Origin of the sequence: Changchengzhania lutea, assembly GCF_006974145.1 — a bacterium.
GTDB classification, from domain to species: domain Bacteria; phylum Bacteroidota; class Bacteroidia; order Flavobacteriales; family Flavobacteriaceae; genus Changchengzhania; species Changchengzhania lutea.
Window position 1 is genome coordinate 1,190,687 of sequence record NZ_CP039456.1, and the last position, 57,671, is coordinate 1,248,357.

Annotated in this window: 53 protein-coding genes (2 of these 53 running past the window's edge); 20 read left to right on the top strand and 33 right to left on the bottom strand. The window is 35.6% G+C overall.

Going from position 1 to position 57,671, the window contains the following annotated elements:
* The 6 genes from FAF07_RS05635 to FAF07_RS05655 form a co-directional block, all read right to left on the bottom strand.
* Positions 1 to 728 carry the 5' portion of an NADH-quinone oxidoreductase subunit D gene (locus tag FAF07_RS05635; protein ID WP_221930772.1) on the bottom strand. Its footprint begins 394 nt before the window's first position, so only the first 728 of its 1,122 coding nucleotides appear in the window; its start codon is at positions 726 to 728; its stop codon lies beyond the left edge, outside the window.
* A gap of 6 nt (positions 729 to 734) precedes the next feature.
* Positions 735 to 1,295 carry an NADH-quinone oxidoreductase subunit C gene (locus tag FAF07_RS18660; RefSeq protein WP_221930773.1) on the bottom strand — a complete coding sequence of 187 codons (561 nt, stop codon included), beginning with the start codon at positions 1,293 to 1,295 and terminating at the stop codon, positions 735 to 737.
* A 106-nt stretch (positions 1,296 to 1,401) separates the two neighbouring features.
* Positions 1,402 to 1,995 carry an NADH-quinone oxidoreductase subunit B gene (locus tag FAF07_RS05640; protein WP_246067780.1) on the bottom strand — a complete coding sequence of 198 codons (594 nt, stop codon included), beginning with the start codon at positions 1,993 to 1,995 and terminating at the stop codon, positions 1,402 to 1,404.
* A complete protein-coding gene (locus tag FAF07_RS05645; protein ID WP_142784185.1) occupies positions 1,986 to 2,336 on the bottom strand; it encodes an NADH-quinone oxidoreductase subunit A in 351 nt (116 codons plus the stop codon). Before FAF07_RS05645 ends, FAF07_RS05640 begins: the two co-directional genes overlap by 10 nt.
* A gap of 17 nt (positions 2,337 to 2,353) precedes the next feature.
* A complete protein-coding gene (locus tag FAF07_RS05650; protein WP_142784186.1) occupies positions 2,354 to 3,364 on the bottom strand; it encodes a 2-oxoacid:ferredoxin oxidoreductase subunit beta in 1,011 nt (336 codons plus the stop codon).
* A 2-nt stretch (positions 3,365 to 3,366) separates the two neighbouring features.
* Positions 3,367 to 5,223, bottom strand: a complete 1,857-nt coding sequence (locus tag FAF07_RS05655) for a 2-oxoacid:acceptor oxidoreductase subunit alpha (protein WP_142784187.1) — start codon at positions 5,221 to 5,223, stop codon at positions 3,367 to 3,369.
* Positions 5,224 to 5,373: 150 nt separating this feature from the next.
* On the opposite strand from FAF07_RS05655, the gene FAF07_RS05660 reads away from it, so the two are divergent.
* The 3 genes from FAF07_RS05660 to FAF07_RS05670 all read left to right on the top strand — a co-directional run bounded on the left by FAF07_RS05660 (position 5,374) and on the right by FAF07_RS05670 (position 10,100).
* Entirely contained in the window at positions 5,374 to 5,724 is a 351-nt protein-coding gene (locus FAF07_RS05660; protein WP_142784188.1) for a 4Fe-4S binding protein, read from the top strand.
* Positions 5,725 to 6,084: 360 nt separating this feature from the next.
* Positions 6,085 to 9,615 (top strand): pyruvate:ferredoxin (flavodoxin) oxidoreductase, encoded by a 3,531-nt coding sequence (gene nifJ, locus FAF07_RS05665; RefSeq protein WP_142784189.1) that lies wholly within the window; start codon positions 6,085 to 6,087, stop codon positions 9,613 to 9,615.
* A gap of 107 nt (positions 9,616 to 9,722) precedes the next feature.
* Complete coding sequence (locus FAF07_RS05670) at positions 9,723 to 10,100, top strand: HEPN domain-containing protein (protein WP_142784190.1); 378 nt, start codon at positions 9,723 to 9,725, stop codon at positions 10,098 to 10,100.
* A 68-nt stretch (positions 10,101 to 10,168) separates the two neighbouring features.
* Here FAF07_RS05670 and FAF07_RS05675 read toward each other — a convergent pair whose 3' ends face one another.
* From FAF07_RS05675 to trmB, 5 genes are all read right to left on the bottom strand, one after another.
* Positions 10,169 to 10,414 (bottom strand): NifU family protein, encoded by a 246-nt coding sequence (locus FAF07_RS05675; RefSeq protein WP_142784191.1) that lies wholly within the window; start codon positions 10,412 to 10,414, stop codon positions 10,169 to 10,171.
* Between the two features lie 71 nt (positions 10,415 to 10,485).
* A complete protein-coding gene (locus tag FAF07_RS05680) occupies positions 10,486 to 11,622 on the bottom strand; it encodes an Mrp/NBP35 family ATP-binding protein (RefSeq protein WP_142784192.1) in 1,137 nt (378 codons plus the stop codon).
* Positions 11,623 to 12,031: 409 nt separating this feature from the next.
* Entirely contained in the window at positions 12,032 to 12,361 is a 330-nt protein-coding gene (locus FAF07_RS05685; protein WP_142784193.1) for an MGMT family protein, read from the bottom strand.
* Position 12,362: 1 nt separating this feature from the next.
* Positions 12,363 to 12,992 (bottom strand): LysE family transporter, encoded by a 630-nt coding sequence (locus FAF07_RS05690; RefSeq protein WP_142784194.1) that lies wholly within the window; start codon positions 12,990 to 12,992, stop codon positions 12,363 to 12,365.
* A complete protein-coding gene (trmB, locus tag FAF07_RS05695; RefSeq protein ID WP_142784195.1) occupies positions 12,992 to 13,669 on the bottom strand; it encodes a tRNA (guanosine(46)-N7)-methyltransferase TrmB in 678 nt (225 codons plus the stop codon). The genes FAF07_RS05690 and trmB overlap by 1 nt, the downstream gene beginning before the upstream one ends.
* 265 nt (positions 13,670 to 13,934) lie before the next feature.
* Here trmB and FAF07_RS05700 point away from each other — a divergent pair, with 265 nt between their 5' ends.
* Positions 13,935 to 14,990, top strand: a complete 1,056-nt coding sequence (locus tag FAF07_RS05700) for a glycosyltransferase (protein WP_142784196.1) — start codon at positions 13,935 to 13,937, stop codon at positions 14,988 to 14,990.
* Here FAF07_RS05700 and FAF07_RS05705 read toward each other — a convergent pair.
* Positions 14,964 to 16,010 (bottom strand): sensor histidine kinase, encoded by a 1,047-nt coding sequence (locus FAF07_RS05705; RefSeq protein WP_142784197.1) that lies wholly within the window; start codon positions 16,008 to 16,010, stop codon positions 14,964 to 14,966. The genes FAF07_RS05700 and FAF07_RS05705 overlap by 27 nt on opposite strands.
* Positions 16,010 to 16,690 (bottom strand): response regulator transcription factor, encoded by a 681-nt coding sequence (locus FAF07_RS05710; protein ID WP_142784198.1) that lies wholly within the window; start codon positions 16,688 to 16,690, stop codon positions 16,010 to 16,012. The genes FAF07_RS05705 and FAF07_RS05710 overlap by 1 nt, the downstream gene beginning before the upstream one ends.
* A 205-nt stretch (positions 16,691 to 16,895) precedes the next feature.
* Here FAF07_RS05710 and FAF07_RS05715 point away from each other — a divergent pair, with 205 nt between their 5' ends.
* The 3 genes from FAF07_RS05715 (at position 16,896) to FAF07_RS05725 (ending at position 19,284) form a co-directional block, all read left to right on the top strand.
* Entirely contained in the window at positions 16,896 to 17,240 is a 345-nt protein-coding gene (locus FAF07_RS05715; protein ID WP_142784199.1) for a T9SS type A sorting domain-containing protein, read from the top strand.
* Positions 17,241 to 17,810: 570 nt separating this feature from the next.
* On the top strand, positions 17,811 to 18,791 hold the full coding sequence (locus FAF07_RS05720; RefSeq protein ID WP_142784200.1) for a LuxE/PaaK family acyltransferase: 981 nt from the start codon (positions 17,811 to 17,813) through the stop codon (positions 18,789 to 18,791).
* Positions 18,792 to 18,837: 46 nt separating this feature from the next.
* Positions 18,838 to 19,284, top strand: coding sequence for a YHS domain-containing (seleno)protein (locus tag FAF07_RS05725; protein ID WP_142784201.1), 447 nt, complete (start codon positions 18,838 to 18,840; stop codon positions 19,282 to 19,284).
* Between the two features lie 122 nt (positions 19,285 to 19,406).
* Here FAF07_RS05725 and tyrS read toward each other — a convergent pair whose 3' ends face one another.
* The gene (gene tyrS / locus FAF07_RS05730) at positions 19,407 to 20,702 is read right to left on the bottom strand and encodes a tyrosine--tRNA ligase (RefSeq protein ID WP_142784202.1); all 1,296 of its coding nucleotides are present in this window, start codon (positions 20,700 to 20,702) and stop codon (positions 19,407 to 19,409) included.
* 87 nt (positions 20,703 to 20,789) lie between these two features.
* Between tyrS and FAF07_RS05735 the strand changes: the two genes are divergently transcribed.
* On the top strand, positions 20,790 to 21,797 hold the full coding sequence (locus tag FAF07_RS05735) for an NAD-dependent epimerase/dehydratase family protein (protein WP_142784203.1): 1,008 nt from the start codon (positions 20,790 to 20,792) through the stop codon (positions 21,795 to 21,797).
* On the opposite strand, the gene FAF07_RS05740 is transcribed toward FAF07_RS05735, so the two are convergent.
* The 3 genes from FAF07_RS05740 to FAF07_RS05750 are packed head-to-tail and all read right to left on the bottom strand — an operon-like array spanning position 21,766 to position 24,410.
* Positions 21,766 to 22,338, bottom strand: a complete 573-nt coding sequence (locus tag FAF07_RS05740) for a DUF4296 domain-containing protein (RefSeq protein ID WP_142784204.1) — start codon at positions 22,336 to 22,338, stop codon at positions 21,766 to 21,768. The genes FAF07_RS05735 and FAF07_RS05740 overlap by 32 nt on opposite strands.
* Positions 22,335 to 23,681: a dihydroorotase gene (locus FAF07_RS05745; protein ID WP_185956527.1), complete on the bottom strand. Its 1,347-nt coding sequence runs from the start codon at positions 23,679 to 23,681 to the stop codon at positions 22,335 to 22,337. The genes FAF07_RS05740 and FAF07_RS05745 overlap by 4 nt, the downstream gene beginning before the upstream one ends.
* A gap of 6 nt (positions 23,682 to 23,687) precedes the next feature.
* Positions 23,688 to 24,410, bottom strand: a complete 723-nt coding sequence (locus FAF07_RS05750) for a polyprenol monophosphomannose synthase (protein ID WP_142784205.1) — start codon at positions 24,408 to 24,410, stop codon at positions 23,688 to 23,690.
* 120 nt (positions 24,411 to 24,530) lie between these two features.
* Here FAF07_RS05750 and FAF07_RS05755 point away from each other — a divergent pair, with 120 nt between their 5' ends.
* Together FAF07_RS05755 and FAF07_RS05760 are read left to right on the top strand one after the other, a co-directional pair.
* Complete coding sequence (locus FAF07_RS05755; protein WP_142784206.1) at positions 24,531 to 25,175, top strand: DUF4271 domain-containing protein; 645 nt, start codon at positions 24,531 to 24,533, stop codon at positions 25,173 to 25,175.
* A 27-nt stretch (positions 25,176 to 25,202) separates the two neighbouring features.
* On the top strand, positions 25,203 to 25,952 hold the full coding sequence (locus FAF07_RS05760) for a uroporphyrinogen-III synthase (protein WP_142784207.1): 750 nt from the start codon (positions 25,203 to 25,205) through the stop codon (positions 25,950 to 25,952).
* An 80-nt stretch (positions 25,953 to 26,032) separates the two neighbouring features.
* On the opposite strand, the gene pckA is transcribed toward FAF07_RS05760, so the two are convergent.
* Both pckA and FAF07_RS05770 read right to left on the bottom strand, forming a co-directional pair.
* Positions 26,033 to 27,649 carry a phosphoenolpyruvate carboxykinase (ATP) gene (gene pckA, locus FAF07_RS05765; RefSeq protein ID WP_142784208.1) on the bottom strand — a complete coding sequence of 539 codons (1,617 nt, stop codon included), beginning with the start codon at positions 27,647 to 27,649 and terminating at the stop codon, positions 26,033 to 26,035.
* Positions 27,650 to 27,708: 59 nt separating this feature from the next.
* Positions 27,709 to 28,107: a DUF423 domain-containing protein gene (locus FAF07_RS05770; protein ID WP_142784209.1), complete on the bottom strand. Its 399-nt coding sequence runs from the start codon at positions 28,105 to 28,107 to the stop codon at positions 27,709 to 27,711.
* A 79-nt stretch (positions 28,108 to 28,186) separates the two neighbouring features.
* On the opposite strand from FAF07_RS05770, the gene FAF07_RS05775 reads away from it, so the two are divergent.
* The 3 genes from FAF07_RS05775 to FAF07_RS05785 all read left to right on the top strand — a co-directional run bounded on the left by FAF07_RS05775 (position 28,187) and on the right by FAF07_RS05785 (position 30,858).
* On the top strand, positions 28,187 to 29,551 hold the full coding sequence (locus FAF07_RS05775) for a saccharopine dehydrogenase family protein (protein WP_142784210.1): 1,365 nt from the start codon (positions 28,187 to 28,189) through the stop codon (positions 29,549 to 29,551).
* A 166-nt stretch (positions 29,552 to 29,717) separates the two neighbouring features.
* Entirely contained in the window at positions 29,718 to 30,188 is a 471-nt protein-coding gene (locus FAF07_RS05780) for an Lrp/AsnC ligand binding domain-containing protein (RefSeq protein ID WP_142784211.1), read from the top strand.
* A 97-nt stretch (positions 30,189 to 30,285) separates the two neighbouring features.
* Complete coding sequence (locus FAF07_RS05785; protein ID WP_246067781.1) at positions 30,286 to 30,858, top strand: DUF3575 domain-containing protein; 573 nt, start codon at positions 30,286 to 30,288, stop codon at positions 30,856 to 30,858.
* 424 nt (positions 30,859 to 31,282) lie between these two features.
* On the opposite strand, the gene FAF07_RS05790 is transcribed toward FAF07_RS05785, so the two are convergent.
* Positions 31,283 to 32,821 carry a glycine--tRNA ligase gene (locus tag FAF07_RS05790; RefSeq protein ID WP_142784212.1) on the bottom strand — a complete coding sequence of 513 codons (1,539 nt, stop codon included), beginning with the start codon at positions 32,819 to 32,821 and terminating at the stop codon, positions 31,283 to 31,285.
* Positions 32,822 to 32,975: 154 nt separating this feature from the next.
* Between FAF07_RS05790 and FAF07_RS05795 the strand changes: the two genes are divergently transcribed.
* The gene (locus tag FAF07_RS05795) at positions 32,976 to 33,653 is read left to right on the top strand and encodes a ComF family protein (protein ID WP_142784213.1); all 678 of its coding nucleotides are present in this window, start codon (positions 32,976 to 32,978) and stop codon (positions 33,651 to 33,653) included.
* A gap of 136 nt (positions 33,654 to 33,789) precedes the next feature.
* Positions 33,790 to 35,394, top strand: a complete 1,605-nt coding sequence (locus FAF07_RS05800; protein WP_142784214.1) for an Ig-like domain-containing domain — start codon at positions 33,790 to 33,792, stop codon at positions 35,392 to 35,394.
* Here the strand turns inward: FAF07_RS05800 and FAF07_RS05805 are convergent.
* The 8 genes from FAF07_RS05805 to FAF07_RS05840 form a co-directional block, all read right to left on the bottom strand.
* Complete coding sequence (locus tag FAF07_RS05805) at positions 35,381 to 36,160, bottom strand: amidohydrolase (protein WP_142784215.1); 780 nt, start codon at positions 36,158 to 36,160, stop codon at positions 35,381 to 35,383. The genes FAF07_RS05800 and FAF07_RS05805 overlap by 14 nt on opposite strands.
* Before the next feature lies 1 nt (position 36,161).
* Positions 36,162 to 37,304: a methionine aminotransferase gene (locus FAF07_RS05810; RefSeq protein WP_142784216.1), complete on the bottom strand. Its 1,143-nt coding sequence runs from the start codon at positions 37,302 to 37,304 to the stop codon at positions 36,162 to 36,164.
* A gap of 145 nt (positions 37,305 to 37,449) precedes the next feature.
* Positions 37,450 to 39,219 (bottom strand): MutS-related protein, encoded by a 1,770-nt coding sequence (locus FAF07_RS05815; protein ID WP_142784217.1) that lies wholly within the window; start codon positions 39,217 to 39,219, stop codon positions 37,450 to 37,452.
* A gap of 78 nt (positions 39,220 to 39,297) precedes the next feature.
* Positions 39,298 to 40,002, bottom strand: a complete 705-nt coding sequence (locus FAF07_RS05820; RefSeq protein WP_142784218.1) for a Bax inhibitor-1/YccA family protein — start codon at positions 40,000 to 40,002, stop codon at positions 39,298 to 39,300.
* Positions 40,003 to 40,113: 111 nt separating this feature from the next.
* Complete coding sequence (locus tag FAF07_RS05825) at positions 40,114 to 40,809, bottom strand: zinc metallopeptidase (protein WP_142786544.1); 696 nt, start codon at positions 40,807 to 40,809, stop codon at positions 40,114 to 40,116.
* 94 nt (positions 40,810 to 40,903) lie between these two features.
* Complete coding sequence (gene ald, locus FAF07_RS05830) at positions 40,904 to 41,995, bottom strand: alanine dehydrogenase (protein WP_142784219.1); 1,092 nt, start codon at positions 41,993 to 41,995, stop codon at positions 40,904 to 40,906.
* A 154-nt stretch (positions 41,996 to 42,149) separates the two neighbouring features.
* Entirely contained in the window at positions 42,150 to 42,422 is a 273-nt protein-coding gene (locus tag FAF07_RS05835) for a SemiSWEET family sugar transporter (protein ID WP_142784220.1), read from the bottom strand.
* A 174-nt stretch (positions 42,423 to 42,596) separates the two neighbouring features.
* Positions 42,597 to 46,022: a leucine--tRNA ligase gene (locus FAF07_RS05840; RefSeq protein WP_142784221.1), complete on the bottom strand. Its 3,426-nt coding sequence runs from the start codon at positions 46,020 to 46,022 to the stop codon at positions 42,597 to 42,599.
* A gap of 281 nt (positions 46,023 to 46,303) precedes the next feature.
* Here FAF07_RS05840 and FAF07_RS05845 point away from each other — a divergent pair, with 281 nt between their 5' ends.
* The 3 genes from FAF07_RS05845 (at position 46,304) to FAF07_RS05855 (ending at position 48,581) form a co-directional block, all read left to right on the top strand.
* Positions 46,304 to 47,245, top strand: a complete 942-nt coding sequence (locus FAF07_RS05845) for a DMT family transporter (protein WP_142784222.1) — start codon at positions 46,304 to 46,306, stop codon at positions 47,243 to 47,245.
* A 70-nt stretch (positions 47,246 to 47,315) separates the two neighbouring features.
* A complete protein-coding gene (locus FAF07_RS05850; RefSeq protein ID WP_142784223.1) occupies positions 47,316 to 48,194 on the top strand; it encodes a cell division protein FtsX in 879 nt (292 codons plus the stop codon).
* 129 nt (positions 48,195 to 48,323) lie between these two features.
* Positions 48,324 to 48,581 (top strand): DUF3098 domain-containing protein, encoded by a 258-nt coding sequence (locus FAF07_RS05855; protein WP_142784224.1) that lies wholly within the window; start codon positions 48,324 to 48,326, stop codon positions 48,579 to 48,581.
* Here the strand turns inward: FAF07_RS05855 and FAF07_RS05860 are convergent.
* From FAF07_RS05860 to FAF07_RS05880, 5 genes are all read right to left on the bottom strand, one after another.
* A complete protein-coding gene (locus tag FAF07_RS05860; protein ID WP_142784225.1) occupies positions 48,578 to 49,702 on the bottom strand; it encodes a glycerate kinase in 1,125 nt (374 codons plus the stop codon). The genes FAF07_RS05855 and FAF07_RS05860 overlap by 4 nt on opposite strands.
* Before the next feature lie 11 nt (positions 49,703 to 49,713).
* A complete protein-coding gene (locus FAF07_RS05865; protein ID WP_142784226.1) occupies positions 49,714 to 51,360 on the bottom strand; it encodes a sodium:solute symporter family transporter in 1,647 nt (548 codons plus the stop codon).
* Between the two features lie 4 nt (positions 51,361 to 51,364).
* On the bottom strand, positions 51,365 to 51,973 hold the full coding sequence (locus tag FAF07_RS05870) for a GNAT family N-acetyltransferase (RefSeq protein ID WP_317130336.1): 609 nt from the start codon (positions 51,971 to 51,973) through the stop codon (positions 51,365 to 51,367).
* A 6-nt stretch (positions 51,974 to 51,979) separates the two neighbouring features.
* Positions 51,980 to 53,287, bottom strand: a complete 1,308-nt coding sequence (locus FAF07_RS05875) for an MGH1-like glycoside hydrolase domain-containing protein (protein ID WP_142784228.1) — start codon at positions 53,285 to 53,287, stop codon at positions 51,980 to 51,982.
* 86 nt (positions 53,288 to 53,373) lie between these two features.
* Complete coding sequence (locus FAF07_RS05880) at positions 53,374 to 56,049, bottom strand: TonB-dependent receptor domain-containing protein (protein ID WP_142784229.1); 2,676 nt, start codon at positions 56,047 to 56,049, stop codon at positions 53,374 to 53,376.
* Positions 56,050 to 56,191: 142 nt separating this feature from the next.
* Here FAF07_RS05880 and FAF07_RS05885 point away from each other — a divergent pair, with 142 nt between their 5' ends.
* Both FAF07_RS05885 and FAF07_RS05890 read left to right on the top strand, forming a co-directional pair.
* On the top strand, positions 56,192 to 57,214 hold the full coding sequence (locus FAF07_RS05885) for a LacI family DNA-binding transcriptional regulator (RefSeq protein ID WP_142784230.1): 1,023 nt from the start codon (positions 56,192 to 56,194) through the stop codon (positions 57,212 to 57,214).
* A 51-nt stretch (positions 57,215 to 57,265) separates the two neighbouring features.
* Positions 57,266 to 57,671: the 5' portion of an undecaprenyl-diphosphate phosphatase gene (locus FAF07_RS05890; RefSeq protein ID WP_142784231.1), read on the top strand. Its footprint extends 389 nt past the window's final position; 406 of the gene's 795 nt are visible here — the first part of the coding sequence; the start codon lies at positions 57,266 to 57,268; the stop codon falls past the right edge of the window.

Sequence of the window (57,671 nt, forward strand, 5' to 3'; positions counted from 1 at the left end):
TAAGGGTGATGCTTTCTAACATCGCAAGAATACCCAGAACCACGACCAACAGGGCCAGAAGCACCAAACGAAATAGCATCTTCTTTCGATAAAAGACCAACACCTTTCATTCTTTTTTGAAATATTACGTTGCCTGTTAGTAACGTATCATATTCTGGTAATTTGGTTTTAAAATGAGCGATAAATTCTTTTGTTCTTTTCACAAAATTTGGATGAATATCGAACATCAACCCTCCCGGAATATTGTAATTCATGGTTAAACGAGCGCCACAGGTTTCCTCAAAAATATCATTGATCATTTCGCGATCCCTGAAGCCATAAAAATAGGTTGTAAGCGCGCCAACATCCATTCCCATAACGCCCCACCATAAACAATGGGATGCTATTCGAGTAAGCTCACTTAGGATGGTTCTGACCACTTTTACGCGTTCAGGAACTTCGATTTCAAGCGCATTTTCAACCACTAAGCAAACTGCTTCATTATTTATATGTGATGACAAATAATCCATTCTATCTGTTAAATGAACGATTTGCTGATAGCTGTCGCGTTCGCACATTTTTTCAATGGAACGATGGATGTATCCTAAATCTGGTTCAACCTTTTTAATGATTTCGCCATCTATGGTTAACAAAAGACGCAACACACCATGCGTAGCAGGATGTTGTGGTCCCATATTAATGAAATACTCTTCAGATTTAAAATTGGTATTAACTAAAGTCGCTTCCATAATCACCTATTTAATAACCATGTTAATATCATCTACATAATCCTTTCTTAAAGGAAACCCTTCCCACTCATCTGTTAAGAACAGTCTTTTTAAGTTTGGATGATTATTGAACTTTATTCCGAAAAAATCAAAAACTTCGCGCTCATGGAATTCGGCAGTTCTCCAGATATCGCATACAGAATCTAAAGTTGGATTTTCCCTATCTGCCGTTTTTACCTTAACAACAATAACATGTCTATGTGTAGTAGATTCTAAATGATACACAACACCTAATTCTGGCTCCCAATCAACACCACTTAAACAGAATAAATAGTCGAAGTTAGTTTTGCTATTACTCTTTAATTGTGACATTAATCGATGTAATAGCTCAGGCTGTACAGTAATATTTAAAAATTGAGAACTTTCTTCCGTAAATTCTAAAAGGCTGGGATTAACAGGTTCTTCAGTTTTTGTGCTTTCTTCCAAACCTTCTTCGGTTTCAGAAATAGTTGCAACTTCAGAAACGTTTCCAGCTTCAGGATTTGGAAACCAACTACCAATTATATTTTGTAAATCTTCGTTGTTCATTTTATTGACCGTTAGTCTTTTCTCTTTATTCTTTTGTCTTAATTTTGATAACACCCTCCTTAATCCTCCCTCAAGGGAGGAATCGTAATTCAGCATTCATAATTCATTAAAGTCCTTCATCAAATCCGTCAATAGGATTTTTCTTGTGTTTCATATTTTCAGTTCTAATCTTATCCTGAAGCTTCAACATCCCTTGTAATAATGCTTCAGGACGCGGCGGGCAACCTGGAACATAAACATCTACAGGAATAACATGATCCGCACCTTTTACCACAGAATAGGTGTTATAAAAAAATGGGCCACCAGAAATAGCACAAGCTCCCATAGCAATTACATATTTTGGCTCTGCCATTTGATCGTACAAACGACGTAAAACAGGAGCCATTTTATTCACAATTGTTCCCGCAATAATTATTAAATCTGCCTGCCTTGGGGAAGGCCGTGCGACTTCAAAACCAAATCGAGAATAATCGTGTCTAGCAGCTCCTGTTTGCATCATTTCAATGGCACAGCAACTAGTGCCAAAATAAAGCGACCATAGTGAATTTGATCGCCCCCAATTGATTATTTTATCTAATGAAGTCACAATGACGTTAGCGCCATTTCCAGCAGGAATCACCTTTCCTGGGAAATTTTTTGGAATTTCTTGATTTCTATATTCTGCCTGTGATAAATATCTTTCTTTGTCGTCTACTCCCATTTTAATGCTCCTTTCTTCCATGCGTATAATAACCCTAATCCTAATATAAAGAGAAATATAAATATTTCTATTATAGCCACAAATCCAACATCCTTAAACACAACTGCCCAAGGAATTAAAAATGCGACTTCAACATCAAAAATCAAGAATAGAATGGCGAATAGATAATACCCTACCTTAAACTGAACCCAAGTTGGGCCAATAGTGACCATACCACTTTCATAAGGCTCTCTTTTTTGGGGATTATCTGATTTATGCGATATTAAATTTGATAAAAAGTTTGCGCCAGCAACTAAAACGATACCTGCCAATAAAAATACAATGATGGCTTCTGAACCCATTTATATCTGTTTTTAAATTAAAACACCTGATAAATATCTCCGGAGAAAAACAAATCGTCTGTTTTATGAAATTTCGAATTCCTTTTCACTTCTGCCGTTACTGCATCTTCTCTTTCTTCAAGGGTGACATCATCATAACTTCTTATAACTCCAGTAACCATAGGATACTCTAACCGAACAAGCATTTGATGTAAAGTTGGGTCTTGTTCTTTAGCATTATGAACCAAAATATCTTCTTGTGTTATACCCTTTTCGCCAATGGTTACCACTTCTAGCTTTAACCCATTTAAGACTAAACCTTTATCTCTGTCTTTTCCAAAAATCATTGGTTTACCATGTTCAACATACAATTGTTTATCCTCTCTTACCTTTTTATCTGTAAATTGAGTAAAACAGCCATCATTAAAAATGACGCAGTTTTGCAAAACCTCAATTAAAGAGGTCCCTTTAAATTTTTGGCCCTCTATAAACAATTCGGTCATTTCTTTTGGCGTATTACCTCCAATTCTTGCAAAGAAACGCGCTTGAGCACCTATGGCTAATTCTCCTGGCGAAAAAGGAGGTTGTGTATTACCGTAAGGTGAGGATTTTGTTTTTTGACCCACCAAAGATGTTGGTGAAAACTGCCCTTTTGTTAAACCATAAATTTCATTATTGAAAAGAATAATATTTAAATCAATATTTCTTCGTAAAACATGAATAAAATGATTCCCACCAATAGCCATTGAATCTCCGTCTCCTGTAATCACCCAAACACTAAGTTTAGGGTTGGCTAATTTAACACCTGTAGCTATTGCCGGTGCGCGACCGTGAATACCATGCATTCCATAAGAATCCATATAATAAGGAAAACGAGAGGAACAACCAATACCAGAAATAAAAACGACATCTTCTTTATTAATGCCCATTTCTGGAAGTGCTTTTTGCATAGCGCGTAAAATAACATAGTCATCACAACCTGGGCACCATCTTACTTCTTGATCGCTCGCAAAATCTTTAAAAGTGTATTTTTTTGTTATTGTTTCCATGATTATTTTACTAATTGTTTGAATTTTTCTGTCAACTCACTATTTCCGAAAGGCAGTCCTTGTATTTTATTAAATTGCAATAATTCTAACTTATTGAAATTGATTTTTAGAATTTTTGCGAACTGACCATTATTTAATTCACAAACAAGAATTTTTTTGAATTTACTAAAAACCTCTAATGTGTTTTTGGGTAAGGGATTTATATAATTAAAGTGAGTAAAGCCTATATTAGTAAACCCTTCCTCGTTTACTTGTTTTACAGCTGAATGCAATGAACCGTAAGTACCTCCCCAACCAACAACTAATAAATCACCTTCTTCTGCAAACTCAGTGCTTATTTCGGGAATATAATCTTGCACACGCTTGATTTTTTCAGCCCTAATTTTGGTCATGAATTCATGGTTTTCAGGAACATAAGATACATTCCCTGTAACCTTATCTTTTTCTAATCCCCCAATTCTATGTTCCAACTTGGGAGTTCCTGGAATAGCCCAATTACGAGCAAGCGTTTCTTCATTTCTATTATATGGATGCCAATTATCATAATACTTAGAAACTATATTGTTCTTTATTTCTGGCATGTCATTAACAGACTGGATTTTCCATGGAGAAGACCCATTTGCTATATAACCGTCTGTTAGCAATATTACAGGCGTCATATGCTCTAAAGCCAATTTAGCGGCCTGATAAGCAAAATTAAAGCAGTTAGATGGTGTACTGGCGGCAATAACAATTACAGGACTTTCCCCATTTCTACCATACATAGCTTGTAGTAAGTCTGATTGTTCGGTTTTTGTAGGTAATCCGGTAGATGGCCCTCCACGTTGCACATTAACAACAACTAAAGGCAATTCTACCATCATTGCCAAACCTAAAGCCTCACCTTTTAAAGCCAAACCAGGACCAGATGTTGTAGTTATTGCTAAATCCCCAGCAAAAGCAGCTCCAATAGCAGATGTAATACCTGCAATTTCATCTTCAGCTTGAAACGCTTTCACGCCAAAATGTTTGTGTTTTACCAACTCATGTAATATATCGGTTGCTGGCGTGATGGGATATGAGCCTAAAAACAACTCTAAACCAGATTTTTCGGCAGCTGCCAGAAAACCCCAGGCAGTTGCAGTGTTACCCATTATAATCCTATAGGTCCCAGCAGGCATTTTTGCCGGTGCAATAGTGTATGAATTTGGTATTAACTCTAAAGTTTCTGCAAAATAAAAACCTGCATTTAAAACCTTCGTATTAGCTTCTATAATTTCGGGTCTGGATGTAAACTTTTTGTTAAAAAAATCTATGGTATGATCTGTAGAACGGTCATACATCCAATACACCATACCTAAAGCAAACATGTTCTTAGTTCTGGTGATACTTTTATTATCTAATCCCGCTACATTTTTTAAGGCCTCTTTGGTTAATGAGGTCATCGCCACTTCAATAACACGGTAATTTTCAAGGCTATTATCTTCTAAAGGATTAGACTCGTATTGCGCTTTTTCTAAATTCTTTTTTGTAAAAGCATCTGTATCTACTATAATGGTATGCCCAGGCTTTACAGCATGTAAATTTGTTTTTAAACCCGCAGGATTCATAGCCACCAACAAATCTACCTCATCACCAGGAGTACTGATTTCAACACTCCCAATATGTACTTGAAAACCCGAAACACCATACAAACTACCTTGCGGCGCTCTTATTTCTGAAGGATAATTGGGAAACGTTGCAATATCATTTCCAAACATTGCCGAGGTACCTGAAAACTGGGTACCTGTTAATTGCATGCCGTCTCCCGAATCGCCTACAAATCTAATAATTACAGCTTCAAGTATTTCGTGCTGTTTATTTGATTGTGTTGTAACCATGGCATGTTGATTTAAAAAATTAGTTAAAAGCGTGTTTTATAATCATCAAATATAATTTCACTTTTTTAGTTTAAATATGATTTTTGTCACATTTAAACTGTGAAATCTAATTTATATTTACCAATATTTATTTTCTTAAAACATTATATTATGGCGATTATAATAACAGATGAATGTATTAATTGTGATGCCTGTGTTGCAGAATGTCCAAATAATGCTATCTACGAGCCCGATCAAGAATGGGCCTATTCTGATGAAACAGCATTAAGCGGCATGGTAACACTTCCTAATGGAGAAGAAGTAGATGCCGATGCCCAAAACACGCCTGTTTCAGATGAATTCTATTTTATTGTGACTGATAAATGTACAGAATGCAAAGGATTTCATGATGAACCCCAATGCGCTTCTGTATGTCCTGTAGATTGTTGCATACCTGATGAGAACCATGTTGAAACCGAAGATATGCTTTTAGAAAAGAAAGCTTGGTTACATGGAGAATAAAGCACTGTTTTTTTTTGAATCAGTAATTTAATTTAAAATCGAAAAATCATTCTTATATAATAATAAGAATGATTTTTTTTTGTAAGTACATGACAAAAAAATGACCCACACATTTTAAGTCGCTAATTATCAATAGTTTTATGATTTTGGATGTTTCAGTAAGATTACTATCATTTAATGAACGCTAAACTAATTTTTGTCATGTTCTGAACTAATTTTTATTCATTATAAAGGCTTTTTTTTACTTCATTATCTCCTTATTTATTAATATCATTTCCTGACATAAATCATATAATTTAAGACAGAGACTCTTTAATTTTACTTCACTTATATAAATATACTATTTAAAATATATGCATTATGGAAAATCAATTCCAAAAGTTAATCTGCGACGCAAATGAAGCTGTTGCAAAAATAGCTCATAAAACAAATGAGGTGTGTGCCATTTACCCAATAACACCTGCATCTCCTATGGGCGAACACGTCGATGTGTACAGCTCGAAAGGTCAGAAAAACATTTGGGACAATATCCCTAGAATTGTAGAAATGCAGAGCGAAGGTGGCGCTGCAGGAGCCGTCCATGGGGCTTTACAAGCTGGTGCACTAACTACAACTTTTACAGCTTCTCAAGGATTACTTCTTATGATTCCTAATATGTATAAAATGGCAGGTGAATTATTACCTTCCGTAATACACGTAGCCGCAAGAACGATAGCCACGCATGCGCTTTCAATTTTTGGCGACCATTCAGATGTTATGGCTACTAGACAAACAGGATTCTCCATGCTATTTGGGGGATCAGTTCAAGAGGCTCACGATTTTGCTCTTATTTCACAAGTAGCAACATTAAAATCCAGAGTGCCTTTCCTAAATATTTTTGATGGCTTTAGAACCTCTCACGAGATTTCTAAAATAGATGGTATCCCTGATGATGTTATTATTGATATGATGCCAGAAGACGCTATTATGGATCACAAAAAACGCTCGCTTGATCCAGATCATCCTGTCATTAGAGGGACTTCTCAAAACCCGGATGTATTCTTCCAAGCCAGAGAGGCCGCCAATACGTTTTATGAAAAAGTTCCTGGTATTGTTGAAGACACAATGAATGAATTCTACAAGCATACGGGACGTAGATATAGTTTGTTCTATTATGAAGGTCACCCCAAAGCAGAACGTGTTATTATACTCATGGGCTCTGGCGAAGGTGCGGCACGGGAAACCGTGGAAGCCATGGTGAAAAATGGCGAAAAAGTAGGGGTACTATTTGTTCGCTTGTTTAGACCATTTTCAATAAAGCACTTTGTTAATGAGTTGCCTGAAACCGTTAAAAAAATAGCAGTTCTTGACAGAACCAAAGAACCAGGAAGTATTGGCGAACCCTTATACCAAGATGTTATTACGGCATTAAATGAAAGTGATAGGGAAATGCCTGTTGTAGTTGGAGGCCGTTACGGTTTATCCTCAAAAGAATTTACGCCTCAAATGGTTAAAGGTGTTTATGACGAATTACTGGACAATAAACCCAAAAACCACTTTACGGTTGGTATTAACGACGATGTCACTTTTACAAGTTTACCAATTGATGAATCTTTTACAATAGAACGCCATACCATTAACTGTATGTTTTATGGTTTAGGATCTGATGGTACTGTTGGAGCTAATAAAAACTCCATTAAAATTATTGGTGATACCACAGATAATTTTGTACAAGGGTACTTTGTTTACGACTCTAAAAAAGCCGGTGCACAAACCATTTCCCACTTGCGTTTTGGTCCAAAACCAATTTATTCTTCATACTTAATTGATAAAGCAGATTTCATTGCCAGCCATCAATTCAATTTTATTGAAAAATATAATATGGTTGCCGATTTAAAACACGGGGGCACATTCTTATTGAATTCACCATATTCCAAAGACGACATTTGGGATTATTTACCAAAGCGAATTCAAAAGGAAATTATCGAAAAAGAAGCCAATTTCTATGTAATTGATGCTACAAAAGTAGCTGAAGCATCCAATCTTGGCAAACGCACAAACACGGTATTACAAACGTGTTTCTTTGCTATTTCAGGTATTTTACCAAAAGATGAAGCCATTCAAAGAATTAAAGATGCCATTGTAAAATCTTACTCTCATAAAGGAGAGGGGATAGTTAAAATGAATTTTACTGCGGTTGATAATTCGCTCGCCAATCTTCAAAAAGTAGATTATCCTAAAGAAATTACCAGCGAAATACATTTACAAACCGCGATGCACAATGCTCCAGATGGATTTGTTACCGAAGTGTTGGAAAAAATATTAGGCGGATTTGGAGATGAGCTTCCTGTAAGCGCATTCCCCGTAGATGGCACTTTCCCAACAGGAACTACACAATACGAAAAAAGTGGTATTGCAGACAAAGTACCTGTTTGGGACGATATTAATTTATGCACACAGTGTAATAAGTGCGTTGCTATTTGTCCGCACGCAGCCATTAGAGCAAAAGTTGTTAGTAATGACGAATTAGCAAATAAACCTGATTCCTTACAAGCAGTTGCTGCAAAAGGCAGACCTTTTAATAAAGTGGAAGAGTCTTATGTACTTCAAGTATCTCCTCAAGACTGTACGGGTTGCGACCTTTGTGTTGCTGTTTGTCCGGCTGTAAGCAAAGAAGATCCAGACTTTAAATCGATCAACATGCATAAAAAGCTTGAAGTGGAAGCTGTAGAAGATGTAAATTGGGATTACTTTATAGATTTACCTGATTATAATAGAACGGAGTTGCAAATAACAAACGTAAAAGGATCCCAATTCCTAGAGCCTTTATTCGAATTCTCTGGAGCCTGTTCCGGTTGCGGCGAAACACCATATATTAAATTATTGACACAGCTTTATGGAGATAGTATATTAATTGCAAATGCGACAGGATGTTCTTCAATTTATGGCGGTAATTTACCAACAACACCATATAAAACCAATCAATTTGGTAGAGGTCCTGCTTGGGCTAATTCTTTATTTGAAGATAATGCTGAATTTGGTTTAGGGATGAAATTAGCTTTAAGCAAGAAACAGGAAATTTCCGTAAACTTACTTAAATCTATTGAAAAGGAAGTTGGAAAAGACTTAGTTGATGCTATATTAAATAATCCTGAAAAAACCGAAGCTGAAAAGGAAGAGAATTTTAAAAATTTAGACAAATTAAAAATCAAACTAGCCCGTATCGACAATGAAAATGCTAAAAAATTGTCTCACCTAACTGAATATTTACGTAAAAAATCAGTATGGATTTTAGGTGGCGATGGTTGGGCTTACGATATTGGATTTGGTGGCGTGGATCACATCTTAGCGACAGGGGAGGACATCAATATTATGGTGTTGGATACCGAAGTATATTCCAATACAGGCGGACAAACCTCTAAGGCTACACCATTAGGAGCAAGTGCAAAATTTTCGGTTTCCGGTAAACGCACAAGTAAAAAGAGTTTAGCACTACAGGCCGTTTCATACGAAAATGTGTATGTTGCCCAAATCGCTATAGGAGCCAAAGACCTTCAAACCCTTAAGGCCATTGAAGAAGCTGAAGCGTATCCTGGACCATCAATAATAATTGCTTACTCTCATTGTGGTGAACATGGATATGATCTAGCACATGGCGCTTCACAGCAAGAAAAAGCGGTAGAAAGCGGTTATTGGCCATTATTTAGATTTGACCCATCCAAGCCAAAAGGCAAGAAGTTTAGATTAGATTCAAAGGCACCTTCAATTCCTCTAAAAGACTTTATGTATAATGAAACACGTTTTTCTAGAGTTGCTAAGGACAATGCAGAACTTGGAGCCAAACTTCTTGAGCAAGCTCAAACTGAGGTTAATTCCAAATGGGAACGTTTAGAACTTTACAGAGATATGTAACATGCCTTAGCCAAGGTAGTGTTTGTTTAATATAAAATCATTCTCCATGCTATATTTATAGTATGGGGAATGAATACTATTAATTACTAACTTTTAATTCATTTATCATGGAAAATGAAGCTATCAAGTATTTTGTAAATGCTGCTCAAAAATTGAATCAAGCTAACAAAGAGTTATTTAAACCAGAAGAGGATATTGTCACGTATTTAGTTTGCAAAAATTCTCAGTATGCCATCGAAAATTATCTAAAAGGTTATCTTTTGAAAAAGGGTTTTAATCCTAGTGAATACAAAACCATAGACAGCCTTTATGAACAGTGTAAAAGAATAAATAAAGATTTTGAAAAAGTAGATTTATCAGACTTCAATTGTAAAGCTTCTCCTAGTTTAGAATCAAAATATTGTAATGATGTTTCAAAAGTTAGCAAATGTTTTGATGCAGCAGATGAACTAGACACATTTCTTAGAAAAGAAAAAATTATTTAATGTAACTTTTCTAAACTCTATGTTTTATTTAATAAAAAACACTTTTGTGTACTAATTTAAGCTTAAAATTAAGCTTGAATATTAATCACTTGTTCAATTTGAGGTGCATATTTTTTAATGGTCATCTCTACACCCGACTTTAAAGTCATTTGATTGACACTACACCCTACGCAGGCACCTAATAATTGTACTTTGACCAAGGTATTGTTTTCTTCGATAGAGAGCAAAGAAATATCACCACCATCGCTTTGCAAAAACGGACGGATTTCCTCTAAAGCTTTTTCAACATTTAACCTAATTTCTTCTGTAGACATCTGCTATTTTTTCCTCACCCTAACCCACTCCTCCCGATAGCTATCGGGAGGAAAGGGAAAAAAGCTGATTATTATTTCTTTATGGCCGAACAACCAGCCATTGTCGTTATTTTTATGGCTTCTGTAGCCGGCAAAGCATCATTTCTTTTTACTAGTTCCTGTACCACGTTCTGTGTTAAAAGCTCAAAGGCTTTCTCTAATTCCGTTGCCGTTTGTAAGGCTGCTGGTCGACCAACATCACCTGCTTCACGAATACTCTGCACCAAAGGAAGTTCACCTAAAAATGGCACTTTTAAATCTTCGGCCAAATGTTTAGCCCCTTCTTTACCAAAAATATAATACTTGTTATCTGGCAACTCTTCTGGTGTAAAGTAAGCCATATTTTCAATAATCCCTAATACGGGGACATTAATACTCTCTTGTTGAAACATGGCCACACCTTTTTTAGCATCTGCAAGCGCCACGTTTTGAGGGGTGCTCACTATTAAAGCACCGGTAATAGGAAGTGATTGCATAATACTTAGATGAATGTCCCCCGTTCCAGGAGGTAAATCAATTAGCATAAAGTCAAGTTCACCCCAATGCGCATCAAAAATCATTTGATTTAAGGCTTTTGCCGCCATAGGCCCACGCCAAACCACGGCTTGGTCAGGTTGGGTAAAAAACCCAATAGATAATACTTTTACACCGTAATTTTCAACAGGCTTCATTTTAGATTTACCGTCTATATTAACAGCTAAAGGTTTTTCAGATGCCACATCAAACATAATAGGAATGGATGGTCCATAAATATCAGCGTCTAAAACACCAACCTTGAAGCCCATTTTAGCTAAGGTTACTGCCAAATTAGCGGTAACCGTAGATTTACCAACACCTCCTTTACCAGAAGCTACAGCAATAATATTTTGAATGCCCGGAACAGCCTTTCCTTTTATAACATGGGCTTTAGGTTGCTCTGGTGCTTCAACTTTTACATTGACCGTAATTTTGGCCTTCTCATAAACCTGCTCATGAATGGTTTTTAAAATATCAACTTCGGTGCGTTTTTTAGCCTGAAGGCTCGGGTTTTTAATCGTAATATCTACAATAACCTCATCACCAAAAGTCATTACATTTTTAACGGCACCACTATCTACCATATTTTCTCCCTCACCAGGTGCAGTAAGTGTTTGTAATGCTTTAAATATATCTTGTTTGTTGAGTTTCATGATTTTTAAGACAATAGGACAAAATAAAAGAGCAAAGACTGTTTTAGTTAAGCTGTTCTTTTATTCTACAATTATTTAATTTTCAATTATTAAGAATGATTCTAAGATGCAAATATAAATAATAAACACGGAAGAGGGAATAGAGTTATTAGAAGTTTTGTTTATGAACCCATCTTGACTTTTTCTATTTCCTAAAAAATGGCCGAAATCTGCCCATATTTCGTTACTTTTTTTATTCGTAGCGATGCTATGTCTTTCAAAAAGTGCCTAATCTGGACAAATTTCATCTCATTTTCGGTTAAACACAAAAAGTCAAGATGGGTTCTATTATAAGATTTAGTGAACTTATGGAAGTAGAAGAAATAAAACCATTAATAAAGTAATTTATTTTAATGGTTAATAATTGAAATTATAATTCCTTTGAAGGTTCCCAAAAAATTTCTTTAAAATTCTGAATTTGATTCTCTATAACCACGACGCCTTCACTTTCTAAAAGCTGCTGCATCAGGTTTGTACCCTCAAAATGGTGTTTTCCAGTTAATAAACCTTTCTTATTGACGACCCTGTGTGCTGGAACACCTTTACCGCCAGAGCCATTCATGGCATAGCCTACCATACGTGCACTTCTTGCGGCGCCCAAATAGGTTGCAATGGCACCATAACTGGTGACTCTGCCATACGGTATGCATTTTGCCACCTCATAAACCTTATCGAAAAAATTTAAAGTTTCCGGCTTCATATTATAGCTCCTTAAGGATATTAAACAGTGTAACTATGGAAATGATTCCGGTAATTCCTCCAATAACATAGTTCATGTTTTTCTGAGATGTAAAAGATTTCTCTTTAATCATATCAAAGAAGAAAATATACATATAGAGCATAACAAAGGTTCCCATAGCCGCACCTGCTACATAGGATATGATGTTAATTTGAGTGAGTTCTAACCATCCAAAAGATGCCAAAGTTATGGTCATATAGGCTTGGTAAGGAATTGGAAACACATTTATAGCAGACAACAAAACACCTTGTAAAAATCGACTGTACTTGCTTCTTACTTTGGGTTCAATTTTCTGTTTGGTTTGTTTTTTTGCGATGAGCAAGAAATATACAGTAATAAGCACAAAAACAATAAAGGCAACACGTTGAAGAATGTCTACTACTTCTGAATGATTACTTAAATAACTCGCAAAAATCGCTGCAATATAGGTTTGAATAGCAACGATAACGCAAACCCCAATAGAGAACATAATTCCTCTACTATGCCCCTCTTTAAGGCTTATTTTTGCAGCTGTCATATTTAGCAAACCAGGTGGAATAACCCCTATTAATGCTACAATTAAGCCTAAAACAAATACAAAAGTTAAATTCACTAATTGCTTATTTTAAACCTAATATACGTAATTGGTTTGTTATGCTCTAAATATTGCGATTCGTAAAATGTTTGTATGGCCGTTACATCTTCTGGACTACCTTCTTGTTTGTACACATTATGGTTTGCATAAAGCACCTCGTGACCAGCACCATGTAATAATCCAAGCGTATAGCCATGCATAAATTCACTATCGGTCTTTAAATTTACAACGCCTTCTGGTTTTAAAATATGTTTATAGCGTTTTAAAAATGTCGAATTAGTCATACGGTGTTTGGTACGCTTATATTTTATTTGAGGATCTGGAAAAGTGATCCAGATTTCGTCTACTTCATTCTCAGCAAAGGCATGGTCGATAAGCTCTATTTGGGTTCTTAAAAAAGCGACGTTAGACATATCATCTTCAAGAGCTGTTTTAGCTCCACGCCAGAATCTAGCTCCCTTGATATCGATACCCACAAAGTTTTTATTAGAATATTTTTGTGCCAGAGCAACCGAATACTCACCCTTACCACAACCCAGTTCTAAGATTAGCGGATTATTGTTTTTAAATATCGTTGTGTTCCAATTTCCTTTAAGGGCAAAATTACCATTTACCAAATCGTCCCTAGTTGGCTGAAATACATTGGAGAATGTTTCGTTCTCCCTAAATCTTTTAAGTTTGTTTTTGCTTCCCAAAGTGTATTGACTATTTGTTATGGTTACTTTATTTTTGGTAAAATTAAGGAAATATATGAGAGTGTTTATATACTTATCTTTGATTTTGATATAAACTCGCGTGAAGGATTGATGCGGCATCCTTTTTAAAACTCGAATGCATTAAAGATGGTGAGGCTTAACATTTGACAGATGGCCACGTCCTTTGTCCTCGCCCATGCCATTTTAAAAAGATATAGCGGAAAGCCTGACTTTTGCCGAGCAAAAGACACGCCCAAAGAAGCTTATGAAAAAACGTATTTTAGTAGCACCGTTGTGTTGGGGTTTGGGGCATGCGACACGCTGTATCCCTATTATCCATGCTTTGTTGGATTGTGAGTTTGAACCCGTTATTGCAAGTGATGGTGATGCGTTGATGCTTTTACAAAAAGAATTTCCTAATCTTGTTTCTATTGCGTTACCTAGCTACAATGTGAGTTACACAAAAAAAGGTGAGCATTTAAAATATAAAATGTTTAAAGACTCGCCCAAGTTGATTAAAGCCATAAGAACCGAAAAAAAACAGGTAAAACGTATTATCGACACTCATGAGATCTCTGGTATTATTTCTGACAACAGATTAGGTATTCATAGTAAAAAAGTGCCTTCGGTGTTTATAACCCATCAACTTAATGTTTTAAGTGGAAACACCACATGGCTCACGACTAAAGTTCATCAACATATTATCAAGAAGTTTGATGCGTGTTGGGTACCAGATGTAGCAGGCAATCCAAATTTGAGTGGTCAATTAGGACATGTTAAAACGCATGCTCTACCTACTGAATATATTGGGCCAATAAGTAGATTAGAACACAAAAAAATACCTGCTAAATACGCTGTTTTAATATTACTTTCTGGACCAGAACCGCAGCGTACATATCTAGAAGAAATGCTTTTAGCCGTTTTTAAGGGTTCTGAAAAAAGGATCATTATGGTCAAAGGGCTCGTCGACAAAAGTGAAGAGCGGCAGGTTAGTGGAAATTTTACAATTTATAATTTTATGACCACATCGCTTTTAGAAAAAACCATTAATGAAAGTGCTTTGGTAATTTCGAGATCTGGCTATACCACGATCATGGATTTGGCAAAACTTAATAAAAAAGCTTTTTTTATACCGACCCCAGGACAGTTTGAACAGGAGTACTTAGCCGATCGATTGACAAAATCAGGACTAGCCCCCAGTTGTAAACAAGATGATTTTACTTTAGACAAGCTCAATGACATTGAAAATTTTAAAGGTCTTGAAGCACTAAATTACGAAGTAAATTACAAGCGGTTATTTAGCCTTTTCAAGGGTGAATGAAAACTCACTACCAACGCCATATTCACTTTCCACATAAATTTTTTCTTGGTGCGCTTCGATAATGTGCTTGACTATGGAGAGCCCTAAACCAGAGCCACCTTCTTTTCTTGAGCCACTTTTATCGACGCGATAAAAACGTTCGAATAAGCGTGGTAAATGATAATTTTTTATGCCTTCACCGTTATCTGTGACACGCACAATAACTTTATTCTTGATAAGGTTTTCGATACTTACTTCTGTTGTTCCCTTGGCACGTCCGTATTTCAAGGAATTCACGATAAGATTAACTAATACTTGTTGAATACGTTCCTTATCAGCCTTTACCATGACAGGAGTGTTATAATCCATATCGAAAGTCAGTGTGATTTTATTCTTGTTAGCCTTCATCTCTAACATATCAAAAACACTTTTTACCAACTCTATAATATCAAATTTTTCAATTTTCAAACTTAAATCACCAACTTCCAATTTGGTAATCATATCCAAATCTTTAATAATATACCCCAGCCGTTCAATCCCTTTACTAGCACGCGCTAAATACTTCTCTCTCGTATTTTTATCGTTCATGGCACCGTCCAAAAGCGTCAATATATAACCTTGAACTGTAAAGAGCGGGGTCTTTAATTCGTGTGATATATTCCCTAAAAACTCTTTCCTGTACTTTTCACGCACTTTAAGCGTTTCTATTTCAATTTTCTTATCACGAGCAAACTTATCAATTTCTTCGGTAAGTGTTCTCATGTCCGTGGTAACAGACCCCTTTGATAAGCTTGCAGATTCTAGAAGGGTCAAGTCATCATAGATTTTTTTTACCCTTCGGTAGATAAACTTTTCAACGCGGTGCTGAATAACAAAAAATGAAAAAATATATACCGAAATTGAAAATACAATATAGGCCCACCAGACCACTTTCAAATTAAATAGGAATAAAAAAACACTCATTAAGAGCGTTGTAAAAAAAGTGATAAAAAAAGAGGTATTTATCGCAAATTTGTATGTTCTTTTGAATTTTGATTGCATTAATCTACAAACTTATAGCCCACACCTTTTACTGTTTTAAAGCTATGATCTCCTAATTTCTCACGTAATTTTCTAATGTGTACATCTATGGTCCTTCCGCCAACAACGACTTCATTACCCCAAACCCTATCTAGAATTTCATCACGTTTAAACACTTTCCCTGGTTTTGATGCGAGTAAAGATAATAATTCAAACTCTTTTCTTGGTAAGATTATTTCTTTGCCTTTTAGTAGAATTTTATATTCGTCACGATTAATCACTAGGTTACCAATTTTAACTGTGGCATCTTTTGGTTCCTCTTTATAGCGCCTTAATAAAGCTTTTACTTTGCTTATCAAAACCTTAGGTTTAATAGGTTTTGCTATGTAATCATCTGCACCAGCATCAAACCCTGCTACTTGAGAATAGTCTTCACCCCGAGCTGTTAAAAAAGTAATAATCGTATTTTTTAATTTGGGGTGATTTCTAATCAATTCGCAAGCCTCAATACCATCCATCTCAGGCATCATCACATCGAGAATTATAAGATGTGGCAATTCCTTTTTTGCTTTTTTAACGCCTTGTAATCCATTTTCGGCAGTTATTACTTGATACCCTTCGTTTGATAAGTTGTAACCAACAATCTCTAATATATCTGGTTCATCATCAACCAATAAAATCTTTATATCTTTCTTATTCATATGTTCTGCTCTAATGAAGATCAATCATTAATAGAGTAAAGATAAAACTTATCCCAGAGTTATAACAAATTTGAAAAATTAATAACATTATGGTAACAATCCATGCCCGATTTTTCAGTGTTTCGACCAAGTACACAAACCTTTAACATATATTTGGTATGGCTTTTGTATATTATTTGTACTTTTAATTGTTAAATACATTTATATGTTGAAAAACTACGCGTTTACCTTAATATTGACTTTAACATGTTTGATAAGCCAACACGGATTTTCACAAGATGGCGTTAGAAATACTGCTATGCAGCAGCATAATATCGAAGGTCTTACCATATATCCTAACCCTGTTAATAATGGCAGGCAATTTATAAATATTACATCAAAACTTCATTTAACTAAAACTGTGGAATTTTATAACGTTTTAGGGAAAAAGATTTTTTCAACCGTTATGGTTGGTAAGGAATTAAATATATCCAAGTTTAGCACTGGGGTTTATATTTTAAAGATTACCGAAAACAACATTAGTGAAACTCGCAAATTAGTCATAAAATAACCTTATTGTTATCTTATAGAAAGAGGCTGTCTAAAAAGTTGGTTTTTAGCTTAAATGTCACATTGAGACCCGAGCCAAAAAATTTTATCAAGCGGTAATGTTGACAATGAAACCGAACTTGAATTTGAAACCGAAAATTTTAAATTATGGATTGCCCCCTAGAGAATAGGCAAGAAACAAAATATATTTTGTTTTGAAGGTTGCGAGCGCAGCTCATTAGGAGTGTTTTAAAGATTTTGATTAAAATTTAAATAATTGAAAATCAAATACATAAAATAGATGTCAATGGTAGCACAGTCGAAATGCTTTGGTTTTCAAAACATTCAAACTTCGACTGCGCTCAGATTTGACAGGAGTTAATTAATTTTTAGACAGCCACTTTAGTTTAAATACATTGGATTACATTCCAAGATAACACGACAACGACTAAAAAACCAGTCATTCAATAAAAGCATAACGCATACGTTTTTAAAGTACTGCCCATTGGCAGCACTTTTTATTTTATCTACTTTTGTATTTTGTTATAGGATAGAAATCAACCCAATTTGTAAGAGCTCTATATTTGCTTAAATGATCGACACCAACGCTATTTTTAATATTACAACTAAAACGGAGTTTGAAGATTGCGCTATGCAAGTCTTTAGTTATCAGTTTGAAAATAATCCCGTTTATAGGTCCTTTTGCGATTTACTATATAGACATCCTAGTGATGTAAAAACCATAAAAGACATTCCTTTTCTTCCCATTCAATTTTTTAAGACGCATCGGGTATTAAGTTCTTCCGCCTCCATAAAAACTACATTTACAAGTTCAGGTACTACGGGTAGCGTAACGAGTTCGCATCATATTACGGATCTCTCAATATATGAGACCAGTTACAAAAGGGGATTTGAACATTTTTACGGTGACCTTACTGACTATGTTATTTTGGCGCTGTTACCTTCTTATCTAGAGCGCAAAGGCTCCTCATTAGTATATATGGTGGATGATTTAATTTCAAAATCCCAACATGCTGAAAGTGGCTTTTATCTAGATAATATTGGCGAATTAAAAAGTGTTTTACAACAATTAGAATCTGAAGGGAAAAAAAACCTACTCATCGGCGTGTCTTTTGCACTCTTAGATTTAATCGAAACCTTTCAATTCGATTTAAACCATACCATTGTTATGGAAACTGGCGGTATGAAAGGCAGACGAAAAGAACTTATTAGAACAGAACTTCACAAGCAACTCAAAGTAGGCTTTGGGGTAGAACAGGTTCATAGTGAATATGGCATGACCGAACTGTTAAGTCAGGCCTACTCTAAAGGTCAAGGGATTTTCGAATGTCCTAATTGGATGCAAGTCCTAACAAGAGACCCCGAGGATGCGCTGACCATACAAACTACAGGAAAAACTGGCGGTGCTAATGTTATTGATTTGGCTAACATTAATTCCTGTTCGTTTATTGCGACTCAAGATTTAGGCCGCGTTAACCCCGACGGTTCTTTCGAAATTATTGGACGGTTTGATAATTCCGACATAAGAGGCTGTAACCTTATGGTGCTTTAGGCTGTAAGTTATAAATCGTTTTACGACGTATATGTAAACATTCTATATGAAAACCCTTTTTTTACTATTGACACTGTCTTCGTCATTCTTGTTTGCACAAACCATAGACTATAATTTAAAAAACGGCTTCATAGCTCACGGCTATGATGTTGTCGCTTATTTTAATAATACGGCCGTTAAGGGCGAAAACCAATTTCAAACCACCTATGATGGTGTAAAATATAAATTCTCTTCTGAAAAACATCTTAATATATTCAAGCAAAATCCGAAGAAATATGTACCCCAGTATGGCGGCTATTGTGCCTATGCCGTCGCCGTAAAGTCTGATAAAGTTGCTATTAATCCAAAAACATTTACCATTACAGATGGCAAACTTTACTTGTTTTATGATGCCTGGGGCACCAACACCTTGAATTTATGGGACGAAGAAAACCCAACTAAACTGCAAAGCAAAGCGGATAAGAATTGGGACATAATAAAATTGAAAAAATAAGTTTTATCCTTGTAAGTTTTTAGAGATAATTACGACTAAATAATTGCTAAGAAAAAGAAAGATTAATTTTTTTAGTTGGTTGGTTAAACTGAAGCCTGATTTTACAATCAGGCTTCTTTTTTTTACACGACTCTTAAAACGAAATAATTCTTCTTACCACGCTGCAATAACACAAATTTATTATTAATTAAATCCTTTTGCGTTATCGTATAATTGTCTGCTACTTTTTCTTTATTTACTGAAATAGAATTTTCTTTTAAAGCCCTTCTAGCTTCTCCGTTGGATTTCAAAAACCCACCCTTTTCAGCTAAAGCTGCAACAATATCAAGTCCATTCTCAATATCGGACATCATTATTTCGGTTTGAGGAACCCCATCAAACACATCTAAAAAAGTCTGTTCATTAAGCACTTTTAAATCTTCGCTTGTAGATTTTCCAAAAAGAATATTACTGGCTTTTATAGCATTATCTAAGTCGTCCTTTGAATGTACCATGGTTGTTATTTCTTCGGCTAAACGCTTTTGTAAAACTCGTAAATGAGGTGCTTCTTGATGTTCGGTAATTAGGGAATTAATGGCAGGTTCATCTAAAAACGTAAAAATCCTAATATACTTTTCGGCATCATCATCACTAGAATTTAGCCAATACTGATAAAATTTGTACGGCGAAGTTCTATTCGCATCCAACCAAACATTTCCGCCTTCGGATTTCCCGAATTTAGAACCATCAGATTTGGTAATCAGTGGACAGGTAATCGCATATCCTTTCCCGCTATCAATTCGCCTTATAAGTTCAGTTCCCGTCGTAATATTTCCCCACTGGTCACTGCCACCCATTTGAATGGTGCAATCCTTTTCTTTGTACAAATGAAGAAAATCATAACCCTGTACCAATTGATAGGTAAACTCTGTAAAACTCATCCCTTCGGAGGCATCAGAAGAAATTCTATTTTTCACAGAATCTTTGGCCATCATATAATTTACCGTAATATGCTTCCCAACATCCCGAATAAATTCCAAAAACGAAAAGTCCTTCATCCAATCGTAATTATTAACTAAAATGGCCGCGTTCTTTTCATCACTTTCAAAATCCAAAAATTGTGCTAACTGATTCTTTATAGCTTCTTGATTGTGGCGCAATGTTTTTTCATCTAATAAATTACGCTCATTAGATTTACCTGACGGATCGCCAATCATTCCAGTCGCTCCACCTACCAAAGCCACAGGTTTGTGCCCACAACGCTGAAAATGCGCCAACAACATAATAGGCACCAAGTTACCAATATGTAGAGAATCTGCCGTTGGATCGAAACCTACATACGCACTTCGCATGTCTTCCATTATATGTTCTTCAGCACCGGGCATTACGGTATGGATCATGCCTCTCCAAGTTAATTCTTCAACGAAATTCTTTATCATTATTTTTGAAATTTAGTAAACTATGGCAAATATAAAAATACGCCTAGAATTACGCCCTCATTCTGAATAATTCTTTACTTTAGTCTTATGATATTAGTAACAGGAGGCACTGGCCTAGTGGGGGCTCATTTACTTTATAAATTGATTGGTAACGGTGAAAACGTAAGAGCTATTTTCAGAAATGATAAAAAATTAATTAATGTTAAAACTGTTTTTAACACCTATACTCAAGATGAAGACACCTTTTTCAATAGTATAGAGTGGTTTAAAGCCGATTTGCTTGATATCCCATCACTCACAGAGGCTTTTAAAGGTATTACACATGTGTACCACTGTGCGGCTTTTGTTTCCTTTGAGCCAGATAAATATCACATTTTACGAAAAACAAATATTGAAGGCACAGCTAATATTGTAAACCTATGTCTTGCTTTTAATGTTGAAAAATTATGCCACGTAAGCTCCATTGCCACCTTAGGCACACCAGCAAAAAATGAGACCATTACAGAAACAACACACTGGAATCCTGAATTAGAGAATAGTATATACGCCATTACGAAGTATGGTGCCGAAATGGAGATTTGGCGCGGTACACAGGAAGGTTTGGATGCTGTAATTGTAAACCCAGGTGTTATTATAGGTGCTGGCATATGGCGCTACGGTACGGGTGCTTTATTTAAAAGAGCACATCATGGTCTTTCCTATTACACCTCTGGAACAGTGGGTCTGGTTGCGGTTGAAGATGTTACAGCTATTATGATTCAACTCTTAAAAAGTGATATTAAAAATGAGCGTTTTGTTCTAGTGGCCAAGAATTGGACTTATAAAACCTTTTTGCAAACCCTAGCGACATCTGTTGGAAGTTCGCCTCCACAAAAATTAGCCTCGCCCTTTCTTTTAAATATCGCTTGGAAACTGGATTGGCTGACCTATAAATTGACAGGCAAACGCAGACAATTGACAAGGCATCTGGTAAAATCTTTACAATCTGAAACAACTTACAGTAGCAACAAAATTGAAACAGCTCTAAATTACAAGTTTAAACCTATTCATGAAACCATTATGTTTACTGGGGCTCAATTTCAGAAATCGGTTTAATTAATTCGCCCGCTTCAATCTGCTCTTCAAGTTTGAATTCTACAAGTGAATCTCGCTTAATGACTTTTTTGATAGAGTCATTTACAAATTTAACTCCTAAAGAATCCCTTAACTTTCTAAGCTTTAAGGAATCGTCCGTTTTATTCAATAATTTCAAGGAATCTTGGATCCTTTTTTCTGCCATTTCTTTCAAATCTGCATCTTTATAAAATGTATGCAGTACATCCAAACTATCTTTCACTCGTTCATAAATAGCTTCATAATCTTTAACATAATAAGCATAATAGTCGTTGCTTTTCGCAAATTGCAAACTATCGATTTGATGCTTTTCAAACACATACTCCATTAAATCAATCCCTTTTTGATCTATAACTCTTTTATTCACACCATTTATTGAACCTATTAATTTAATATCAATTAAAACAGCGACCATTTTAGACTTCGAAATTAAATCTTCGGGTTTCTTTGGCTCCTTAAATTGATAGCATGCTGTAGTTAGCAATGCAATCATTAAATATGTCGAAAATCGTTTTAAAATCATCTGTTAAAAGTTAATCTTTTGGCCGCTTTTGCATCGGTAAATTTAGAATTTTGATACACCAAACTACCATTTAAAAACGTATGCGTTATTCTAGATCTAAAGGTTGTGCCTTCAAAGGGTGACCAACCGCATTTATATAAAATATTATCCTTCGTTACGGTCCATGGATTATTCAAATCTACCAATACTAAATCTGCAAAATACCCTGGTTTAATAAATCCACGTTTCTCAATTTGAAATAAGATGGCGGGATTATGACACATTTTTTCAACTAGTTTTTCTAAAGAAATTTTATCCTTATGAAACATTTCCAACATGGCTGGTAAGGCATGCTGCACTAAGGGACCGCCCGATGGTGCTTTGGTATAAACGTTTTCTTTTTCCTCTATAGTATGTGGTGCGTGGTCTGTGGCAATAACGTCAATTCGATCATCCAAAAGCGCTTCCCACAATTTTGCGCGGTCTTTCTTTGTTTTAACAGCGGGGTTCCACTTAATTAACGTCCCTTTAGTATCATAATCTTCATTACTAAACCAAAGATGATGTACACATACCTCGGCTGTTATTTTCTTATCTTTTAAGGGTTTCTTATTATCGAATAGTGCCGTTTCTTTTCCTGTAGATAAATGAAACACATGTAATCTAGCACCCGTTTTCTTAGCCAGTTCAATAGCCTTGGACGACGAGATATAACAAGCCTCTTCACTTCTTATTATGGGGTGGCAGCTAATTGGGATATCCTCGCCATATTTTTCTAAATGTTCTTGAAAATTCTTTTTTATAGTCCCTTCATCTTCACAATGCACCGATATAACCAGATTTGTGCTTTTAAAAATAGTTTCTAAAACTTCAGGATCGTCCACCAACATATTTCCTGTTGAAGAGCCTAGAAACAATTTTAAACCCGCAACATCTTTAGGGTTCACTTTTAAAATTTCATCTAAATTATCGTTAGTGCCACCAAACATAAATGAATAATTCGCGAATGATGTTTGCGCTGCCACTTCAAATTTTTCCTCAAGTTTTTCAATAGTGGTTGTTTGAGGATTTGTATTTGGCATTTCTATAAAGGAGGTAATACCTCCGGCTATAGCGGCTTTAGATTCGCTTCCAATAGTTGCCTTATGTGTTAAACCAGGCTCCCTAAAATGCACTTGATCATCTATAACTCCAGGGAAAACATATTTCCCTTCAGCATCAAAAACCTGCACATCTGAAGATTTGGCACTTATAGAATCATTGATCTCTTTTATATAATCGCCTTCTATTAAAATATCCCCATTAAAAATGTGTCCTTCATTTACAATATTCACATTTTTAATTAACGTGGTTTTCAGCTTCATTCTATGTTATTTTTTAAATAAACTTTTTAATTTCATGGTAATTACACCAAATATAGCTTCAGAAATAATACCGGAACTTAATTTTGATACGCCTTTGGTTCTATCTGTAAAAATAACCGGAACCTCAACAATATTAAATTTTTTGATGTAGGCTTTAAATTTCATCTCTATTTGAAACGCATAACCAATAAATTTAATGGCATCTAAATTAATGGATTCCAAGACATGTCTTTTATAACATACAAAACCAGCCGTAGTATCATGAATTTTCATTCCTGTAATAATACGCACATATTTTGATGCCAGATAAGACATAAGTACTCTGCTCATAGGCCAATTTACCACATTGACCCCTTTTACATAACGAGACCCAATAGATACATCGGCGCCTCCATTTTGACAAGCATTATACAGGTAAATTAAATCTTTTGGATTATGTGAAAAATCGGCATCCATTTCAAAAATATACTTGTACTGACGCTTCAAACTCCATTTAAACCCATGAATATATGCCGTTCCCAAACCTAATTTTCCTTTTCTCAATTCTACAAACAATCTGCCAGGGAATTCCTGCTGGAGTTCTTGGACTTTAAGTGCTGTTAAATCTGGAGAATTGTCATCTACTACTAAAATATGTACAGCCTCTGATTGTGCAAACACAGCCTTAATTATAGCCTCTATATTTTCAATTTCATTATATGTAGGGATGATAACTACCGAATGATCCATGGTATTTCTTTAATGATAAAAGATAATTTTAGGCAAATGTACATTATTAAGGGTTTATTTATTTTAAATATTCCTTAATAATTGTACAACCTAATTAAATAATTATAATAATTTTGGGGCATGCTTCGAGACATCGTATCACATGACTTATTCACTGTAATTTTAATAGCGGGACTCTCTATTGTTACCTTAGCTAAAATGGTTGCGCCCAAACGATTTGACGAGTTTGTCTACGTAATTAGCAACTTCAAGTATCTTAAAATATACGCTAGGGAACAAAAGTTTTTTGACAAATTTGATGCGCTTCTTTTTATTAATTTAACACTCAATTTATCCGTTTTTTGCTTTATTATCATTCAGTTTACAGAAGGCATGAACGACCTTCCCATGAACTTCATGTTTAAATTTACATTTGGTGTTGGGGTGTTTATGCTTATTAAAGTGCTTATTGAAAGACTCATAGGTAGTGCATTCGAAATAGACACCATAATAGACCAATATCTATTTCAAAAAATAAGCTATAGAAATTTTCTAGGCTTAGTGTTGTTACCTATTAATGCACTATTTCTTTATAGTTTGAATGTATCCCTAAACCTCATTTATTTTTTTCTTATAATTTTACTTATCATCAATTTAATAGGGCTTTTAACCTCATTTAAAACCCATCAAAGTTTAATAAAAGCCAATTTTTTTTATTTTATTTTGTATCTTTGCGCTCTTGAAATTGCACCCTACATCATTTTGTATAAGGTGTTTATTACCTAATAACAGAACAACTACTTACTTGCGCCTATGAAAGTAAAAACAATTTTAGTATCTCAACCAGAACCTAAAATAGAAAATTCGCCTTACTTCGATTTACAAGAAAAACAAAAGGTTAAGATAGATTTTCGCCCGTTTATTCATGTTGAAGGAGTTTCGGCAAAAGATATTAGACAGCAGAAAGTCGACTTACACGATTATACTGCGATTATCTTAACAAGCAGAAATGCGATAGACCACTTTTTTAGAGTGGCCGAAGAAATGCGTTTTAAAGTGCCCGATACGATGAAATACTTTTGTCAGTCGGAAGCAGTAGCCTATTATTTACAAAAATATGTCGTGTATAGAAAGCGGAAAATTTATGTAGGGAAGCGTTCGTTTTCTGAATTGTCGCCACTTATTAAAAAATATAAAGACGAAAAATTTCTGTTACCAAACACAGACAAGGTGAAGCCCGAAGTGCCTAATACTTTGGATGCACTAGGTGTAAATTGGAAACAAGCCACATTTTATAAAACAGTTTGTAGCGATTTATCAGATCTAGCAAACGTTTCTTATGATGTGTTGGTGTTTTTTAGTCCGTCGGGAATAGAATCCTTACTACAAAATTTCCCGGATTTCGAACAAAACGAAACCCGATTGGCTATTTTTGGAAATACTACTATAAAGGCTGTTGAAGAAAAAGGACTGCGGGTCGATATTGCAGCGCCAACACCTGAAACACCATCAATGACTATGGCATTAGAGAAATATATAGCAAAAGCGAATAAGGGGAAATAATCCTTATTATAGATAACAAAAAAAGCTCGATTTCTAGAAATCGAGCTTTTTTGTTTTAGAACTTGTCTTTACGTTTTAGACTAAAACGCATAACGCTGCGGACCACCACGTCTGATTTCTTCATTACAGTGGGCTTCAAACTTTTTAAAATTTTCACGGAAGGCATTTGTTAATTTAAAAGCCGTTTTGTAATAAGCTTCATCATCGTTCCAGGTCGCTCTCGGACTTAAAACGCTAGTTGGGACGCCTGGACATTCTCTGGGCTGTGCCACACCAAAAACGGAATGGATGTGATATGTATCATAAGTATATAAACCGAGGTCACCATTTAAGGCCGCATTTATCATGGCACGTGTATATTTTAATTTCATTCTCGTTCCTACACCATAAGGACCACCTGTCCATCCTGTATTCACTAACCACACATTAGCCCCAGATTCAATCATTTTTTGACTTAACATTTCTGCATATTTCGCAGGGTGCAACGGCATAAAAGGCGCACCAAAGCAGGCTGAAAAGCTTGGTACTGGCTCCACGACACCAGCCTCAGTCCCCGCTACTTTAGCCGTATATCCTGATATAAAATGATAGGCCGCTTGACTTGGCGTGAGTTTTGAAATTGGAGGCATCACCCCAAAAGCATCAGCCGTTAAGAAAAATATATTTTTAGGATTCTTACCTATAGAGGGTTGTTGAATATTATCTATATGATAAATAGGGTAACTCACTCTGGTATTTTGGGTGATAGACGTATCTGCAAAATCTACATGACCACCATTATCTAAGATCACGTTCTCTAGAATGGCTCCAAACTTAATAGCATCATATATTTCAGGCTCATTTTCTCTTGCCAAATTAATCACTTTGGCATAACAGCCTCCTTCAAAATTAAACACCGTATTTTCTTTAGTCCAACCGTGCTCATCATCACCTATTAAACTTCGATTTGGATCTGTAGACAAGGTTGTTTTTCCTGTCCCAGACAGTCCGAAAAATATAGCGGTATCGCCAGCTGCACCAACATTGGCGCTACAGTGCATGGGTAGGGTATTCTTAAAAACTGGAAGTATAAAATTTAAAGCCGAAAAAATACCTTTTTTAATTTCACCTGTATACCCCGTTCCACCAATTAAAGCAATTTTTTTTGTAAAATTTAAAATCGCAAAATTATGTTGTCGTGTACCATCTTCGTCTGGAATGGCCATAAACCCAGGCGCATTAACAACCGTCCATTCTGGAGCGAAGTCTTTTAGCTCATCTTCCGTTGGGCGTAAAAACATGTTATAAGCAAACATGTTGCTCCAAGGGTATTCATTAATAACCCTGATATTGAGTTTATAATCATCTTCAGCGCAAGCATAGCAATCTCTAACAAAAAGTTCTTTTTTAGAAAGGTAATCTACAACCTTATTGTAAAGCGCATCAAACTGACTGGGCTCAAAAGGAATATTTACGTTACCCCACCAAATGTGTTCATCAGTAATAGTATCTTTAACAATAAAACGATCTTTTGGTGAACGGCCGGTAAACTCTCCAGTATTTACTGCAAGTGCTCCAGAAGAGGCTTCTGCACCTTGCCCTTTGCTAATTGTAATATCATGCAATTCCTTTGGGGATAATTGATAATTTACTTTGGCTTTTTTTATGCCATAAGCATCTAACGAAATCGTTTGCGTAACTTGGTTATAGGTTCCCATATTCTGCTATAAATTTATTTATTCGACAAAATTAAGACATTATTTTATGCTATCCGCTTTTAATGAGCGTTTTTGGACGTCATTTTTAGGAATTCAACAAATAAAACGAACCAAGCAGAAATTAACAAAAGTCCGCCTATCGGCGTTATAAATCCGATGCTTTTGAAATCAAAACTTGTTAATATGTTTGTGGCCAATCCATATATAGAACCAGAAAAAAACAGTATTCCAAAAATGGATAGGTAAAATATGATTCGTTTTGATTTTTCTTTTATCGTTGTCGAACTACCAATAAACAACAGAAATAGAGCCTGATACATTTGGTAACGTACGCCTGTTTCAAACGTTTGTAAGGATGTATTAGGTAGTAATTCTTTTAAGGCATGCGCTCCAAATGCGCCTAAAATAATACTGGTGATTCCAAATATGCCAGCAGTAACAAGTATTTTTTTGTTCATATTAAAATGAATTAATCGCAATATATGCTGCTTGTATTTATTAAATTCGTAACCACAAAATTAACTAACTAAACTCAGTATGCGAAATATTTTAGTCATTGGTTCAGGAAAATCAACCTCTTATCTTTTAAAGTATTTATTAGATAAATCCACTGATGAAAACTTATTTATAACCGTGGGTGATTTACTTATTGAAAATGCCAAAAAATTAATCAATACCCATCCAAATGCCAAAGCAATCACCTTAGACGTATTTAACGAGTCCTCTCGTGTTAATGCTATCAAGGAAGCAGATATCGTGATTTCAATGTTACCCGCCCGTTTTCATATTGAAGTGGCTAAAGATTGTATTGCCCATGGCAAACATATGGTCACAGCCTCTTATGTTAGTGAGGACATGCAGGCTTTAGATACAGCTGCGAAAGCTAAGGGCCTGATACTCATGAATGAAATTGGAGTTGATCCTGGCATAGACCATATGAGTGCCATGCAGGTATTGGACAACATTCGCGACCAAGGCGGAAAAATTATTTTATTCGAATCGTTTACCGGTGGATTGGTAGCCCCAGAAAGCGATAACAACCTTTGGAATTATAAATTCACATGGAACCCAAGAAACGTTGTTGTGGCAGGTCAAGGTGGGGCAGCCAAGTTTTTACAGGAAGGTACTTACAAATATATTCCGTATCACAGATTGTTCCGTCGTACCGAATTTTTAGATATCCAAGGATTTGGTAGATTTGAAGCCTATGCAAACCGGGATTCCTTGAAATATCAAAATGTTTACGGCTTAAACAATGTTGAAACCTTATATCGAGGTACCATGAGGCGTGTTGGTTTTAGTCGCGCTTGGAATATTTTTGTTATTCTAGGAATGACCGATGATAGCTATACCATAGACGACAGTGAAAACATGAGTTATCGGGATTTCGTAAATGCCTTTTTACCTTACAGCCCTACCGATTCTGTTGAACTTAAGTTAAGACATGCTTTAAAAATTGATCAGGACGATATCGTTTGGGATAAACTCGTAGAACTAGACATTTTTAATGCACACAAAATGGTGTCTCTAAAACAAGCCACCCCAGCTCAAATACTACAAAAAATATTAATGGACAAATGGACCTTGGCGAGTGATGACAAAGACATGATTGTCATGTACCATAAATTTGGCTACGAACTTCATGGCGAAAAACATCAAATAGATGCTAACATGGTTGTGGTTGGCAATGACCAAACCTATACAGCCATGGCAAAAACCGTAGGATTGCCGGTCGCTATTGCAACGCTTGCTATCCTTAATAAAAAAATAAAAAGCCCAGGGGTTCAAATACCCATAACCAAAGAAGTCTATACGCCCATTTTGGAAGAACTCAAAGATTTTGGCATTGTTTTCAATGAAACCGAAGTGCCGTATTTGGGTTACAACCCGTTAAATAATTGAACTTTGGGCGTTACCACAACACCGTTGTGGTCAGGCTTTCAGCACTCGCTTCCTGATTAAAAAATCAGGAGAGCTCAAACAGATGCTTCAATCCTTAACGCAGTTTAGTGTTTCAATTTAAAATCAAATACCTAAATTTACATATTGAAATTAAAGCAAACCACGCATGAAAGTTGTAAATCAAAATGTATACATAGACGGTATTGATAAAAAAATACTTCGCGCCCTCATGGGAGATGCCAGAACACCCATTTTGGAAATTGCCCGTAATGTAGGTATTTCGGGAGCTGCCATTCACCAGCGATTAAGAAAATTGGAGAAGTCTGGTTTAATTGCGGGATCTAAATTCGTTATCAATCCGAAAATTTTGGGCTATACAACCATGGCATTTATTGGTATCTATTTAGACAAAGCCATGAGCAATCCAGAAGCTGTAAAGCAATTGAAAAAAATACCCGAAGTTCTAGAATGTCACTATACTACAGGTAATTGGAGTGTGTTTATTAAAATTTTATGTAAGGATAATGAACATTTAATGCACTTGCTCAACAAAGAAATCCAATCTATTTCTGGAGTTTCAAGAACGGAAACCTTTATTTCATTAGACCAACAAATTGATAGGCAAATCACCATTTAATATTTTTCTTATATAACCTTTTTGCTATACTTGCATCTACTAAAGAACAGCTTTTAATGGCTTCAAATAAACAATTAACTAAACTTACTTCACACGCATGTACAAAACTTTTTTTGCCCTAATTGTAACCTTCCTTATATCTACTGCTATCTTTTCGCAAGAAAATACTGTAATTAAAGACGATATTGATAGTATTAAAAAAAATGAAATCAAACTTAATATGACCAACCTAATTGGATTCAAATGGTTTGATGTGGGTTATGAACGGATTTTAAATGAAGAATCGTCCATTGGTATTGGTACATTAGTGAGCATTGGTTCTGATAGCGATGACAATGATGGATTAGATGAATACAGAACCTTTTCATTAACTCCCTATTACAGACATTTCTTTTCGAGAAAATATGCCCAAGGATTTTTTGTTGAAGGTTTTGCCATGCTACATTCTGGCGAAAATGATTTAGATTACTATGATTCAGGTAATGGCAATTACACGTATAAAGGTGACAAATACACCGATTTGGCTATTGGTGTTTCGGCTGGGGCTAAATTTGTAACCAGACGCGGATTTATTGCCGAAATTTATTTAGGAATTGGTAGGGATATGCTGGATCAAAGCGATATGGAAGTTGTAGGTAGAGGTGGTTTTGCTTTGGGTTTTCGGTTTTAATACTTGGAAATAGAAGAGATTTCTAAAAAGCACGCTGTTGATGTCAGTTCTTCCCGATGTCTATAGGGAAAAAGCTTATAATTATAAGCTAGTAATGACCCTATAATTTTACTTTATTCATTTTTTGCTTGTCCAAAAAACGAACCAAAAAAAGACATCCAAGTCAAGGAATTTTTCAATTTTGAAAACTAAAAACCGATTTGAAAACTCCGCGTCGAACTGCGCTCTCCTGTTTTCGGAGCTTTTCTTCATCCATTCTTCGCCTTGGCCTTCAATTCTACGAATTGATTTGGGACATTACTTTTTATTATGTTTCTTTCATCAACAGCCAGCAGCCATTTCAACCCGCATGGCAAGGTTCTAATGGGTAATATAGGTTTATATGAAATTCCTTCTCGATAGCTTATCGGGATTTGCAGGAATGTTACATCTTCATCAACCAAGTGCGTACATCCACAGCTTGCTTAATAATTTTACGTAGATCTTCAATTTTAACACGTTCTTGTTCCATGGAATCCCTGTGACGAATCGTGACCGTGTTATTTTCCTTAGTATCATGATCTACAGTAATACAAAATGGTGTTCCATTAGCATCTTGTCTTCTGTAACGCCTTCCAACCGCATCTTTTTCGTCATAAATCACATTGAAATCCCATTTCAAATCCTCAATAATAGCTTTGGCAATCTCTGGTAAACCATCTTTTTTAACCAAAGGTAAAACTGCAGCTTTTACAGGAGCCAAAACAGCAGGTAATTTTAAAACGGTTCTTGTGGTCCCATTATCTAAAGCCTCTTCTACTAAAGCATTTGAGAATATTGCTAAGAACATACGATCAAGACCAATTGAAGTTTCTAAAACGTAAGGTGTATAACTTGTATTTTCTTCATGATCGAAATACTGAAGTTTTTTACCTGAAAACGCTTCGTGTTGTTTTAAATCGAAATCTGTACGCGAATGAATACCTTCTAATTCTTTAAATCCAAAAGGGAATTTAAATTCAATATCTGTAGCCGCATCTGCATAGTGTGCCAACTTTTCGTGGTCATGAAAACGGTAATTGTCCTCGCCCATTCCTAGAGATAAATGCCACTTCATTCGAGTTTCTTTCCAATGCTTAAACCATTCTGCCTGTGTTCCTGGTTTAATAAAAAATTGCATTTCCATTTGCTCAAATTCACGCATTCTAAAAATAAACTGTCTCGCTACAATTTCATTTCTAAAGGCTTTCCCAGTCTGTGCTATCCCGAAAGGTATTTTTAAGCGACTCGTTTTTTGAACATTTAAAAAATTGACAAAAATACCCTGTGCCGTTTCTGGACGCAGGTATAAATCCATCGCATTTTCGGCAGATGCCCCAAGCTTGGTCCCAAACATTAAGTTAAACTGCTTAACATCCGTCCAGTTTCTGCTTCCGGTTAATGGATCGGCAATTTCCAACTCTTCGATTAATGCTTTTACATCGGCCAGATCCTCGTTTTCCAACGATTTTCCCATCCGCGCAAGCGTACTTTTTATTTTTTCTTGATAACCAACTACGCGTCCGTTAGTCGATAAAAATTCTTCTTTATTAAAAGATTCACCAAAGCGCTTTGCTGCTTTAGCCACTTCTTTATCAATTTTGGCTTCAATTTTGGCGCAATAGTCTTCAATTAAAACATCAGCACGGTAGCGTTTTTTAGAGTCCTTATTATCAATTAAAGGATCGTTGAACGCATCCACATGCCCAGAAGCTTTCCAAGTGGTTGGGTGCATAAAAATGGCTGCATCAATTCCCACTATATTGTCGTGCATTTGCACCATGGCCTTCCACCAATAGTCACGGATATTTTTCTTTAATTCTGCCCCATTCTGTGCATAGTCATACACGGCACTAAGTCCATCGTAGATTTCACTACTCTGAAACACGTAACCATACTCTTTTGCGTGAGAGATTACTTTTTTAAATTGATCTTCGTTTGCCATGCTGCAAAAATAAAAAAGCGATTCGAACAAATGATATTGTTTAGGGAAAATTACATACTAATTACATTTATTTTATATTTATAGCATGAACTCGTTTAAACTTTTTGTTTTTAACCGAAAATGAGTTCAATATAACAGCTTGCATTACCAAATCATGTTAAAATCCATAACCAATTTATTCTTTCCCAAAGTATGTTATGCCTGCTCGAATTTATTAACCGATAATGAAGACACCATATGTGTAGATTGCAGATACGATTTACCCATTACCAACTTTCATTTTGATGATAATGATGCTGTATTGAAAGTATTGTATGGACGTGCCAAAGTAGAACGCGCTACAGCCCTATTTCGGTTTGAAAAAAAAGGGAACGTTCAGCAACTTATTCATGGACTTAAATATAAGGGCTATGAGCATATAGGGTATGTTTTAGGGAATTGGCTTGGAGGTGAATTGAGCTCTTTAGATACTTATAAATCCATTGATATCGTGATTCCTGTGCCACTACATAAAAATAAACTACGGAGAAGAGGTTACAATCAAGTGACTAAATTTGGTAAGCAAATTGCACACTGCTTAAATGCTCAATATGTGGATGATGTGTTGTTGAAAGTAACCCACACCAAGTCGCAAGTGACTAAAAAACGTTTTGCGCGTTGGACTGACACCAATGAATTATTCACCCTTCAAAATGCAGATAGTATTGCCGGCAAACACATTCTTTTAGTGGATGACCTTATTACTACTGGGGCGACCCTAGAAGCTTGTATTTCTGTATTAAATGAAGCAAAAAATCTTAAAGTTAGTGTCGCTGTTATGGCAATAGCCTAATCAGTTATCCGTTATATCTGTAAGCCCAAATTATGCAATAGAAACCAATTTTTAAGCATATTTTATGTTGTAATTGGTATGTAACATAAATTTGCGCTAAAATTATGTAGGTTTGTACAAATTTTATAATTGAGTAATGAATAAACTGTTTTCAAATGTCATCTTACTGATTTTCGTGAGCCTTGTTTTTATAAACTGTGCCAATCGCGGTACTCCAGATGGAGGCCCAAAAGATGAAACACCTCCTACAATTATAAAATCTGAACCCGAAAATTACTCAACGAATTTCAACAGTAAAACCATTAAAATATATTTTGATGAGTTTATCAAAATAAAAGATTTACAAAAGCAACTTATTATTTCTCCTCCAATGAAAACACAGCCTGAAGTCACCCCTTTAGGTAGCGCTAGTAAATACATAAATATCAAAATTTACGATACCCTTCAACCCAACACCACCTATGCCTTTAATTTTGGAAATAGCATTACCGATAACAACGAAGGCAATCCCTATCCGTTTTACAGATATGTGTTTTCTACTGGAGATTATATAGATTCGCTCACCGTTAAAGGCCAGATTGTAGATGCCTTAAAACGCAAACCTGCCACATTTGTTACCGTAGGGTTATATGAGGTAGATTCGACATTACAGGATTCTGTGGTGTATAAACAAGCTCCCAAATACATTACCAATACCCTAAGTGTAAGCACCTTTACTATTGAAAACATTAAGGCTGGAAAATATATGCTTGTCGCGATGAAGGATGAAAATAACGACAGTAAATTTCAGCAGAAAACAGATCAAATTGCATTTTACAAAGATTATATTGATGTCCCAACAGACTCGCTTTACACCCTAAAATTATTTTCTGAATATCCAGATTTTAAAGCCACAAGGCCCCGTTTGATATCTGGTGAAAAAATTGCATTTGGTTTTGAAGGCGATTACACCAATATGAAGATTCGACTAAATTCTGAAACTCCGGAAGATTTTAAATACCAAATCACCAAAGATGCCGAAGCAGATACACTTTATTATTGGTATAAACCACGATTAGAAGTAGACTCCTTATTATTTACCGTGACACATCCCACGATGGAAAAAGATTTTACAGTAAGAATAAGCGAGCAGAAAAGAGATTCTCTTACCCTTACCGCTGCGCCATCGGGCACCATAGATTTAAAAGATGCTTTTAAAATATCGGGAAACACACCATTTTCAACTTTTGATGCTTCGAAAATTAGCATTATGGATAAAGATTCGACCATGGTTGATTTCACGACTGATTTTGACACCCTTAATAATGCTTATGGATTAAACTTTGATAAGGTTGTAGAAAATAATTATAAAATACAAGTGTTACCAGAGGCCTTTATCGATTTTTTTGAGGACACAAACGACACTTTGAACTATGCTGTGAAAACAAAAAAATTATCCGATTATGGGAATGTACGGATCACATTAAGAAACACTGTATACCCTGTGATCGTACAATTGGTTGATAGCAAAGACGAGATAAAACTGGAACAATACGCCACAGAACCAAAGCCTATCGATTTTTTGAACGTGAGCCCCGGAAACTATTTTTTAAGAGTTGTTTTTGATTCTAACGGAAATAAAAAATACGATACGGGTAATTATTTGAAAAAGGAGCAACCCGAACGCGTAAGCTATTATCCAACAGAAATTGAACCCGTAAGAGCGGGCTGGGATAATACTGAAGAGTTTATATTAAATTAAACGCATCTCTATCGTCTAAAAACTTTAACTTATTTCGGTAGGCATTAATATGATGCTTTTCTAAGGTGACAATTTCAATCGCTTCCTTATTAGCTTCTATGTTTGTCATATTGTTACCTAATACATCATAAGCCGCAGAATGCCCTGAGTATTCGCTATTAACACCATCAACCCCAACACGATTAACACCTATACAATAACTCATATTCTCAATCGCACGCGCCTTTAATAGCGTATCCCAAGCTGAAACCCTTGGTTTAGGCCAGTTGGCTACATAAAATATAACATCATAATCTTCGGTAATTCTAGACCAGACTGGAAACCTTAAATCATAACATATTAAAGGTCTCAATTTCCAACCTTTATATTGAATAATAAGTTTTGCGGTGCCTGCTGTATAAGTTTCGTTTTCTCCAACCAAGGTAAAGGTGTGCCGTTTATCATAATAGAAAATCTGCCCTGAAGGTTCAACAAAAAGTAAGCGGTTGTAATAATTGTTATCTTCCGAAATAACGATGCTTCCCATAAGCGCGACATGCCTTTTGGCAGCCACCGTTTTCATCCAGTTTACTGTGGGGCCATTCATTGGTTCTGCCAGAGTCTTAGCATTCATGGTAAACCCAGATGTAAACATTTCCGGCAATACAATGATATCTAGAATTTCTGAAATACTTTCAATCTTTTCAGAAAACATGTTCCGATTCGCCTCTGGATTCTCCCAAATTAAATCTGACTGTATTAAAGCTATTTTAAGTTGATCCTCCATACTAAATAGTGTTTAAAATTTCCGCTGCTCTTTTGAGCGTGTCATCGGTTTTGGCGAAACAGAACCGAAGTACTTTACTGTTTGATGGTTTATTATAAAATACCGAAATGGGAATGGATGCTATTTTATTTTCCATAGTGAGCCGTTTTGCATAATCGACATCTGGTTCCTCAGTAATAGCTGAGTAATCCAATAATTGAAAATAGGTGCCTTTTGAGGGTTTAAATGTAAACCTAGAATCAGCAATCAAGCTTAGAAATAAATCGCGCTTTTCTTGATAAAAACCAGGCAACGCTTGATAATGTCTTGGCTCCTGCATATACCTCGCAACTGCCCTTTGGGTGGGATGATTCACAGAAAATACATTGAATTGATGGACTTTCCTAAACTCGTCCATGAGGTCTTTAGGTGCACAGCAATATCCCAATTTCCAACCTGTAATATGAAAGGTTTTACCAAATGAAGCCACCACAAAACTCCGCGATTTCAAATCTGGAAACAAACAAACGCTTTGATGTGTTTCTCCATCAAAAATAATATGCTCATAAACTTCATCACTCAATACAATAATATTGGTATTTTTGGTTAGCTCTTGTAATTGAAGCATATCCGCTTTCGAAAAAATAGTACCAATAGGATTTTGAGGCGTATTAATAATAACCATCTTAGTCCTGTGATTAATTTTCGATGTAACCTCCGTCCAGTCGATTTTAAAATGAGGTGATTCAAGAGCAATAGAGATTGTTTTTCCACCGTTTAACATAATCGCTGGTTCATAACAATCATAAGCAGGTCGAAAAACAATAACCTCATCATTAGGTTTAATAAATGCAGAAATGATACAGAAAATAGCCTGTGTGGCACCCGCGGTTATGGTAATTTCACTTTCTACATGGTATGACGTGTTATAGAGGCTTTCAAATTTTTCAGCAATGGCTTCGCGCAATTCTAAATGCCCAGGCATCGGTGCATATTGATTGTAACCCGACTGCATCGCTTGTGTTGTCAACGCAATCAGCTCTTGATCCATTTCAAAGTCTGGAAAGCCTTGTGACAGATTGATGGCCTTATGCCTTTTAGTCATGTTGCCCATGATGGTGAAAATGGTCGTTCCTACCTTTGGAAGTTTGGAAATATGCTGCATGCCTTAAATATACTTACTTCTTAATTCATTTCTAAAAAAAGAGACTAGAAATAAAGTCATTTTTTATACCAATTATAATTGGTATCATTTAATAATTGCATTATAGAATTCGTTTAAACTTTTTCAATTAAAATGCTATACAGACCTAAACTATATCCATCTTCTTCAACAAAAAAGACGCATTCATATTCTTGCAGACCCCTTGTTTTAGGGTATAATCAAAATGAAGTTCATCGTTTATAATTTCAGCATCAAAATAATAGTTCTTCACATCATCAAGCTCGCGTTCAATCTCACATAAACTTAAATCATGGGTAGCAATGATTCCCGTGGCATTTGAAGCTACTAATTTTTCAACGAACTTTCTGGAACCGATGGCTTTATCGGTACTGTTGGTTCCTTTTAAGATTTCATCCAGAATAATAAAATAGGGTTCTTTTTGAATGGCATCTACAATATATTTAAGTCGTGTTAATTCTGAAAAGAAATACGAACTCTCATCGGTCAACGAATCAGAGGTGCGCATGCTGGTAATCAATTTTACAGGCGAATAGTCGCTGGATTGCGCACAGACTGGTAAGCCAACATTTGCCATAACAATATGCAAAGACACCGTTCTTAAAAAGGTGCTTTTCCCAGCCATATTAGCACCCGTAACAATAAAAAATTGTTCGTTTTCAATAGTCAGATCACTCGCAACACGTTTTGTTACATTTAATAAAGGATGCCCTAATTTTTTAGCTTTAACAACTGTGCTATTTGTTACGAGTTTAGGATATATAAATTCTGGATGATTGTAGGCGTAATTTCCAAATGAATTATAAGCATCAAAAAAAGAAACCACCTCAAACCAATCGGCTACTTTTGTAGCATATTCGGTAATCCACTGCTCCACTTTATAACTGTTTTTAATATCTGAAAGCATAAAGCCATTTCCAAAAATCGCAGAAATCAGGTTGTTTCTATTGTCTAAAGCATCCAATGATTTTGAGAACGATTTAAAAATACCTGAAGCTTTTTTGTGTTCCGATTGAATTTGCTGCTGCTTTTGTTGAAGCAAGCGCGACGTGAAATTTTCATTTTCAATTAAATGAAGCAGCAAGGCATATTGACGAAATGTATCTTTAACCCTATCTGTATTCGCCGCTAAAATATTTATTTTCTTAAGATAATACCCAGATATCGCTAAGCCAAAAAGTAGCCAATACCCAATAAAGGCGATATCCATAATATTAAATACCACGAGAGCGATTAAGATGACCGATAAACCCGTAAAAGCCCATGGTAACCATCGTGCCATTTTAGGAGAAAAAAGGGTGTACTCTTGTAACCAATTAATAATTTGGACGGCTGGAGTTTCAACCTGAACCAAACTAGAGGTGGCCGAATAAAACTGACGCCATTGTGGTTTAGTACTTAATTCCTTGATAGCATCTTGTCGTAACCCGATATCGGTAATGGCATTTGCTTTTAAAGCATCTGCAAGTTCTTGGGTGCCTTCTTTAATCGTTGTTCTGTTTATAAATTGAAAGAACGATCCACGTCCGAATAAATCGATATCCAAACTATAAAAATGTTGGGGATCTTGAAATTGCAGACCTTCGTTTCTGTTATGAAAATCCCCTGAAGCAATGTTAATTTCGTCTTCGTTAATTTTTACCAATGCCAGTTTAAGTTGTCGCTGCGCTTTTATATCTGTATATTTTGACAACAAATAAATAAATACACTAATCCCAAAAATAGCTACGGCAATAGCGAATTGCCAGTTTTTGAAAAGCATATAAATACTGAGGCCAGCACCAACAAAAACCAGCAACCTGAGCGTGCTTAACACAGTCATTTTTTTATACAGTTTTTGAGCCTCTTGCTTGTATGCTTCTTTATGTTTCTTATAATACGATAATGGGGTATTCATAATTGGTTTTAATTGAAAAAGTAAAGAAACAAAAAAGCCCTGAAATCAATCAAGGCTTTAAAAAATTTTATAAAACGATTAATCTCTCGACATAAAAATACTTAGTACATACCAGAACAGCAGCATCAATGAAGCAAATAACCCTAATGCTGCTGGAATATATTGATCACTGGAATATTTATTGACCAAATTAGAGGTTTGGTACAAAATAGCTCCGGCGGCTAGAATGCACATGCCTACTGAAAACCAGAGTCCTAAATTGAATCCGAACAGCGTTCCCGCTATAATAAGTCCGATAGCTATAAAAAAGCCTACAGTTAAACCCGCTCTTAAAAACGAAAAGTCTTTTTTGGTTACGAATACGATGGCCGATAAACCCGTAAATAAGGCCAAGGTTACTATGGCTGCCTGATTTAAAATTTCTGACCCAGACTCCATGTAGAAAGCAGCTATGTAAATAAGTGGTATAAAAATAAAAGCTTCAGCCAGAATATAAAGACCGAATGCTAAGTACTGTGTATTTTTATCGGGTGTTTTCAAGGTCATTTTCTCTGCATAGTTGGTAATAAACATAAAACCACCAAGCATAATTAACCACCGGTAACCTTGGGTCATAGACATAGCAAATTCTACGATAGTTTCACTTTGAAGCAATAGATATTCAAAAATGACAAATACCAAAACGCCAACCGCTACATGGCTATAGGTTTTTTTGTAAAAGGCCACTCTATCGGTTTCAGACAATTCGCTGACCATTAATTTATTTTCCATTGTGTTTTCCATAAGATATAGGTTTAGACTTAGTTTGGTTCAAGGTGACAATATAATAAAAAAAAGAAACCGAATTCTTACATTTAAGTAAAAATTCGGTAAATTACTTGTTCTTTATAGATTTTAATCTCTACTACCAAATACTTGTAGTGCCCAATATAAAAGGGATGCCAAAGCACCAATGGCCGCTACTAAATAGGTTCTTGCCGCCCACTTAAGGGCGTCTTCAGCTCCAGCATATTCTTCTTGAGACAACATATTTTTATTTTTTAACCATGCCAAGGCTCTGTTGCTCGCATCGTACTCCACCGGTAATGTAATAAAACTAAAAAGTGTCGCAGCTCCCATAAAAATTAAACCAAGTACCGCAATCCAGTAGCCCATACCCATGCCAGCCGCTGCGCCCAAAACAAGTCCGCCAATAACCAGCCATTGAGACATTTTAGAGGTCACACTTACCACAGGGACTAAAGCGGATCGCATTTTTAAGGCACTATATGCTCTAGCATGTTGCACGGCGTGACCACACTCGTGTGCCGCAACTGCTGCTGATGCTGCATTGCGTTGATTATATACAGGTTCGCTTAAGTTAACCGTCTTGTTTTTTGGGTTGTAATGATCTGTTAACTTGCCTGGTGTCGAAATAACTTGCACATCGTGAATGCCATTGTCAGACAGCATTTTTTCAGCTATCTCTGCACCACTCATTCCGTTACGCAAGTGTACTTTGGAATATTTGGCAAACTTTCGTTTTAATTGGTTGCTTACCAACCAACTCACCAGAGCAATCGCTCCTATTAATATATAATATCCTATCATGCCATTCATAATCTTAAATTTGAATTATAAAGATAGCAAAAAGTAAGCCATTTTATTTAGCTGGAAAATTTGTCAGTTAGCCATTAAAAAATATTTAGAGAACCCTATCAAAAGCTTCGGTTATTTCTTTATAGACAATGTCGCCATTTACAATATTTAACCCTTTTTCAAGCGATGGGAGGTTTTTACAAGCTTTCTCCCAACCTTGATTAGCCAGTTTAATAACGTAAGGTAAGGTCACATTGGTCAAGGCCACCGTAGAGGTGTAAGGTACTGCCCCTGGCATATTGGCCACACAATAATGCACCACGTCATCAATAATATAGGTAGGATCTTCATGCGTTGTTGGTTTTGTAGTTTCAAAACAACCCCCTTGGTCTACGGCTACATCCACAATGACGGTACCCGGGCGCATATCCTTTAACATGTCCCTTGTTATAAGTTTAGGGGCCTTTGCGCCTTTTATTAACACCCCACCAATTATAAGATCGCATTCCTTAATACGTTTTCTAATGTTGTATTCGCTTGAGAACTCAGTCACCACATGGTTTGGCATCACATCATTTACATAGCGGAGTTGTTTCATATTAATATCCATAATAGTGACGTGTGCCCCTAATCCCGCTGCCATTTTTGCGGCCTGTATGCCCACAATTCCAGCGCCCAAAACTAGAACTTTTCCAGGAGGAACACCCGGTACGCCGCCCAATAAGACGCCACGACCTTTTATGGGTTTTTCTAGATACTTGGCCCCTTGCTGAATAGACATCCTGCCTGCTACCTCGGACATTGGAATTAAAAGTGGCAAAGACCCATCGGGATCTTCAACCGTTTCGTAAGCGATACAAATGGCCTTACTATCGATCATGGCATCAGTAAGCACTTCGTTTGAGGCAAAATGAAAATAGGTAAACAGGACTTGGTTGGGCTTAATGAGTGCATACTCCTTTTCAATTGGCTCTTTCACTTTAACAATCATGTCACTTGATGCGTAGACCTCTTCTATAGTGCTGAGAATAGTGGCACCGGCATCTTCATAATCCTTATTAAAAAAGCCACTTCCAAAACCGGCACTATCTTGAACGTAAACAACGTGCTTATTTTTCGTTAATTCAAAAACTCCAGCTGGGGTCATTCCAACACGGTTTTCATTATTTTTTATTTCAACGGGTACACCAATTTCCATAAGTTATGCTGTTTTTTTTTGTTTAAAAATACGATGAAAATTGAGTATATCTCGATAAAAAAAACGTGGGGAAGCCGTTTTAAGGATTTGATAATATGGGGGCGATTTTATAAGAAGTCTTAAATTTGACATCTAATTAAAGGGTGAAAATTATCTATTTCCCTAACTTGTTTTGATATTTAATTTTTAAAAACATTAAGAGAAAGGAAGACACCAAGGTAATGGCATTGGCAAAAATCATGGAAGGACTATTTTTTAGAAACCCATAAATAAGCCAGGACACAATACCGATAAAAAAAAGAATGAGCATGGGCAGTGATAAACTCGATACATCCTTGGTTTTCCATGTTTGATATACCTGAGGAAGAAAGGCTGCAGTTGTTAAAAAAGCAGCTACAAAACCAATAATTTCAATGTTATTACTCATAATTTTAAAAGTGGGTTCTTGTAGATGTATGACTAGTCATTTCGAACAAAGAGAGAAATCTTATAATTTGTAAAGCATTACATTATCTTTTTAATGAGATGTCTCACTCGTATCTCATTTCGACATGATAGAAACGATAAACAGGTTCCCACATCGTGCTTCCTCGGAATGACCTTAGCCTACAATATTCACAATTTTACCCGGAACCACAATCACCTTTTTAGGGGTTCTCCCTTGCAATTGTTCTTTGGTCTTGTCATGCGCCATTACAGCAGCCTCAACATCGTCCTTACTCATATCCAATGGCAATTCCATGGTGAAACGCATTTTACCATTGAATGAAATCGGGTAGTTTTTACTACTTTCTACTAAATGACTGGCATCAAATTCTGGAAACGGGGCGGTTGAAATAGATTCCTCATGCCCTAACTGGTTCCATAATTCCTCAGCGATATGCGGGGCGTATGGCGACAACACAATCAGCAAGGGTTCTAAAATATCCTTGCTTGTACATTTTTGAGCGGTTAATTCATTAACAGCAATCATAAAAGTAGACACCGATGTATTAAACGAAAAGTTCTCAATATCTTCCTGTACCTTTTTAATGGTTTTATGAAGTGTTTTAAGAGCCTCCCCTAACCCCTCCGAAGGAGGGGAACCTGTTACGTGAAATGCTCCGTTTTCGCCTTGGTGGTATAGTTTCCATAATTTTTTAAGGAAGTTATGCACGCCTGTAATACCCGCCGTATTCCAAGGCTTGTATTGTTCTAATGGACCGAGGAACATTTCGTATAAACGTAAACTGTCTGCGCCGTAATCTGAAACAATGTCATCTGGGTTAACGACGTTTAACTTAGATTTTGACATCTTTTCAACATCTCTACCAACTTTATAGACGTCATTATCGCTTTCAATAATTTCCCCTTGCTCTCCTATGAAAATAGCTTCCTTATAATCTTTCCCAAACTCACTATCTGCTTTTAAGGCTTCAATGTCTAATTCATCTGAGGAATTAACATATTGAACTTTCACATGAATTGGATTTATCCCAATACTCAATTGCTCATACGATTGTTCCTCTCCTTTATTTTGATGAATCTCTTTTAATCTTGTCTTTATTAATTTAATATCAAAATTTTCTCCTGCCCCAATACTATTCGAAACATATACGGTAATTCCCATTGTACCTAAAACACGATAAACATAAGCACTAGTCCCCAAAATCATCCCTTGGTTAATTAGCTTTTTAGCAAACTCATCTACAGGTACTTCACCTCTATCAAACAAAAACTTTTGCCAAAATCGCGCATACAATAAATGTCCTGTGGCATGCTCGCTACCGCCTATGTATAAATCGACGTCTTTCCAATAGTTAAGCGCTTCTTTACTTGCGTATGCTTCGGTATTGTGGGCGTCCATATAGCGGTTAAAATACCACGAACTTCCTGCCCAACCTGGCATAGTGTTCAATTCTAAAGTCCCACCTAGCCTCCCCGAAGGGGAGGAATTCTCAAACTCCTCTTTAGATACAATGTCTGCTGTATCTCCATATTGCAACCAATACCATTTTTTGGCATTACCTAGCGGGGGCTCGCCCGTTTCGGTTGGTAAATATTTTTCTACTTCTGGTAATTTTATGGGTAAGTGTTCTGCATCAATCATCTGTGGCATCCCATTTATGTAATATACAGGAAAGGGTTCGCCCCAATAGCGTTGGCGCGAAAAGACCGCATCCCGCAAACGGTAATTGGTTTTTCCTTCTCCCTGACCCATTTTTTCTAACTCGTAAATAGCACGTTTGGTCGCTTTTTTATAGGTCATGCCGTTTAGAAAATCGCTATTCGCAATAATGGTTTTTCCCTTATCTGAAAAGGCTTCTTCAGAAATATCGACCCCTTCAAAAATATTCGGAATCGGAATATTAAAATGTTTGGCAAACGCATAATCTCTTTCATCGCCGCATGGTACAGACATCACTGCGCCTGTGCCGTAGCCTGCCAATACATAATCGCCAATCCAAATTGGAATAGGTTCTTTTGTAAACGGATGTTCTACATAGGCCCCTGTAAACACACCTGAAATGGTTTTAACATCTGCCATTCTATCGCGTTCGCTGCGTTTTGCGGTGGCTTCAATATACGTTTCAACCTCAGCTTTTTGGTCGGGAGTGGTTATTTGAGAAATGAGCTCGTGTTCTGGAGCAAGCGTCATGAAGGACACTCCGAAAATGGTGTCTGGGCGGGTTGTAAATACTTCAATCCCCCTAGCCCCCGAAGGGGGAATTTGCTCACTCATGTGTGAATCACTTTTAACTGATTCTCTTTGAGATAATTCTTTAATTATTTTTTCTAAAACACTATCTATATCTACTAAGGCTTCTTCATTTTTAAACCGTATAACTTTGTAGCCATCATTTTCAAGAATCTCTGTTCTTTTGGTATCTTCTTCAACTTGAGATTCGTGAATTTTCCCATCAACTTCAATAATTAATCGTTTTCTTAAACACACAAAATCGACAATATAATCACCTACTAAATGCTGTTGTCTAAACTTAGCATTCAATTTTTTATTTCTAAGTTGTTCCCACAATGCAGCTTCTGCCTGAGTAGGATTAGCGCGCATATCTTTAGCTCTTTCAATCAGCAAATGCGAATTATTACCACCGGTCATATATCCAGCCCGATTATCAGAGCCTGATTTCGCTTCCCCGTTGGGGAAGGATAGGATGGGGAAAGTCACACTCGCACCAACAGATTTACCAATCCAGTTTCGCTGGCTCTCCTTTAAAGCATCGGTCCAATCTATGGTATCCAAGCCTTGCAGTAAACGTTCTGCATAGGCAGAAATGCGCATGCTCCACTGCGTCATTTTTTTACGAATTACGGGATGACCACCACGTTCGGAAAGGCCATTTACTATTTCATCATTCGCTAAAACGGTTCCTAATGCTGGGCACCAGTTTACTTCGGTTTCTGCTAAATAGGTTAATCGGTATTGCAGTAATATTTCTTGTTGTTTTTCAGATGAAAATGAATTCCAATCATCTGCTGAAAATGCATTAATATTATCATCACAAACGGCATTCACTTTCCCATTACCTGCTTTTTCAAAAACATAAATTAAGGTTTCAATGTCTTCAGCTTTGTCAGAATCTTTATTATACCAAGAATTGAATAATTGAATAAAAATCCACTGCGTCCATTTATAGTAACTCGGGTCTGAAGTACGCACTTCACGAGACCAATCGAATGAAAAACCAATTTGGTCTAATTGACGGCGATAGGTTTTAATATTTTCGACAGTTGTAATGGCAGGATGTTGCCCAGTTTGAATCGCATACTGTTCTGCTGGCAGACCAAAACTATCATAGCCTTGTGGATGCAATACGTTAAACCCTTTATGGCGTTTGTAACGTGCATAAATATCTGAAGCAATATAGCCTAAAGGATGGCCAACGTGTAAGCCTGCACCGCTAGGATAAGGGAACATATCCAACACATAATATTTTGGCTTTTCACTCCCATTAACAGCTTTGAAGGTCTGGTTTTCTGCCCAATACTTTTGCCAGTCTTTTTCTATTCTCCCGAAATCGTATTTCATCTTTTAAGTACACATAATTAACGTCATTTCGATAGCGTTCTGCTCCATTAGCTATCGAGAGCTATAAGGACGACTGTGGCAATCTTTTGATTTGATCTTTAAAACAAACAGATTCTCACGCTTATCTCGGAATGACGAATTTCAAATGGCAAATTTACGCTTAAAATAGAAAACGGTAAAGGGATTGGTTTGTTTTAATGAATGCTATTCAACTTTTAAACAGAATTTGTAAAATAATAGATTTACTTTTGGCATCATTCTTTAATTTAGACCGCTAACCAGTGACGAAAAACGTTTATAAAGCGCACTTTGCGCTACTTGCAGCTAACCTGATCTATGGCGCCAATTATATTATTGCTAAGGGGATTATGCCAGATAAAATTCGCCCTTCCGCTTTTGTCTTTATTCGTTTGGCCTGCTGTACGCTATTGTTTTGGATTCTTAAAACGCTGTTTATAAAAGAAAAAGTAGAGCGAAAGGATTTATTAAGGTTGGCGCTCTGCGGTTTGCTTGGTGCAGCTGCAAACCAATTGTTATTCTTTCATGGCATTAACCTCACATCGCCCGTGGATGCTTCTATTATTATGACGGTGACGCCTGTATTAGTACTTATATTCAGTGTCTTTATTTTATACGAGCGCATCACAAAAAATAAACTTATAGGCATTACCGTTGGTGGTATTGGTGCGATTATATTAATCGTTTACGGTGGAAATGCAGCTGGCACAAGTTCTGTTCTAGGTAATGTTTTAGTGTTTTTAAATGCTACAAGTTACGGCTTATATCTAGTAGTGGTCAAAACCTTAATGAAAAAATATAACGCTATGACCATTGTGAGTTGGGTGTTTTTATTTGGATTTATTTTTATGCTGCCTTTTGGATTACCCGATATCCTAGCCACAGATTTTTCAGCTTTTGACACTGATACGTATTTAGTCATTGGTTACGTGGTTTTATTTACAACGTTTTTCGCATATCTATTTAATGTTTATGCGCTAAATTATGTATCGCCCTCAGTATCCAGTAGCTATATTTATTTACAACCAGCCATCAGTTTTATTATGGTAAGCATCTATGCCTATGTTTTAATGAAAGACGAATATGCCCAGGACATTAATTTAATTAAAATACTAAGTTGTCTGCTCGTGATCGTTGGCGTGTATATTATTAGTAAACCACCCAAAGATTCCAGCAAGTTGAAAGCTAAAAAACAACATTATTAAAATGTTTGAGTTATTTAAATCATAGATTACCCATTCTTTATTATTTTTACCGTTACAACCGCAATTGTTTATGAGTTCATCTTTTGAAAAGCACCAAAAACGCAGACTAATTTCTTCTTACTTCTCAGTAGTACTGAGCATTGCACTCGTGCTTTTTCTGTTAGGTTTGTTAGGGATGCTCGTGTTAAATGCCAAAAAAGTTTCCGATCACTTTAAAGAGCAAGTCGTGGTGACCATCTATTTAAAAGACGCTGCTAAAGAGGTTGAGACCAAACAGCTTGAAAAAAGTTTAGCGATGGCAGATTATGTAAAATCCACGGAATACGTGTCAAAAGAGAAAGCGGCTGAATTTATGAAAGCTGAAAACGGAGAGGACTTCATGGATTTTGTCGGGTATAATCCACTACAAAACTCTATTGATGTCCACTTAAAAGCAGACTTTGTAACTTCTGAGCATCTAGAAACCATTTCTGCAGAGGCCTTAAATAAAAACTTTGTAGATGAAGTCACCTATGATAATGACTTGGTAAACTTGATGAATGACAACGTTAAAAAAATTAGTTTTTGGGTGCTTGTCATTAGTAGTATTTTTACACTTATAGCGGTATTACTTATCAATAGCTCTATCAGGTTAGCAGTATATTCAAAGCGTTTTACCATTAAAACGATGCAAATGGTGGGTGCTACGAAGCAATTTATAAGACGTCCATTTGTTTGGCAAAGTGTAAAATTAGGCATGATAGGTGCTTTTGTTGCGCTTTTAGGCATGGCGATTGTTTTATATTATTTGGATCAAACATTTACAGATTTGGGCCTTTTAAGCAATCCTTTTTTAGTTGTAGGCTTATTCCTTTTTATATTTGCTTTAGGCATCATCATCACATGGATTAGTACACATATCGCGACGCAACGGTTCTTAAACTTGAAAACCGACCAATTGTATTATTAGTTGTTGGTTGTTGGTTGTTGGTTGTTGGTTGTTGGTTGTTGGTTGAAAAAGCATAAATTAGAATTAGATTAACACAATTATTTTAAATAATTCATTTAATTTGCACCAATCTATTCTACAAAAGATACCATGGGAGAGAAAAAACGAAAAGAAGTCACCAAAAGCATCTTTGTCTTCGGAAGAAAAAATTATAAATTCATGTTTATTGGATTAGCTTGTATAGCCCTTGGGTTTATATTAATGTCCGGTGGTGGCAGTGACGATCCTAATGTATTCAATCCAGATATTTTTAGTTTTCGCCGTATTCGTTTAGCACCAATGATGATTCTTATTGGTTTTGGTATTCAGGTGTATGCCATTTTATTGAATCCAGATAAGAAATCTTAGGCTATTTCTTTAGCAAATTTTAAAGCCATTTTCTTTACATAACCGTATCCATTCTGAATAGCATCTTCTAGTGAATTTGCTCTTTCCATAACAGCATCTATATAAGAAATCCCAAAAACTTGAGCTTCATTATTAGAAAGTGAAATGCTCCCACACAAAGCAGCTACAGCAATGTTTTGTTTTTTAGCAGAAGCTATAACCCCATCAATTGTTTTTCCAGAAAGCGTTTGCGAATCCAGTTTACCTTCACCCGTAATAATCCAATCGGCATCTTTAATTTTAGCGTCAAAATCAACTAAATTCTTAACTAAATCAATTCCAGATTTCAATTCTGCATTTAAAAATACTAAAGCACCTGCTCCCATTCCTCCTGCAGCTCCTGCTCCTTTTATACTTTGAACATCCATATTAAATTGCTTTTTAAACAGCATTGATATATTTTTCAATCCTTCATCCAACTCTTTAATTTCATCTTCAGATGCTCCTTTTTGCGGCCCATAAACAAATGCCGCTCCATGTTCTCCGTATAATGGATTTGTTACATCACAGGCTACTTTAAAATCAATAGATTTTAATGAGCCAATAACATAATTGCTATTAATATTATTTATTCTTGATAAGTTCTTTCCAATCGCTTTTAATTCTTTACAATTTATATCTTCAAATTTATAACCTAAAGCGGTTGCCATTCCCATTCCACAATCGTTTGTAGCACTACCTCCAATCCCTAAGATAATGGTTTTAGCACCTTTATTGATGGCGTCCAAAATAAGTTCTCCTGTTCCTAAAGTGGTCGTGTTAAAACAATTCTGTTCTTCCTTTTTTAGAAGATACATCCCAGAGGCCTCCGCCATTTCTATAAAAGCCGTTTTTATGGAATTCATATAAAGGTATGATGCTTCAATTTCTCTAAATAGCGGATCGTTAACATTCACTGTAATACGTTTACCTTTTAAGTGGTATTCTAATATTTCAATAGTACCATCGCCCCCATCGGCTAGTGGCAGTTTAACTATTTTAGCATCGGGCAAAAGCGCCTTAACACCCTCTTCAACTGCATTACAAAATTGAGTCCCTGTTAAAGAGCCTTTAAACTTATCTGGTGCTAGAACTATTTTCATCTGCTAAATCTTTAACTTAATAATGCTGGTAGAAAATAACTAAGAATCAAAATAAACACAAAAAATGCAACAAGAATATAAACTTCTTTTATCATGAAATCTTTCTTTGTTATTTTGACGTTAAAATTAGAAATCTTTTTAATTTCCGTTTTACTTGTTAAAGCACTAACACCATAAGCGACTACTAAAGCTATAATTACACCCGTAAAGTTTAGCCATATCCAAAAAATATGAATTCCTAAATCGATATGAAATAATTCTTGAATGGTTTTTGAAAACACTAAGTTGATAAGTACTGCCGAAATAATAGCAGCGTTCATACCTATATGATTGACTTTTTTTGAAAAGAATGCTAAAAAGAAAGTCACTAATACCGGACCGTAAAATACAGAACCAATGGCATTTATAATTTCTATTACCGCACTTTTACTTCCACCAAATAAAAAGGCGCTAGCAATACAAACAGCACCCCAAAAAACGACTGAACCTTTTGAAATGAACATGTATTTCTTGTCAGTTAGTTTTACTTTACCTCTATTAAAGAAATCTTCGACTGTTACCGCAGAAAGAGAATTTACCGTAGAACTTAGAGAAGACATTGCTGCAGAAAGTATTCCAACCATCAAGACACCAATAAGCCCGTGTGGTAAATATTTCATAATAAAAACAGGAATCATTAAATCTGGTTTAACACCATGAGCTGCATATTCATCAGGAAAGTATTTTTGAGTAGTCATAGCAATTTCTTCAAGAAAATCTGGTGCTAGAGTAATCAAACCTCCTATTACTAAGCCCATAATACAGTATATTAAAACCACTGGAAATCTTAAAAGCCCATTAGCCAATAAAAGCGTTCTTATTGTTTTTTCATCTTTTGCAGATAACAACCGTTGCGCTTGTGTTTGATCGCATCCATAATAAGAAGCATATAAAAAGAACCCTCCTAATACCATTGGTAAAAATCCGTATTCATTTCCTTCTCCTATACCTAAATTAAAATCGATAACATTTAACCGTTCGGGATTAAATCCTTCGGCTAAACCACCATGACTTTGTAAAAGTGACCAACCAAAACCTAAGCAAATAATCAAGCCAACAAATAGAATAATCATTTGTATTGCATCACCCCATACAACAGCTTTCATCCCGCCTTGCCAAGAGTAAATAATAGTAATGACACTTATTATTAATATTGTATAAACAAAGTCAATATCTAAAACCGCTTGTAAAATAATGGCAATAGTGTACACCATGACACCAGTTGCTAAAGCCCGACTCAATTGAAAAACAATACTTAAAACTAATCTTGTTGAAGAACTAAAACGTTTTTCGACAAACTCATAAATACTTACAACTCCTGAGCGAAATAATGGTGGTATAATGACAATCATTATAAAAATCATGGCAAGTGGAACCGCTAACTCAAAAGTTAACCATTTCATGCCACCTCCTAATTTAATTCCTACGAAAGCTGGAGCTGATATAAAACTAATGGCAGACAACTGTGTTGCCATAGTTGATAAACTCAAAGGAAACCATCCCATACTTTTGCCTCCTAAAAAGTAATCTTTAGAATCTTTATTATCCTTAAAAAAGAATCCCATACCTAAGAAAAATATAATATAAAATATGACGATACTATAGTCTAGCCAATTCATAATTTTAAGTTTTAGTATTTAGTTTGTTTTTTAATTCTGGTTTTGCTTTTTCAAACCATTCATCTTTTAGAATACTCAATAAAATGATATCCGCTCTCCCCTTACCATTTATAGCAGGAATAAAATTTCGCAACACCCCTTCTACTTTACAACCCACACTTTTCATAGCGGCTATACTTATTTTATTTTCGGCATGTGCACCAAAACCTATACGCTCTAATTCCAACGTTTCAAATGCAAATTGAAAGAGTAAATATTTACAGCGTTTATTTAATCCTGTCCCGCGAAAATCTTTTCCGTACCATGTATGTCCTAATTTAATAGTTTCTAATTCAGATGAATAATCATAGAATCTTGTTGTTCCGGCATATTGCTTCTTACTTTTATCAAAAACTACAAAAGGATATTCTTTTTTATGCTTTTTTTTATAAACAGTTGAAGATATATAATTAGTTAAGTTTTCTAAACCATCTCCTTTTTCAAGAAAATATGTCCACAAATTGTGTTCTTTTGAAATATTTAACAAATACTCAATATGTTCTATTTTAAGAGGAATTAGCTTTACATAGCCATCCTCTAAAACATAATGCTTTGAGTAATCTAAATGTGACACTTGTATCTAACTTTCAATTAAATCAATCAATAAGGCAGCACTCCAAGAAAAATTATTCCCACCATAACCTGCATTTCCATTCTGGTGCATGTCTTTTCTTGAATCAAAATATTCGTAAAAACCGTTATTATTTACAATAGCAATAGTATCTTGCTTAACACGCTCTGCAATTTCGCTATAACCATATGCCTTTAATCCTTTAAACAGCATCCAATTTAAATTAACCCAAACAGGACCTCTCCAATATTTTTTTGGATTGAAACGTTCACTGGTAGGATCAAAAGAAGCACATAAATATTGATGTTCCCCTCCAAACTTATCCATCATAACTTTTACCATAGATGCTGCTCTTTCTTTACTTGGAATACCAGCATATAATGGTGAAAATGATGATGATGATAAAAATCGGAGCGCTCTTTCATTACGTAAATCATAATGTACATATGCACCAAGTTCTTCATCAAACAACTTGCTGTTAAACGAATGAATACTTTTTTCTTGCCATTGCTTTAGTTGACTTACTTTTTCATCGTTACCTAACTTTTCATATAAGTTGATTAAACTCTGATTAGACTTAATCAACATGGCATTAAATAGTGGGTCTTGCACCAAAAATGGTGATAGCTCTGCTATTTTTACGTCACTATAATTGTGTTCTTTTGCTATATCTATGATATATAAATAGTGGTCATATTCTCTTTTTGATGGTCTCTCTGAAGCATCAACGTGCGTCGTATCCCGCCTTTCAAAAGTGTACTCTGGCGGATTCATGGTATCCCAAATATCATCCCAAATGGGTGAATTATCAGTACCAGATTCCCAATTATGATATATATAAACGAGCCCTTCGTTTTGAGGGTCTCTGTTTTTATAGAAATACTCATGATTATAGTAAACCTTATCAATAGCCTTTTCAATAAACTTTAAAGTTGCCTCTTTGTCTTTACTGATACGATACATTTCTTCTAACACAAAACCTGTTACAGGAGGTTGTGTCATGCCTGTTGACCTGTGTTTTTTTGAGGACTGGGGATGTAAATCAGATCGATGAAAATCTGGTCCAGGAAAATATGTATCGGTCTCAGTATGAAAAATAATATGTGGTATAAAACCATTACCCCATTGTGCATCCAACAAAGTCTCAATTTCTCTTTCGGCCTTTAGCATATCAAAATGAGCAAACCCAATAGCAATTAAACCTGAATCCCAAAACCATTGGAATGGATATAGGTTAGCGCAAGGAATACTAAAACCTATCTCATTTTTCCAATTACCATTAAGTACCTCAATAGCTTTATTTTTTAATATGTTCATACTTTTTATACTTTTTTTTAAAAAACCCACCACTAACACTTAACTGTGTAAGTGATGAGTTAATTAATCAAACTAATCAATATAATTTAAAAACTGAATGTTGCTGTTAAGAAGAATCTACGTGGTAAAATAGGTCTTCCGAAGAAAAACTCTGCGTCACCAGCTTGATTTACATTTCTTGGATCCCCTTCAGTAACCCCTTCATCATTAAATAGATTGAATACAGAGAAACCGAGTCTTAATGTATCGTCACTATCTTCATTATCTCCCATTTTAAACATATACCCAGCTCCAATACGTGCAATAGAAATGGCATCTAATTCTACTGTATTGTTATCAGCTGCAAATTTATTTCCTGTATGATTTAAAGAGAACAATGCATCAAATTTATTATCATCGAAATGCACGCCTAAGCTTCCTAAAAAGTTAGGTTGTCTTGCTAATTCATTCCCTTCATTAGTTGTAGAAGACGTATTGTTAGTTAAATCTGTAGAAACATTTTTTGAAATCTCATGATCTTGATAAGTCCCTGTACCTCTCAAACTAAAGTTATCAGCAAAACTCCAATCAAATGACGTCTCTAAACCAATAGTTCTAGTGCTTTGTTCCGATCTTGTTAAATCAACCAATGCACCACTTACAAATCCTTGGTCTATTTTAATTCTATCAGTTAATCCTACATAATAGGCCGCTAAAGACCCTTTTAATTTTGCGGTTCCTAATTTTGCCCCAACTTCAAATTGAGTGATTTTTTCTGAATCATATTTACTTCCTGTAACACCAGAAGCTATAGGCGTAAACCCTCGTATTTGAGGAAAAAAGAAGCCTCTAGAAAAGTTAGCATATAAGTTGACAGGTTCACTAATTTTGTATAAACCAGCCAAAGACACGGCCCAATCTGTTGCACTAACATTAGCTCTGGTAAAACTACCATCTGCAAAGTTAACGTTTGCTAATTCTGGTGTTAAAGTAGCATCATCATAAACTTGACTTTCTACAATGTTTCCATTACTAAAAGTTCCTTCTGTATTTTCTATTCTTAATCCAACATCAAAACGCCATTTATCAAAAACCATCTCATCTGTTAAATAAAAAGCAGTTTTACTTTGATATAAAAACTTGTTTGAAGTCATACCAATTCTGTTATAAAGGCCTCCTGTTGAAAACGTAACATCATTTCCGCCAGTATCAACATAACTTAAGTTTACTAATTGAGGATTGTTGTTAAACTCAGACAATACTCTATATTGATAGTTAACATCTTCTGCCTCAGTACGTGCTAAATAAACACCTCCCGTAATATTGTGTGTTCCGTTAGTCACCTCTAAAGTTTTAGTTAATGAAGCTTCTCCAGAGTAATCTGTCATAGGGCGTAATCTATCTACATGTAAATTGTCTACAACTAAATCAGACCCGTTAATTGCAGCCGATGTTCCTTGGTATTGAGCGGTAAACCCTAAATTGTCTGGTGCAACATTACTAACATAATCATTTAAAGTAATAGGGTTATTATTGTCTCCATTACCTCCAACATATAATGCAAAATTATGCTTATAATTTGCATACTTAACTTTCGATTTAAATTTTAAATCATCAGAGAAATTATAATTAAAGTCCGCCATTAAGTATCCACCTTGCGTGAAAACCCCATCTTCAATTGGACTTTCATAAACACCTCCTGGAGTTAAGAAAGATGTATTGGCTAATTCTCCAGACAATAATTGAGATACATCTTCACCATCATTACCGGCAATTCTTTTTCTGTTTCCATCTAAAGGAAGTGGTAAAAAGAATTGTGCTTTATCATTAATAAACTGACCATGGACTGTAAGCGATCCATTTTCAAATTTCTTTTTGATATTAGCTCTAAACTGAACACCTTTTGTTGGCAATCCTGTTTCAATTGGACCGTCATCTTTTCTAACAAAACCAGTAAATGCATAGTATGTATTAGAACCTTCTCCTCCTAATTTTCCACCAGTATAGAAGTCAGTTTTTAAGCGTCCTTTATCCGCCCATTCCACATTAATAATGTTTTCATCATTGGAATCTCCAGTTTTACTTGTGTAGTTAATAATACCAGCAACCGAACCAGCACCATATAATACAGCAGCACCACCACGAACAAATTCAACACCTTTAAATCCTATATCTGGTCTTGCGTATACATCATGAGCAGAAGAGTTTAATCCAAACGTACTCATTAATGGCATACCATCATATTGAAGCGGGTTAAATACATATTGTCCTCCAGAAGGTAACCCTCTTACAAATACATTCGTAGCAGTTTCACCACCACCACCTTCAGCAGTAATACCTGGAATACTTCTAATGATATCGGCTTGACTATTTGCAGAAAGCTTGGTTATTTCTTTTTGCTTTATTGAACTGATTGACATTGGTGTCTCCTTTTGAGATCTAAAAGTAGCAGAAGCAGTTAATACAACTTCATCTAAAGAATTACCACCCTCTGCCAATTCAATTTGCAAAGTAATTGGGGATCCATCAAGTGTTACTGTTTTTTCTTGAGTCTCATATCCTAAATAAGATATTTTAACAGTTTGAACCCCTGTTAGATTTGTTGAAAAACTAAAGTTTCCATCAAAATCTGATGTTGCACCTGATGTACTTCCAACTACAAGTAAGTTTGCTCCAGTAATTGGCACACCAGCTTTGTCTTTAACGGTTCCTGATATATCCGTTTGTGAAAACGTCACGGAAATGCTAAATACGCATAATAATGTAAAAATAATTTTTTTCATAATACTTAGAATTAGTTAACTTTTAATCAAATTTATGGGCATATGCACAATAAAAGTTCTAAAAAATTGTCATATTTTTATGCAAACGTTTGCGGGAACGTTTGTTTTTTACATTTATACATAATAAAATTTACACATTAAGATGAAAAATGAAGTGGTTACCCTAAAAAAATTAGCACAAATGCTTGACTTATCTACTTCTACAATTTCGAGAGCACTTAATGATCATCCTGATATTAGTGAATCTACTACAGAGAAAGTAAAAAAACTAGCAACAGATTTAAACTATGTCCCTAATATATTCGCAAAAGGGTTTAGGCGGCACAAAAGCAATATCATAGGTGTTATTGTACCTAGTATAACACATTATTTCACTACTACTATCATTAGGAGTATTCTTGAAGAAGCAGCACTAAAAGGGTATCGCGTCATTATTTCTGAATCGAATAATGATATAAATAAACAATCGGAAATGCTAAATACCATGATACAGTTTGGAGTTGATGGCATTTTGATGTCACTTTCAAAAATGACTCGTAATGTTGAAAGTGTTTTAAAAATAGCCAATACCATTCCCTTAATTTTATTTGACAAAGTGTCTAACAAAATACCTTGTACGCAGGTAAGGGTAAATGATGAAGAGGCTGCTTTTAATGCCATTGAACATTTAATTAATATTGGTAAAAAAAGAATTGCCATTATTAAAGAATCTGAATTTTCATATAATTCTGAAAAACGATATACGGGATATTTACGAGCACTCAAGGAGCATCAAATTCCATTAGACGATAAAATAATTTTAAGCTGTGAGGATATTAATATGGAACAAGGAAAAATATTAACCAATATATTGCTGAATCTAAAAGAAAGACCAGATGCTATCTTTGCCATTACAGATAGTGCCGCCATAGGAGTAATTAAAATATTAAAAAAGTATAATGTGAACATTCCAAAAGAAATTGCTGTAGTGGGATTCAGTAATTCTTCCCACTCTACAGTTATAGAACCTCAACTAACTACCGTCGATCAACCGGGAAATAGAATAGGAAAAACTGCCGTTAACTATTTAATTGAAGAAATAAATGCCACGGGTGAAACCATAATGAATAAAACCATTGAAATAAAAACCAATCTTATTATTAGAGAATCTTCTTTTAAAATTTAAAATATCCTATATAATCAAGTATTCCTATATCTATTTTAATATTTTTGCCTCATGGAAATAATTGACGCTATCATTCTAGGCATCATTCAAGGACTCACCGAATTTTTACCGGTATCATCAAGTGGTCATTTAGAAATTGGCAAAGCCATTCTTGGCGATAACTCCGTTCCAGAAGAAAGTTTGCTGTTTACCGTAGTCCTTCATTTTGCGACAGCACTAAGCACCATGGTTGTCTTTAGAAAAGATATTTTGGAACTCTTAAAAGGGGTGTTTAAATTTGAATGGAATGACGATTTACAATTTGTTTCTAAAATTGCGATATCCATGATTCCCGCTGTGATTGTCGGATTATTTTTTGAAGATCAACTGGAGCAACTTTTTGGTGACAATATTTTACTAGTGGGCTGTATGCTCATTGTTACGGCTATTCTATTATTTCTTGCAGATAGAGCCAAAG

What these genes read in the sequence shown, in the direction of transcription:
- FAF07_RS05710 (WP_142784198.1), bottom strand. Translation starts at nt 16,690, where the DNA reads ATGAATAAGAAAGATATAAAGATTTTATTGGTTGATGATGAACCAGAT.
- nifJ (WP_142784189.1), top strand. Translation starts at nt 6,085, where the DNA reads ATGGAAAATCAATTCCAAAAGTTAATCTGCGACGCAAATGAAGCTGTT.
- FAF07_RS05825 (WP_142786544.1), bottom strand. Translation starts at nt 40,809, where the DNA reads ATGATAGGATATTATATATTAATAGGAGCGATTGCTCTGGTGAGTTGG.
- FAF07_RS05815 (WP_142784217.1), bottom strand. Translation starts at nt 39,219, where the DNA reads ATGAATACCCCATTATCGTATTATAAGAAACATAAAGAAGCATACAAG.
- FAF07_RS18660 (WP_221930773.1), bottom strand. Translation starts at nt 1,295, where the DNA reads ATGAACAACGAAGATTTACAAAATATAATTGGTAGTTGGTTTCCAAAT.
- FAF07_RS05805 (WP_142784215.1), bottom strand. Translation starts at nt 36,160, where the DNA reads ATGGAGGATCAACTTAAAATAGCTTTAATACAGTCAGATTTAATTTGG.
- pckA (WP_142784208.1), bottom strand. Translation starts at nt 27,649, where the DNA reads ATGGGAACCTATAACCAAGTTACGCAAACGATTTCGTTAGATGCTTAT.
- FAF07_RS05790 (WP_142784212.1), bottom strand. Translation starts at nt 32,821, where the DNA reads ATGGCAAACGAAGATCAATTTAAAAAAGTAATCTCTCACGCAAAAGAG.
- FAF07_RS05760 (WP_142784207.1), top strand. Translation starts at nt 25,203, where the DNA reads ATGAAAGTAAAAACAATTTTAGTATCTCAACCAGAACCTAAAATAGAA.
- FAF07_RS05660 (WP_142784188.1), top strand. Translation starts at nt 5,374, where the DNA reads ATGGCGATTATAATAACAGATGAATGTATTAATTGTGATGCCTGTGTT.
- FAF07_RS05700 (WP_142784196.1), top strand. Translation starts at nt 13,935, where the DNA reads ATGAAAAAACGTATTTTAGTAGCACCGTTGTGTTGGGGTTTGGGGCAT.
- FAF07_RS05865 (WP_142784226.1), bottom strand. Translation starts at nt 51,360, where the DNA reads ATGAATTGGCTAGACTATAGTATCGTCATATTTTATATTATATTTTTC.
- FAF07_RS05835 (WP_142784220.1), bottom strand. Translation starts at nt 42,422, where the DNA reads ATGAGTAATAACATTGAAATTATTGGTTTTGTAGCTGCTTTTTTAACA.
- FAF07_RS05860 (WP_142784225.1), bottom strand. Translation starts at nt 49,702, where the DNA reads ATGAAAATAGTTCTAGCACCAGATAAGTTTAAAGGCTCTTTAACAGGG.
- FAF07_RS05670 (WP_142784190.1), top strand. Translation starts at nt 9,723, where the DNA reads ATGGAAAATGAAGCTATCAAGTATTTTGTAAATGCTGCTCAAAAATTG.
- FAF07_RS05685 (WP_142784193.1), bottom strand. Translation starts at nt 12,361, where the DNA reads ATGAAGCCGGAAACTTTAAATTTTTTCGATAAGGTTTATGAGGTGGCA.
- FAF07_RS05810 (WP_142784216.1), bottom strand. Translation starts at nt 37,304, where the DNA reads ATGCAGCATATTTCCAAACTTCCAAAGGTAGGAACGACCATTTTCACC.
- FAF07_RS05820 (WP_142784218.1), bottom strand. Translation starts at nt 40,002, where the DNA reads ATGGAAAACACAATGGAAAATAAATTAATGGTCAGCGAATTGTCTGAA.
- FAF07_RS05875 (WP_142784228.1), bottom strand. Translation starts at nt 53,287, where the DNA reads ATGAACATATTAAAAAATAAAGCTATTGAGGTACTTAATGGTAATTGG.
- FAF07_RS05655 (WP_142784187.1), bottom strand. Translation starts at nt 5,223, where the DNA reads ATGGTTACAACACAATCAAATAAACAGCACGAAATACTTGAAGCTGTA.
- ald (WP_142784219.1), bottom strand. Translation starts at nt 41,995, where the DNA reads ATGGAAATTGGTGTACCCGTTGAAATAAAAAATAATGAAAACCGTGTT.
- FAF07_RS05755 (WP_142784206.1), top strand. Translation starts at nt 24,531, where the DNA reads ATGCTTCGAGACATCGTATCACATGACTTATTCACTGTAATTTTAATA.
- FAF07_RS05720 (WP_142784200.1), top strand. Translation starts at nt 17,811, where the DNA reads ATGATCGACACCAACGCTATTTTTAATATTACAACTAAAACGGAGTTT.
- FAF07_RS05770 (WP_142784209.1), bottom strand. Translation starts at nt 28,107, where the DNA reads ATGAACAAAAAAATACTTGTTACTGCTGGCATATTTGGAATCACCAGT.
- FAF07_RS05650 (WP_142784186.1), bottom strand. Translation starts at nt 3,364, where the DNA reads ATGGAAACAATAACAAAAAAATACACTTTTAAAGATTTTGCGAGCGAT.
- tyrS (WP_142784202.1), bottom strand. Translation starts at nt 20,702, where the DNA reads ATGATAAAGAATTTCGTTGAAGAATTAACTTGGAGAGGCATGATCCAT.
- FAF07_RS05800 (WP_142784214.1), top strand. Translation starts at nt 33,790, where the DNA reads ATGAATAAACTGTTTTCAAATGTCATCTTACTGATTTTCGTGAGCCTT.
- FAF07_RS05725 (WP_142784201.1), top strand. Translation starts at nt 18,838, where the DNA reads ATGAAAACCCTTTTTTTACTATTGACACTGTCTTCGTCATTCTTGTTT.
- FAF07_RS05675 (WP_142784191.1), bottom strand. Translation starts at nt 10,414, where the DNA reads ATGTCTACAGAAGAAATTAGGTTAAATGTTGAAAAAGCTTTAGAGGAA.
- FAF07_RS05715 (WP_142784199.1), top strand. Translation starts at nt 16,896, where the DNA reads ATGTTGAAAAACTACGCGTTTACCTTAATATTGACTTTAACATGTTTG.
- FAF07_RS05795 (WP_142784213.1), top strand. Translation starts at nt 32,976, where the DNA reads ATGTTAAAATCCATAACCAATTTATTCTTTCCCAAAGTATGTTATGCC.
- FAF07_RS05840 (WP_142784221.1), bottom strand. Translation starts at nt 46,022, where the DNA reads ATGAAATACGATTTCGGGAGAATAGAAAAAGACTGGCAAAAGTATTGG.
- FAF07_RS05740 (WP_142784204.1), bottom strand. Translation starts at nt 22,338, where the DNA reads ATGATTTTAAAACGATTTTCGACATATTTAATGATTGCATTGCTAACT.
- FAF07_RS05885 (WP_142784230.1), top strand. Translation starts at nt 56,192, where the DNA reads ATGAAAAATGAAGTGGTTACCCTAAAAAAATTAGCACAAATGCTTGAC.
- FAF07_RS05640 (WP_246067780.1), bottom strand. Translation starts at nt 1,995, where the DNA reads ATGGGAGTAGACGACAAAGAAAGATATTTATCACAGGCAGAATATAGA.
- FAF07_RS05855 (WP_142784224.1), top strand. Translation starts at nt 48,324, where the DNA reads ATGGGAGAGAAAAAACGAAAAGAAGTCACCAAAAGCATCTTTGTCTTC.
- FAF07_RS05785 (WP_246067781.1), top strand. Translation starts at nt 30,286, where the DNA reads ATGTACAAAACTTTTTTTGCCCTAATTGTAACCTTCCTTATATCTACT.
- FAF07_RS05780 (WP_142784211.1), top strand. Translation starts at nt 29,718, where the DNA reads ATGAAAGTTGTAAATCAAAATGTATACATAGACGGTATTGATAAAAAA.
- FAF07_RS05735 (WP_142784203.1), top strand. Translation starts at nt 20,790, where the DNA reads ATGATATTAGTAACAGGAGGCACTGGCCTAGTGGGGGCTCATTTACTT.
- FAF07_RS05645 (WP_142784185.1), bottom strand. Translation starts at nt 2,336, where the DNA reads ATGGGTTCAGAAGCCATCATTGTATTTTTATTGGCAGGTATCGTTTTA.
- FAF07_RS05705 (WP_142784197.1), bottom strand. Translation starts at nt 16,010, where the DNA reads ATGCAATCAAAATTCAAAAGAACATACAAATTTGCGATAAATACCTCT.
- FAF07_RS05850 (WP_142784223.1), top strand. Translation starts at nt 47,316, where the DNA reads ATGAGTTCATCTTTTGAAAAGCACCAAAAACGCAGACTAATTTCTTCT.
- FAF07_RS05750 (WP_142784205.1), bottom strand. Translation starts at nt 24,410, where the DNA reads ATGGATCATTCGGTAGTTATCATCCCTACATATAATGAAATTGAAAAT.
- FAF07_RS05880 (WP_142784229.1), bottom strand. Translation starts at nt 56,049, where the DNA reads ATGAAAAAAATTATTTTTACATTATTATGCGTATTTAGCATTTCCGTG.
- FAF07_RS05775 (WP_142784210.1), top strand. Translation starts at nt 28,187, where the DNA reads ATGCGAAATATTTTAGTCATTGGTTCAGGAAAATCAACCTCTTATCTT.
- FAF07_RS05745 (WP_185956527.1), bottom strand. Translation starts at nt 23,681, where the DNA reads ATGAAGCTGAAAACCACGTTAATTAAAAATGTGAATATTGTAAATGAA.
- FAF07_RS05680 (WP_142784192.1), bottom strand. Translation starts at nt 11,622, where the DNA reads ATGAAACTCAACAAACAAGATATATTTAAAGCATTACAAACACTTACT.